The organism is Pseudomonas sp. Root329, from assembly GCF_001424925.1.
GTDB lineage: Bacteria > Pseudomonadota > Gammaproteobacteria > Pseudomonadales > Pseudomonadaceae > Aquipseudomonas > Aquipseudomonas arabinosi.
Genome location: NZ_LMCV01000050.1, coordinates 113,174 through 170,264 on the forward strand (window position 1 = coordinate 113,174; position 57,091 = coordinate 170,264).

51 protein-coding genes (1 of these 51 only partly in view) are annotated in these 57,091 nt (G+C 59.8%); 27 read left to right on the forward strand and 24 right to left on the reverse strand.

What is annotated here, in order from left to right:
* Positions 1 to 108 precede the first annotated feature (108 nt).
* From ASC74_RS29155 to ureC, 12 genes are all read left to right on the forward strand, one after another.
* Positions 109 to 531, forward strand: a complete 423-nt coding sequence (locus ASC74_RS29155) for a hypothetical protein (protein ID WP_056746272.1) — start codon at positions 109 to 111, stop codon at positions 529 to 531.
* A gap of 232 nt (positions 532 to 763) precedes the next feature.
* Positions 764 to 2,029, forward strand: a complete 1,266-nt coding sequence (urtA, locus tag ASC74_RS29160) for an urea ABC transporter substrate-binding protein (RefSeq protein WP_033055613.1) — start codon at positions 764 to 766, stop codon at positions 2,027 to 2,029.
* 164 nt (positions 2,030 to 2,193) lie between these two features.
* Positions 2,194 to 3,696, forward strand: coding sequence for an urea ABC transporter permease subunit UrtB (gene urtB / locus ASC74_RS29165; RefSeq protein WP_056746500.1), 1,503 nt, complete (start codon positions 2,194 to 2,196; stop codon positions 3,694 to 3,696).
* Positions 3,696 to 4,775, forward strand: a complete 1,080-nt coding sequence (gene urtC / locus ASC74_RS29170) for an urea ABC transporter permease subunit UrtC (protein WP_056746274.1) — start codon at positions 3,696 to 3,698, stop codon at positions 4,773 to 4,775. The genes urtB and urtC overlap by 1 nt, the downstream gene beginning before the upstream one ends.
* The gene (gene urtD, locus ASC74_RS29175) at positions 4,772 to 5,644 is read left to right on the forward strand and encodes an urea ABC transporter ATP-binding protein UrtD (RefSeq protein ID WP_056746276.1); all 873 of its coding nucleotides are present in this window, start codon (positions 4,772 to 4,774) and stop codon (positions 5,642 to 5,644) included. Before urtC ends, urtD begins: the two co-directional genes overlap by 4 nt.
* Before the next feature lie 131 nt (positions 5,645 to 5,775).
* A complete protein-coding gene (urtE, locus tag ASC74_RS29180) occupies positions 5,776 to 6,474 on the forward strand; it encodes an urea ABC transporter ATP-binding subunit UrtE (protein ID WP_056746278.1) in 699 nt (232 codons plus the stop codon).
* A gap of 44 nt (positions 6,475 to 6,518) precedes the next feature.
* Positions 6,519 to 7,358, forward strand: a complete 840-nt coding sequence (locus ASC74_RS29185; protein ID WP_056746280.1) for an urease accessory protein UreD — start codon at positions 6,519 to 6,521, stop codon at positions 7,356 to 7,358.
* A 256-nt stretch (positions 7,359 to 7,614) separates the two neighbouring features.
* Positions 7,615 to 7,917 (forward strand): urease subunit gamma, encoded by a 303-nt coding sequence (gene ureA / locus ASC74_RS29190; protein ID WP_033055605.1) that lies wholly within the window; start codon positions 7,615 to 7,617, stop codon positions 7,915 to 7,917.
* A 9-nt stretch (positions 7,918 to 7,926) separates the two neighbouring features.
* On the forward strand, positions 7,927 to 8,460 hold the full coding sequence (locus ASC74_RS29195; RefSeq protein WP_056746281.1) for a GNAT family N-acetyltransferase: 534 nt from the start codon (positions 7,927 to 7,929) through the stop codon (positions 8,458 to 8,460).
* Positions 8,461 to 8,466: 6 nt separating this feature from the next.
* The gene (locus ASC74_RS29200) at positions 8,467 to 9,000 is read left to right on the forward strand and encodes a GNAT family N-acetyltransferase (protein ID WP_056746283.1); all 534 of its coding nucleotides are present in this window, start codon (positions 8,467 to 8,469) and stop codon (positions 8,998 to 9,000) included.
* Positions 9,000 to 9,308, forward strand: coding sequence for an urease subunit beta (locus ASC74_RS29205; protein ID WP_056746285.1), 309 nt, complete (start codon positions 9,000 to 9,002; stop codon positions 9,306 to 9,308). Before ASC74_RS29200 ends, ASC74_RS29205 begins: the two co-directional genes overlap by 1 nt.
* A gap of 171 nt (positions 9,309 to 9,479) precedes the next feature.
* Entirely contained in the window at positions 9,480 to 11,180 is a 1,701-nt protein-coding gene (gene ureC, locus ASC74_RS29210; protein ID WP_056746287.1) for an urease subunit alpha, read from the forward strand.
* A gap of 63 nt (positions 11,181 to 11,243) precedes the next feature.
* Here the strand turns inward: ureC and ASC74_RS29215 are convergent, their stop codons facing one another.
* From ASC74_RS29215 to ASC74_RS29225, 3 genes are all read right to left on the reverse strand, one after another.
* Complete coding sequence (locus ASC74_RS29215; protein WP_236713364.1) at positions 11,244 to 16,349, reverse strand: NEL-type E3 ubiquitin ligase domain-containing protein; 5,106 nt, start codon at positions 16,347 to 16,349, stop codon at positions 11,244 to 11,246.
* 548 nt (positions 16,350 to 16,897) lie between these two features.
* On the reverse strand, positions 16,898 to 17,203 hold the full coding sequence (locus ASC74_RS29220) for a chaperone modulator CbpM (RefSeq protein WP_056746290.1): 306 nt from the start codon (positions 17,201 to 17,203) through the stop codon (positions 16,898 to 16,900).
* Between the two features lie 23 nt (positions 17,204 to 17,226).
* On the reverse strand, positions 17,227 to 18,174 hold the full coding sequence (locus tag ASC74_RS29225) for a DnaJ C-terminal domain-containing protein (RefSeq protein WP_056746291.1): 948 nt from the start codon (positions 18,172 to 18,174) through the stop codon (positions 17,227 to 17,229).
* 456 nt (positions 18,175 to 18,630) lie between these two features.
* On the opposite strand from ASC74_RS29225, the gene ASC74_RS29230 reads away from it, so the two are divergent.
* A complete protein-coding gene (locus tag ASC74_RS29230) occupies positions 18,631 to 19,905 on the forward strand; it encodes an Hsp70 family protein (protein ID WP_056746292.1) in 1,275 nt (424 codons plus the stop codon).
* 115 nt (positions 19,906 to 20,020) lie between these two features.
* Here the strand turns inward: ASC74_RS29230 and ASC74_RS29235 are convergent, their stop codons facing one another.
* The 3 genes from ASC74_RS29235 to ASC74_RS29245 form a co-directional block, all read right to left on the reverse strand.
* Positions 20,021 to 21,034 carry an AI-2E family transporter gene (locus tag ASC74_RS29235; RefSeq protein ID WP_046044793.1) on the reverse strand — a complete coding sequence of 338 codons (1,014 nt, stop codon included), beginning with the start codon at positions 21,032 to 21,034 and terminating at the stop codon, positions 20,021 to 20,023.
* A 260-nt stretch (positions 21,035 to 21,294) separates the two neighbouring features.
* Positions 21,295 to 21,600: a PsiF family protein gene (locus ASC74_RS29240; RefSeq protein WP_046044794.1), complete on the reverse strand. Its 306-nt coding sequence runs from the start codon at positions 21,598 to 21,600 to the stop codon at positions 21,295 to 21,297.
* A 64-nt stretch (positions 21,601 to 21,664) separates the two neighbouring features.
* Positions 21,665 to 22,459, reverse strand: a complete 795-nt coding sequence (locus ASC74_RS29245) for an AraC family transcriptional regulator (protein WP_177338891.1) — start codon at positions 22,457 to 22,459, stop codon at positions 21,665 to 21,667.
* 97 nt (positions 22,460 to 22,556) lie between these two features.
* Between ASC74_RS29245 and ASC74_RS29250 the strand changes: the two genes are divergently transcribed.
* On the forward strand, positions 22,557 to 23,444 hold the full coding sequence (locus tag ASC74_RS29250; protein ID WP_056746293.1) for a DMT family transporter: 888 nt from the start codon (positions 22,557 to 22,559) through the stop codon (positions 23,442 to 23,444).
* A gap of 96 nt (positions 23,445 to 23,540) precedes the next feature.
* Here the strand turns inward: ASC74_RS29250 and ASC74_RS29255 are convergent, their stop codons facing one another.
* The 3 genes from ASC74_RS29255 to ASC74_RS29265 form a co-directional block, all read right to left on the reverse strand.
* On the reverse strand, positions 23,541 to 24,431 hold the full coding sequence (locus ASC74_RS29255) for an esterase/lipase family protein (protein ID WP_056746294.1): 891 nt from the start codon (positions 24,429 to 24,431) through the stop codon (positions 23,541 to 23,543).
* Between the two features lie 109 nt (positions 24,432 to 24,540).
* Positions 24,541 to 24,846 (reverse strand): DMT family transporter, encoded by a 306-nt coding sequence (locus ASC74_RS29260; RefSeq protein ID WP_008157366.1) that lies wholly within the window; start codon positions 24,844 to 24,846, stop codon positions 24,541 to 24,543.
* Positions 24,847 to 25,485 carry an FMN-dependent NADH-azoreductase gene (locus ASC74_RS29265; RefSeq protein WP_056746295.1) on the reverse strand — a complete coding sequence of 213 codons (639 nt, stop codon included), beginning with the start codon at positions 25,483 to 25,485 and terminating at the stop codon, positions 24,847 to 24,849.
* A gap of 110 nt (positions 25,486 to 25,595) precedes the next feature.
* Between ASC74_RS29265 and ASC74_RS29270 the strand changes: the two genes are divergently transcribed.
* The gene (locus ASC74_RS29270) at positions 25,596 to 26,618 is read left to right on the forward strand and encodes a LysR substrate-binding domain-containing protein (protein ID WP_236713365.1); all 1,023 of its coding nucleotides are present in this window, start codon (positions 25,596 to 25,598) and stop codon (positions 26,616 to 26,618) included.
* A 35-nt stretch (positions 26,619 to 26,653) separates the two neighbouring features.
* Here ASC74_RS29270 and ASC74_RS29275 read toward each other — a convergent pair whose 3' ends face one another.
* Positions 26,654 to 28,729, reverse strand: coding sequence for an AsmA family protein (locus ASC74_RS29275; RefSeq protein ID WP_056746296.1), 2,076 nt, complete (start codon positions 28,727 to 28,729; stop codon positions 26,654 to 26,656).
* A gap of 373 nt (positions 28,730 to 29,102) precedes the next feature.
* Here ASC74_RS29275 and ASC74_RS31485 point away from each other — a divergent pair, with 373 nt between their 5' ends.
* From ASC74_RS31485 to ASC74_RS29310, 7 genes are all read left to right on the forward strand, one after another.
* Entirely contained in the window at positions 29,103 to 29,657 is a 555-nt protein-coding gene (locus ASC74_RS31485; RefSeq protein ID WP_080932502.1) for a hypothetical protein, read from the forward strand.
* Positions 29,658 to 29,813: 156 nt separating this feature from the next.
* Positions 29,814 to 30,446, forward strand: coding sequence for a TetR family transcriptional regulator (locus ASC74_RS29285; protein ID WP_046044801.1), 633 nt, complete (start codon positions 29,814 to 29,816; stop codon positions 30,444 to 30,446).
* Positions 30,447 to 30,618: 172 nt separating this feature from the next.
* Positions 30,619 to 31,119 carry an urease accessory protein UreE gene (gene ureE / locus ASC74_RS29290; RefSeq protein WP_056746299.1) on the forward strand — a complete coding sequence of 167 codons (501 nt, stop codon included), beginning with the start codon at positions 30,619 to 30,621 and terminating at the stop codon, positions 31,117 to 31,119.
* Positions 31,116 to 31,790: an urease accessory protein UreF gene (locus ASC74_RS29295; RefSeq protein WP_056746301.1), complete on the forward strand. Its 675-nt coding sequence runs from the start codon at positions 31,116 to 31,118 to the stop codon at positions 31,788 to 31,790. Before ureE ends, ASC74_RS29295 begins: the two co-directional genes overlap by 4 nt.
* A 37-nt stretch (positions 31,791 to 31,827) precedes the next feature.
* Positions 31,828 to 32,442 (forward strand): urease accessory protein UreG, encoded by a 615-nt coding sequence (gene ureG, locus ASC74_RS29300; RefSeq protein ID WP_056746302.1) that lies wholly within the window; start codon positions 31,828 to 31,830, stop codon positions 32,440 to 32,442.
* Between the two features lie 35 nt (positions 32,443 to 32,477).
* Positions 32,478 to 33,050 (forward strand): HupE/UreJ family protein, encoded by a 573-nt coding sequence (locus tag ASC74_RS29305; RefSeq protein WP_056746304.1) that lies wholly within the window; start codon positions 32,478 to 32,480, stop codon positions 33,048 to 33,050.
* A gap of 190 nt (positions 33,051 to 33,240) precedes the next feature.
* Complete coding sequence (locus tag ASC74_RS29310) at positions 33,241 to 34,374, forward strand: AGE family epimerase/isomerase (protein ID WP_056746306.1); 1,134 nt, start codon at positions 33,241 to 33,243, stop codon at positions 34,372 to 34,374.
* A gap of 132 nt (positions 34,375 to 34,506) precedes the next feature.
* Here ASC74_RS29310 and ASC74_RS29315 read toward each other — a convergent pair whose 3' ends face one another.
* From ASC74_RS29315 to amaB, 9 genes are all read right to left on the reverse strand, one after another.
* Positions 34,507 to 35,274: an SDR family oxidoreductase gene (locus ASC74_RS29315; protein ID WP_056746308.1), complete on the reverse strand. Its 768-nt coding sequence runs from the start codon at positions 35,272 to 35,274 to the stop codon at positions 34,507 to 34,509.
* A 144-nt stretch (positions 35,275 to 35,418) separates the two neighbouring features.
* The gene (locus ASC74_RS32335; RefSeq protein WP_236713366.1) at positions 35,419 to 35,787 is read right to left on the reverse strand and encodes a hypothetical protein; all 369 of its coding nucleotides are present in this window, start codon (positions 35,785 to 35,787) and stop codon (positions 35,419 to 35,421) included.
* Between the two features lie 329 nt (positions 35,788 to 36,116).
* Complete coding sequence (locus ASC74_RS29325) at positions 36,117 to 36,833, reverse strand: ABC transporter ATP-binding protein (protein ID WP_008153378.1); 717 nt, start codon at positions 36,831 to 36,833, stop codon at positions 36,117 to 36,119.
* Positions 36,830 to 37,705 carry an ABC transporter ATP-binding protein gene (locus tag ASC74_RS29330; protein WP_046044807.1) on the reverse strand — a complete coding sequence of 292 codons (876 nt, stop codon included), beginning with the start codon at positions 37,703 to 37,705 and terminating at the stop codon, positions 36,830 to 36,832. Before ASC74_RS29330 ends, ASC74_RS29325 begins: the two co-directional genes overlap by 4 nt.
* Entirely contained in the window at positions 37,702 to 38,985 is a 1,284-nt protein-coding gene (gene livM / locus ASC74_RS29335; protein WP_056746310.1) for a high-affinity branched-chain amino acid ABC transporter permease LivM, read from the reverse strand. The genes ASC74_RS29330 and livM overlap by 4 nt, the downstream gene beginning before the upstream one ends.
* Positions 38,986 to 38,988: 3 nt before the next feature.
* On the reverse strand, positions 38,989 to 39,903 hold the full coding sequence (locus ASC74_RS29340) for an ABC transporter permease subunit (RefSeq protein ID WP_054044085.1): 915 nt from the start codon (positions 39,901 to 39,903) through the stop codon (positions 38,989 to 38,991).
* Positions 39,904 to 40,073: 170 nt separating this feature from the next.
* Positions 40,074 to 41,207 (reverse strand): ABC transporter substrate-binding protein, encoded by a 1,134-nt coding sequence (locus tag ASC74_RS29345; RefSeq protein WP_056746311.1) that lies wholly within the window; start codon positions 41,205 to 41,207, stop codon positions 40,074 to 40,076.
* Positions 41,208 to 41,571: 364 nt separating this feature from the next.
* On the reverse strand, positions 41,572 to 42,855 hold the full coding sequence (gene amaA, locus ASC74_RS29350; RefSeq protein WP_056746313.1) for an L-pipecolate oxidase: 1,284 nt from the start codon (positions 42,853 to 42,855) through the stop codon (positions 41,572 to 41,574).
* Between the two features lie 158 nt (positions 42,856 to 43,013).
* Positions 43,014 to 44,504 (reverse strand): L-piperidine-6-carboxylate dehydrogenase, encoded by a 1,491-nt coding sequence (gene amaB, locus ASC74_RS29355; RefSeq protein ID WP_056746315.1) that lies wholly within the window; start codon positions 44,502 to 44,504, stop codon positions 43,014 to 43,016.
* 174 nt (positions 44,505 to 44,678) lie between these two features.
* Between amaB and ASC74_RS29360 the strand changes: the two genes are divergently transcribed.
* The 3 genes from ASC74_RS29360 (at position 44,679) to nadE (ending at position 47,764) form a co-directional block, all read left to right on the forward strand.
* On the forward strand, positions 44,679 to 45,581 hold the full coding sequence (locus tag ASC74_RS29360; protein WP_056746317.1) for a LysR family transcriptional regulator: 903 nt from the start codon (positions 44,679 to 44,681) through the stop codon (positions 45,579 to 45,581).
* 115 nt (positions 45,582 to 45,696) lie between these two features.
* Positions 45,697 to 46,932, forward strand: a complete 1,236-nt coding sequence (pncB, locus tag ASC74_RS29365) for a nicotinate phosphoribosyltransferase (protein ID WP_056746318.1) — start codon at positions 45,697 to 45,699, stop codon at positions 46,930 to 46,932.
* A gap of 4 nt (positions 46,933 to 46,936) precedes the next feature.
* On the forward strand, positions 46,937 to 47,764 hold the full coding sequence (nadE, locus tag ASC74_RS29370; protein ID WP_056746320.1) for an ammonia-dependent NAD(+) synthetase: 828 nt from the start codon (positions 46,937 to 46,939) through the stop codon (positions 47,762 to 47,764).
* A gap of 65 nt (positions 47,765 to 47,829) precedes the next feature.
* On the opposite strand, the gene azu is transcribed toward nadE, so the two are convergent.
* Positions 47,830 to 48,276, reverse strand: a complete 447-nt coding sequence (gene azu / locus ASC74_RS29375) for an azurin (protein WP_056746322.1) — start codon at positions 48,274 to 48,276, stop codon at positions 47,830 to 47,832.
* Between the two features lie 342 nt (positions 48,277 to 48,618).
* Here azu and ASC74_RS29380 point away from each other — a divergent pair, with 342 nt between their 5' ends.
* Together ASC74_RS29380 and ASC74_RS29385 are read left to right on the forward strand one after the other, a co-directional pair.
* Positions 48,619 to 49,206, forward strand: a complete 588-nt coding sequence (locus ASC74_RS29380) for a TIGR00730 family Rossman fold protein (RefSeq protein WP_046044816.1) — start codon at positions 48,619 to 48,621, stop codon at positions 49,204 to 49,206.
* Between the two features lie 68 nt (positions 49,207 to 49,274).
* Positions 49,275 to 49,466, forward strand: coding sequence for a hypothetical protein (locus ASC74_RS29385; protein WP_008157021.1), 192 nt, complete (start codon positions 49,275 to 49,277; stop codon positions 49,464 to 49,466).
* A 226-nt stretch (positions 49,467 to 49,692) separates the two neighbouring features.
* On the opposite strand, the gene ASC74_RS29390 is transcribed toward ASC74_RS29385, so the two are convergent.
* The 4 genes from ASC74_RS29390 to ASC74_RS29405 all read right to left on the reverse strand — a co-directional run.
* Positions 49,693 to 50,583 carry a transglutaminase family protein gene (locus ASC74_RS29390; protein WP_056746324.1) on the reverse strand — a complete coding sequence of 297 codons (891 nt, stop codon included), beginning with the start codon at positions 50,581 to 50,583 and terminating at the stop codon, positions 49,693 to 49,695.
* Complete coding sequence (locus tag ASC74_RS29395; RefSeq protein WP_056746326.1) at positions 50,583 to 53,069, reverse strand: circularly permuted type 2 ATP-grasp protein; 2,487 nt, start codon at positions 53,067 to 53,069, stop codon at positions 50,583 to 50,585. The genes ASC74_RS29390 and ASC74_RS29395 overlap by 1 nt, the downstream gene beginning before the upstream one ends.
* Before the next feature lie 88 nt (positions 53,070 to 53,157).
* Positions 53,158 to 56,433: a transglutaminase family protein gene (locus ASC74_RS29400; protein WP_056746328.1), complete on the reverse strand. Its 3,276-nt coding sequence runs from the start codon at positions 56,431 to 56,433 to the stop codon at positions 53,158 to 53,160.
* 303 nt (positions 56,434 to 56,736) lie between these two features.
* Positions 56,737 to 57,091, reverse strand: the 3' portion of a protein-coding gene (locus ASC74_RS29405; protein ID WP_056746330.1) for a YgiQ family radical SAM protein. The gene runs 1,949 nt beyond the window's last position; 355 of the gene's 2,304 nt are visible here — the last part of the coding sequence; its start codon lies off the right edge, out of view — the gene reads right to left on this strand; its stop codon occupies positions 56,737 to 56,739.

A 57,091-nucleotide genomic window follows, 5' to 3' on the forward strand; every position in this document is an offset into this window, starting at 1 on the left:
TAACTTGTGCGCCGCGAGCAGGGCAATGAATTATGTGCAAACTCGTGAACTGGGATATTTCCTACATATGAATTGACATAGTTCCTACAAGAACTGAAAGAGGTCAACATGTTCAAGCAAATCATGGCGTCAATTGCATTCATTTCAGCGCCAGCGTGGGCGACTCAGCCGCCTTTCACCGGCGTTGACTACAGTGGCCACTACCAATGCACCGGCATGGATAGCCATATTGGCGAGTACAAAGGAACGGTCGACTTGAAACTCAACCCTGAACAAAGCACCGGCGATTACGGCGCCTACCAATTCACACTGATACTGCAAGACAACTCCAGATACAACGGTTTTGCTGCCGCCCACTTAAAGTCATTGGCGGTCTACTTTGCACACACTGATCCTGCACTGAAAGACTATGGTGTCGGTATTGCAAACATAGATACAACGCCTGATGGAAAAGTCTCCTTTACCAAATACTACTATGGCCCAGAGTACGAAGGCGGCGGCCACGGCATGGAAACCTGCGTAAAACACTAACCCCCTTCCGCACTCGCGCCAGTTTGAACGGTTGTCAGCAGCACCAATCTGGCGCACCCCATTGCACCAACCCGCCCGTGACGTCCCCTCATGGTGCGCTGGGTGCATCGCGCAACCGCTCTAATACGACATTTCCCTGCCTTTTGCCGACCAGGCACAGCCCTTGCTAAAGACCCTTCAGTAGTCCGCATCTGCCAACCAAGAAAATTCATAAGTTCATGGAGATCGCACAATGAAGCGTCGCAGCTTGATCAAGGCTTTCACACTATCGGCATCGATTGCCGCGATGGGCATGACCTGGAGCCTCCAGGCCGCCGAGACCATCAAGGTCGGTATTCTGCATTCGTTGTCCGGCACCATGGCGATCTCCGAAACGTCGCTCAAAGACATGGCGCTGATGACCATCGATGAGATCAACGCCAAGGGCGGCGTGAACGGCAAGATGCTGGAACCGGTGGTGGTCGATCCGGCGTCGAACTGGCCGCTGTTCGCTGAAAAGGGCCGTCAACTGCTGACTCAGGACAAAGTGGCGGTGGTGTTTGGTTGCTGGACGTCGGTGTCGCGCAAGTCGGTGTTGCCGGTGTTCGAGGAGCTCAACGGCCTGCTGTTCTACCCGGTGCAGTACGAAGGCGAAGAGATGTCGCCGAACGTGTTCTACACCGGCGCCGCGCCGAACCAGCAAGCGATTCCGGCGGTTGAATACCTGATGAGCGAAGAAGGCGGCAGCGCCAAGCGTTACTTCCTGCTGGGCACCGACTACGTTTACCCGCGCACCACCAACAAGATTCTGCGCTCGTTCCTGCACTCCAAAGGTGTGGCGGACAAGGACATCGAAGAGGTCTACACCCCGTTCGGCCACAGCGACTATCAAACCATCGTGGCCAACATCAAGAAATTCTCGGCCGGTGGCAAGACAGCGGTCATCTCCACGGTCAACGGCGACTCCAACGTGCCGTTCTATAAAGAGCTGGCCAACCAGGGTTTGAAAGCCACCGACGTTCCGGTCGTGGCGTTCTCGGTCGGCGAAGAAGAACTGCGCGGTATCGACACCAAACCGCTGGTGGGCAACCTCGCGGCCTGGAACTACTTCGAATCGGTCGAGAACCCGGCGAACAAGAAGTTCGTTGCCGACTGGAAAGCCTACGCCAAGAAACACAACTTGCCAGGCGCCGACAAAGCGGTGACCAACGACCCGATGGAAGCCACGTACGTGGGCATCCACATGTGGGCGCAAGCGGCTGAGAAAGCCAAGTCCACTGACGTCGACAAAGTCCGCGAAGCCCTCGCTGGCCAGACCTTTGCCGCGCCGTCGGGTTACACCCTGACCATGGACAAGACCAACCACCACCTGCACAAGCCCGTGATGATCGGCGAGATTCAGGCGGACGGTCAGTTCAACGTGGTGTGGCAGACCGAAGGGCCAATCCGTGCCGAGCCGTGGAGCCCGTTCATCTCGGGTAACGACAAGAAGCCGGATTATGCGGTGAAGAGCAACTAAGCCACTGGGTGTCGGGCCGAGCACGGAGCTCAGGGCTGACATAACCCCCTGTGGGAGCGGGCTTGCTCGCGAAAGCGGTGTGACAGGCAACATTGATGGCGACTGATCACACCGCGTTCGCGAGCAAGCCCGCTCCCACATTAAGTTCGCGCAAGGCCAATGACATGCCCACTGCCCTTTACCGTTTCATCCTCGCCATCGCACTTTTGCTGCCGATGGCCGCCCACGCCAGCGACGCCGAAGACTTCGTCGCGGCCAATCCCGTGCAGCAAGCCAAACTTCTGGAAACCTGGGCCGCGCAGCCCGATCCGGCCCGTATCGAGCTGATCAACGCCCTGCAACAAGGCGAGCTGACCGTCGACGGCCAAGCCAAAACCCTGCGCCTGAACAACCGTCTGCGGGGTTTGATCGACACCGCACTGGCCAGCCACCAATTGCTTGCCACCAACGCCAAAACCCGTCTGGCCGCCGCGCAGCAATTGCAGAAAAGTGCCAAACCGGCGCAGTTGAAATTTCTCGACCAGCAACTGGCTGGCGAAAAAGATGAAAGTGTCCATGCCGCTTTAAGCCTGGCCCTGGCCAACCTGCAACTGGTGGACACCGACCCAGCCGTACGCCTCGCCGCGGTGCGTCTGCTCGGTGAAACCGGTGATCCGCTGGCTCGCACTCGCCTCGAAAGCCTGCTGCAACCTGGTGTCGAAGCCGACGCCGGTGTACGCACCGCTGCTGAAACCAGCCTCGCGCAGGTCAAACGCAAACTGCTGATCGGCGAGATCCTCGGCCAAGCCTTCAGCGGCATGTCGCTGGGTTCTATTCTGTTGCTCGCGGCCCTCGGTCTGGCGATCACTTTCGGCCTGCTCGGCGTGATCAACATGGCCCACGGCGAGATGCTGATGCTCGGCGCGTACTCGACGTACGTGGTGCAGCTGATGTTCCAGCGCTTCGCCCCGCAAGCCATCGAGTTCTACCCGTTGATCGCGTTGCCGGTGGCGTTTTTCGTCACCGCCGCCATCGGCATAGCGCTGGAGCGCACGGTGATTCGCCACCTCTACGGCCGCCCGCTGGAAACCCTGCTCGCCACGTGGGGCATCAGCCTGATGCTGATTCAGCTGGTGCGACTGGTGTTCGGTGCGCAGAACGTCGAAGTGGCCAACCCGGCCTGGCTGTCGGGCGGGATTCAAGTGCTGCCCAACCTCGTGCTGCCGTACAACCGCATCGTGATCATCGCCTTCGCGCTGTTTGTGGTGGTGCTCACCTGGTTGCTGCTGAACAAGACGCGCCTGGGCCTGAACGTGCGCGCCGTCACCCAGAACCGCAACATGGCCGCCTGCTGCGGTGTGCCGACCGGGCGCGTGGACATGCTCGCCTTCGGCCTCGGCTCAGGCATCGCTGGCCTTGGTGGCGTAGCCCTCAGCCAGATCGGCAACGTCGGCCCGGACCTTGGCCAGAGCTACATCATCGATTCGTTCCTGGTGGTGGTGCTCGGTGGCGTCGGCCAGTTGGCCGGTAGCGTGCTCGCCGCGTTCGGCCTCGGCATTGCCAACAAGATTCTCGAACCGCAGATCGGTGCCGTGCTCGGCAAGATCCTGATCCTCGCGCTGATCATTCTGTTCATCCAGAAACGTCCGCAAGGCCTCTTCGCACTGAAAGGACGGGTGATCGACTGATGAACCAGCCCCTGATGCTCACGGCCACGCAAAAGGCCGGCCCAAAAGTCACGATTGCCGTTGGCGCGGTAATCCTCGCTCTGTTGCTGGCGTTGCCGTTGCTGTCGTTGTTGTCGCCGGACAGCGCGTTTCACGTCTCGGCTTACACGTTGACGCTGGTGGGCAAGATTCTTTGCTACGCCATCGTCGCCCTGGCGCTGGATCTGGTCTGGGGTTACGCCGGTCTGTTGTCCCTCGGCCACGGCCTGTTCTTCGCCCTCGGCGGTTATGCGATGGGCATGTACCTGATGCGCCAGGCCTCGGGCGATGGCTTGCCAGCGTTCATGACCTTTCTATCGTGGACCGAATTACCGTGGTACTGGACCGGCACCAGCAGTTTCCTCTGGTCGATGTGTCTGGTGGTGTTGGCGCCGGGGTTGCTGGCGCTGGTGTTCGGTTTCTTCGCCTTCCGCTCGCGGATCAAGGGCGTGTATTTCTCGATCATGACCCAGGCCCTGACCTTCGCCGGGATGCTGCTGTTCTTCCGCAATGAAACCGGGTTTGGCGGCAACAACGGATTCACCAACTTCCGCACCATCCTCGGCTTCGGCATCACTGAACCGGGGACTCGCGCCGTGCTGTTTTTCGCCACCGTGGTGTTGCTGGTGGCAAGCCTGTTCATCGGCTGGCAGCTGGCGCAAAGCAAGTTCGGCCGGGTGTTGACCGCCCTGCGGGATGCGGAAAACCGCCTGATGTTCTGCGGTTACGATCCGCGCGGTTTCAAGCTGTTTGTCTGGGTGTTGAGCGCGGTGTTGTGCGGCCTGGCCGGTGCGCTGTACGTCCCGCAAGTCGGGATCATCAACCCGAGTGAAATGTCACCGACCAACTCCATCGAAGCCGCGGTCTGGGTGGCGCTGGGTGGTCGCGGCACACTTATCGGCCCGCTGCTCGGTGCCGGTGTAGTCAACGGAATGAAGAGCTGGTTCACCGTGGCTTTCCCGGAATACTGGCTGTTCTTCCTCGGAGCGCTGTTCATCGTCGTGACCCTGTACCTGCCCAAAGGCGTGATCGGCTTGCTGAAAAAAAGGGGTGAACAATGAGAGTCACTGCGACAGCTGAATTCATGCTCGAACCGGCATTTTTTCCGCCACTGGAACCCAACAGAGACGCCGGCAGCAGCCGCGACGCCATCGGCCTCGGCCAACGCGTCGGCCCCGGTCTGAACACCCGTCACGGCACGATCCTGACCCTGGAAGACATCAGCGTCAGCTTCGATGGTTTCAAGGCACTGAATGACTTGAATCTGTACATCGGCGTCGGCGAATTGCGCTGCATCATCGGCCCCAACGGTGCGGGCAAGACCACGCTGATGGACGTGATCACCGGCAAGACCCGGCCCAGTCACGGCAAGGCCTGGTTCGGTGAAACCCTCGACCTGACGCAGATGAGCGAAGTGCAGATCGCCCAGGCCGGCATCGGTCGCAAGTTCCAGAAGCCGACCGTGTTCGAAGCCTTGAGCGTTTTTGAAAACCTGGAGCTGGCGCAGAAAACCGACAAATCGGTGTGGGCCAGCCTGCGGGCGCGACTGAGTGGCGAACAGAAAGATCGCATCAGCGAGGTGCTGGAGACCATTCGCCTGACCACGTCGGTCAATCGTCCGGCGGGTTTGCTGTCCCATGGTCAGAAACAGTTTCTGGAAATCGGCATGTTGCTGATGCAGGACCCGCAACTGCTGCTGCTCGACGAGCCGGTGGCGGGCATGACCGACGCCGAAACCGAATTCACCGCCGAACTGTTCAAGAGCCTCGCGGGCAAGCATTCGCTGATGGTGGTGGAACACGACATGGGTTTCGTCGGCTCCATCGCCGACCACGTCACCGTGTTGCACCAGGGCAGCGTGCTGGCCGAAGGGTCGCTGGAGCAGGTGCAGGACAACGAGCGCGTGATCGAGGTTTATCTCGGTCGGTAGACCTGCAAATACATACTCCTGTGGGAGCGAGCCTGCTCGCGAAAGCGGTGTGTCAGGCAACTCATATGTTGAATGTGCCTGCGCCTTCGCGAGCAGGCTCGCTCCCACAGGGGATTGAGGGGGATTTGAGAATGCTGCAAGTCGACAAGCTGCACCAGTATTACGGCGGTAGCCACATCCTGCGGGGCCTGACGTTTGAGGTGAAGGTCGGCGAAGTCACCTGTCTGCTCGGGCGCAACGGCGTGGGCAAGACCACCCTGCTCAAGTGCCTGATGGGTTTGTTGCCGGCCAAAGAAGGCGCGGTGAACTGGGAAGGCAAACCGATCACCGCGTTCAAGCCACACCAGCGGGTTCATGCCGGGATCGCTTACGTGCCTCAGGGTCGGGAAATTTTCGGCCGGCTGACCGTGGAAGAAAACCTGTTGATGGGCCTGTCGCGATTTCCCGGCGCTGAAGCCAAGGAAGTCCCGGCGTTCATCTACGAGCTGTTTCCGGTACTGCTGCAGATGAAGCAGCGCCGCGGCGGCGACTTGTCCGGTGGCCAGCAGCAACAATTGGCGATCGGCCGAGCGTTGGCCAGCCGTCCACGCTTGCTGATTCTCGACGAGCCCACCGAAGGCATCCAGCCATCGGTGATCAAGGAAATCGGCGCAGTGATCAAGAAGCTTGCAGCCCGTGGTGATATGGCGATTTTGCTGGTGGAGCAGTTCTACGATTTCGCCGCCGAACTGGCCGATCAGTACCTGGTGATGTCCCGGGGCGAAATCGTGCAACAGGGTCGCGGAGAAAATATGGAGGCCGAGGGTGTACGCGGTCTGGTTACGATATAAGGCTACAGATCTAATCTGTAGCGTCCTAACGATAATTAGAAGCCATGAATTTACCTGTTCCCACTGCCGTGTTTACCCCCAGCTGGCACGCTGAGCTGGAACTCGGCTACGCCCGATTCGGCGACAGTACGCGCCCGGTTCAGCGCCGTCACAAAGGCCCGCTGCGGGTGCAGAAGCACCTGTATGCCGAAGGGCCGGAAGTTTGCCAGCACATCATCGTGCACCCGCCGGGCGGGATTGCCGGCGGTGATCGGCTGGACATCTCGGCCAGTGTCGGCCGCGATGCCTGGGCGCAAATCACCAGCCCCGGCGCGGCCAAGTGGTATCGCGCAGCGGGGCCCGCTTATCAGCAGCTGGATTTGAAAGTGGCGAGCGGTGCGACACTGGAATGGTTGCCACAAGAGACGATTATCTTCAGCGACGCCCAGGCGGAGCTCAGCACTTCAATTGATCTGGAAGGCGATGCGCGGTTGTTTTACTGGGATGTGGTGGCGCTAGGTCGCCCGGCCAGCGGCGAGCGTTTCGACCTCGGGCATTTTCAGGCGCAACTGGACATCCGCCGTGACGGCCAGTTGCTCTGGCATGAACGCCAGCGCATTGTCGGGAGTGATGGTCTGCTTGATTCGCCGATTGGCCTGGATGGGCAACCGGTGTTTGCGACGTTGTTGGTGACCGGTGAGATTGATAGCGACTTACTGGAGCGTTGCCGTTCGCTGCCCCATGACGTGCGCGGAGATCTGACCCAGTTACCGGGGCTTTTAGTCGCACGTTGCCTGGCCAGTGAAGCACTGCTGGCACGAGGCTGGTTGATTGATTTGTGGCGAATGCTCAGGCCTGCGTTGCTCGACCGAGAAGCTGTCCCACCCAGAATATGGAACACCTGAAATGCGATCCAAATGTGGGAGCGGGCTTGCTCGCGAAAGCGGTGTGCCAGTCAGCATCAGTGTTGAATGACACACCGCTTTCGCGAGCAAGCCCGCTCCCACAGGGGTTTTGTGTTTACAGATCCGAATACCTTTTNTGATCAGTCGCCATCAATGTTGCCTGTCACACCGCTTTCGCGAGCAAGCCCGCTCCCACAGGGGTTTTGTGTTTACAGATCCGAATACCTTTTTTATCTGCCCAGATGGATTCCAAACGATGGACCTGACCCCACGCGAAAAAGACAAGCTGTTGATCTTCACCGCCGGCCTCGTGGCCGAGCGACGTTTGGCGCGCGGCGTGAAACTCAACTACCCGGAAGCCATGGCCTACATTTCCGCCGCGCTGCTCGAAGGCGCGCGTGACGGCCGGACCGTGGCCGAGCTGATGCACTTCGGCACGACCCTGCTCAGCCGCGAACAAGTGATGGAAGGCATCCCGGAAATGATCCCGGAGATCCAGGTCGAAGCGACCTTTCCCGACGGCACCAAACTGGTCACCGTTCACCAACCGATCGCCTGAGGCCGCGCCATGACTTACCACATCCGCGATGCAGCGCATGCCGACTTGCCGGCGATCCGCGACATCTACAACGACGCCGTGCTCAACACCACGGCCATCTGGAACGAACAGGCCGTGGACCTGGGTAACCGCCAGGCCTGGTTCAGCGCCCGGCAATCCCAGGGCTACCCGATTCTGGTGATCGTCGACGGCGACAACACGGTACTGGGCTACGCTTCATTCGGTGACTGGCGGCCGTTCGACGGGTTCCGCCACACCGTCGAGCATTCGGTTTACGTGCGTAGCGACCAGCGTGGCAATGGTCTCGGCCCGCAATTGATGATCGCGTTGATCGAGCGCGCCAAAGGCTGCGACAAACATGTGATGGTCGCCGCCATCGAAAGCGGTAACGCCGCGTCTATTCGCCTGCATGAACGAGCCGGTTTTGTGACGACCGGCAAGATGCCTCAGGTGGGCACCAAGTTCGGTCGCTGGCTGGACCTGACTTTTATGCAACTGACCCTCAATCCTGGCGCGGAGCCGCCGACTGCCAACAAGGAGTAATTGCCCATGAACGCCGCCCAACTGCGCCGCGTCAATGTTGAAAGCTTTGCGCACTATCGTCAGGGTTTGATTGATCTGCTGCTCGACGCCGTCGGCTATGGCGCCAGCGTCGGGTTCATGGCCAATCTGGACGCCGCCCAGGCCCGAGCCTATTTCGATGATGTCCAGGAGAACCTGAACAAGGGCAACGTGCTGCTGTGGGTGGTGGTCAAGGACGAGCAAGTGCAGGCCAGTGTGCAACTGACCCTGTGCCAGAAAGCCAATGGCCTGAACCGCGCCGAAGTGCAAAAACTGCTGGTGCGTGAACATGCGCGTCGCCGGGGTCTGGGGCAGCAGTTGATGAGTGCGCTGGAAACGGCCGCCCTCCAGCACAAGCGCGGCATGCTCTACCTCGACACCGAGGCCGGCTCTCCCGCCGAAGACTTCTACAAAGCCCTGGGTTACACCCGCGCCGGCGTAATCCCCGACTATGCCTGCGACCCGAGCGGTCGCTACAAACCGACCGCCCTCTACTACAAGATTCTCCAAGGAGCCCATTGATGATTCCTGGTGAATACCAGATCCAGCCCGGTGACATCGAACTCAACGTGGGCCGCCGCGCCGTCAGTTTGAAAGTGGCCAACAGCGGCGACCGTCCGATCCAAGTCGGCTCGCACTATCACTTTTTCGAAACCAACGACGCCCTGACCTTCGACCGCGCCGCCAGCCGTGGCATGCGCCTGAACATCCCCGCCGGCACCGCCGTGCGCTTCGAGCCGGGACAGAGCCGCGAGGTCGAGTTGATTGACCTGGCCGGGCATCGCCGGGTGTTCGGGTTTGCCGGCAGGATCATGGGTGATCTCGACTGATTTCTGCTGTGCGTCCAAAAGATCGCAGCCTCGTTTCACTCGACAGCTCCTACAGGACCGCGTGCAACCACAAACGTGTGTGAACACCTGTAGGAGCTGTCGAGCGAAGCGAGGCTGCGATAGCGAGCTACGCGAGCGGTCTCAAACACAATTGAATCCCAAGGCAAGCGCATGAAAATCTCAAGACAAGCCTATGCCGACATGTTCGGCCCCACCGTCGGTGACAAGGTCCGTCTGGCCGACACTGAACTGTGGATCGAAGTCGAGAAAGACTTCACCACCTACGGCGAAGAAGTGAAATTCGGCGGCGGCAAAGTCATCCGCGATGGCCAGGGCCAAAGCCAATTACTCGCGGCCGAGGTCGTCGACACCCTGATCACCAACGCGCTGATCATCGACCACTGGGGCATCGTCAAGGCCGACGTCGGCCTCAAGGACGGCCGCATCGCTGCCATTGGCAAGGCCGGTAATCCGGACATCCAGCCGAACGTCACTATTGCAGTCGGCGCCAGCACCGAAGTCATCGCCGGTGAAGGCATGATCCTCACCGCCGGCGGCATCGACACGCACATCCATTTCATCTGCCCGCAGCAGATCGAAGAGGCATTGATGAGCGGCGTCACCACCATGATCGGCGGCGGCACCGGCCCGGCCACGGGCACCAACGCGACCACCTGCACCTCCGGACCGTGGCACCTGGCGCGCATGCTCCAGGCCGCCGATGCGTTCCCAATGAACATTGGCTTCACCGGCAAAGGCAACGCCAGCCTGCCCGAGCCGCTGATCGAACAGGTCAAGGCCGGGGCCATCGGCCTGAAGTTGCACGAAGACTGGGGCACCACCCCGGCGAGCATCGACAACTGCCTGAACGTCGCCGACCAGTACGACGTACAAGTGGCGATCCACACCGACACGCTCAACGAATCCGGTTTCGTCGAAACCACCCTCGCCGCCTTCAAGGGCCGCACCATCCACACCTATCACACCGAAGGTGCGGGCGGCGGTCACGCGCCGGACATCATCAAGGCTTGCGGCTTTGCCAACGTTCTGCCGAGCTCGACCAACCCGACCCGGCCGTTCACCCGCAACACTATCGACGAACACCTCGACATGCTGATGGTCTGCCATCACCTGGACCCAAGCATTGCCGAAGACGTGGCCTTCGCCGAAAGCCGCATCCGTCGTGAAACCATCGCCGCCGAAGACATCCTCCACGACCTCGGCGCGTTCTCGATGATCAGCTCCGACAGCCAGGCCATGGGCCGGGTCGGCGAAGTGATCACGCGCACTTGGCAGACCGCCGACAAGATGAAAAAGCAGCGCGGACCGTTGCCCGGTGATGGCGAAGGCAACGACAACTTCCGCGCCAAACGCTACATCGCCAAGTACACCATCAACCCGGCGATCACCCACGGCATCAGTCATGAAGTGGGCTCGGTCGAAGTGGGTAAATGGGCCGATCTGGTGCTCTGGCGCCCGGCGTTTTTCGGCGTCAAACCAACGCTGATCCTCAAGGGTGGCGCCATCGCGGCCAGCCTGATGGGCGACGCCAACGCCTCGATCCCAACGCCGCAACCGGTGCATTACCGTCCGATGTTTGCCAGCTATGGCGGCTCATTGCACGCCACCAGCCTGACCTTCATCAGCCAGGCTGCTTCGGATGCCGGGTTGCCCGAAGCCCTGGGTTTGAAAAAGAAAATCGCCGTGGTCAAAGGCTGCCGCGACGTGCAAAAAACCGACCTGATCCACAACGATTACCTGCCGAGTATCGACGTCGATTCGCAGACTTATCAGGTCAAGGCTGACGGGGTTTTGCTGTGGTGTGAACCGGCGGATGTGTTGCCGATGGCGCAGCGCTACTTCCTGTTCTGACGCCTCAAGCGCACAAAAGCCCCGAGTGCACAATGCGGCACTCGAGGCTGAGACGCTCGGATATCAGTTGCCCGGGGCAACCGTAAAAGGTATTTCAACCCGATTCAGTTTCGCCCGGTCCATGGCTTCCTGGGTCAGTTGCAACAGCAAGGCTTCACGGTCGGCCTTGATCGTTTCCAGCGCTTGGGTATAGACCTCGTCGGTCATGATCTGGCCGGGGGCAAAGGCACTTTCCGGCTCGCCAAGCTCAGCGGCCAGTACGCGGATTCGCTCTTTCAAACCGGCCTTTTCCTCCAGCGACAGCGTTGCGCTGTCGGCCCGTTCATCCAGGGCAACCTTGAACTCGGTGGTGGTAATGGTCTTGCGATCAATCGCCCTGAAGCGTGCCCGGTTCGATCGCTCGACAAAGGACCTCCAGAAAGGTTGCTCGGCAATCGAGTTACGCAGCCGGTCGCCCTCCTCCAGCCCCAAAACCCGTTGATAGGCGCCCTCGATCATTTCGCTGGTGACGCCTGCGATCTTGCGAAACTGCATGCCGCGCGCCTGCCACGGCAGGTCCAGCCGCTGCGCCAGGTCCGTCATGAAGGCCAGGTGAACCTCCACCTCATCGATGGTGCCTGTGACATTACGTGCGGCGTCCTCACGTCGGAATTGCTCACCCGCCGCCTCGCGCGCCACGATATGACGCTTGGCGATTCTCTCGACTTCATCCAGGCGCGACTTGCCCTTTGCCAGGCTCACCAGCTCAGCCTCGATCAAACCATTATTGCCGAGCGCCAATGCTTCGTGGACCAGCACCTCCACACCCATGACGTTGAAAAGCTGTGTGGCGCCATCGACGCAGTTGGATCGCATGTTGGCCTCCCTGAAAAACTGCTCTCGTAATGGAGCGTTCTCAGCCATGGTGTCCAGCATTCGCCAGACCTTGGCCGTCAAATCGGCTCGATAGACCCTGCTGGCGGTGTAGTCGGCGGACTGGCCCAGGGCATAGATCTCTTCAAAAAAATCCGTTGAGTTGAATTCATCCTCGACCGCGTTCCAGACCACTTGCTTGTTTGCCCATTTATGATGGGTCAATCCTTCCTCCCATTGGATGCTGGTGCGCACACCCGTAGGCGGGTAACTACGCTCAGGGTCCATGCCCACCGACCGAACATAGTCTTTGAGGCGCTCCAGATTTTCGGCCGACATCCACTCGGGTTCGCGGCTTAGCCACGTACGCCCCAACAGTTCTGCACTCCACGTGCCCGGTGCAACCTGCGGAATGTCCGTCAACATGTTGTGGCGCAGGTCCAGGAAAAAGTGCCTGAACCGTGGCAGGTCAAACAACCCGGGCGGCCACGTGGTGGCCCCAGTGTGAGACAGCACCAGGGTATGCAAGTCAGGCATGCGACTGACGTTCGGTAACAACCCCAGCGGGTTTTCACCCAGACGTAAACTGATCAGTCGGGTACGGTTTTTGAGCATCTCGCGATCGACGATGCTAAGCACAATCCGGTTGCGCGTGAGATCCAGGTCTGTCAGGTGCGGCATCTGGGCGATACTCGATGGCACCGACGTCAATTTGTTCCGCGCCAGGTCCAGCGAGCGCACTTTGCGAAAGGGCCGAAAAAAAGGTTGATCGATGTTTGATAGCCCTGTGTTGCTCAACCACAGACGCGTGACGTGATCGAAGTTGGCCGCCAGTCGGGGCATACGATCGATGTGCATATGCAATTCAAAATTGCTCAGGTCCAGTGTCTGTCCAAGAACCCTCCCATTCGCATCCACGTGCCTTGGACCCGTACGCTGCCAACACTGCCTGATCTTTTTGGCGAGGGTATTCCTGGCATTCCACTCGGCAATGCCACTGGGGCTCAAACGAAAATCCCGGGTCGGCCCGTTCACCCAGTGCTTCAGGGTTGTAACCATCTGGTTGAATTCGATCTCAAGCGCCTGGACCTCTAGCCCAACCGAGGTATTTCGCTGGCGCAAGGTCTCAATAAACGCATCGAGCTCTGTATCTGTGAGGGTTGGATAAAGGCTGCGCACGCGAAGCCGTGCATTCGACTCCCCGGAAACCCTTCGATAGCCGTCCATGCCTCCAGGCAGCTTCATGGTGTGCGGATCGTAAGCAGGTTTACGAATCGGATGCTCGAGCAACGTCGACGCGAACTGATCATGGCTCAGGGGTGAGCGCTGTATCGCAAACTTGAGCCGTGCGCCTTCGTGAATGCCATAACCCAACGAGTTGCGCTGCGCATCCGGCAGGGCGTGCAAGACCGAAGCATAGAACTCATCGCTGCCGTGCAAATGCCGATCATCCGCGTCCCGCGTCTGGTAACGCCCGTCTTCCTCGAGAATCAGCACCTTGCGGATGGGCGCACTTTCCGGCCCCACACTGGCATGCAGTTTCCCAGCAAACCCCAGTTCGCGAATTTCGATCCGCACCTCATCGGACCACCCGGGCAGGCCGGCCAGGGAGCCCAGTTCGAGCCTGCGCGAGTCGGCACTGGCCAGTTCCTCAAGGTAGAGGCCCTCATAAGCCCGGTTCAATCGCACCCGGTCACGCACCGCCCGGGCCTGTTGACGCAAGCGCAGCGAGAGACGCTGTTTTTCGCTCAGGTGTTGCAGATCGGCCGGCTCGGCATGCTCCAGCAATTCCAGTGCAACGCTGGCCGGCAACTCCGGAGCGTCATTGAGCACTCGCTGCACACGAGGGTCGCTGGAAACATCGCGGCCTTTGTAAAGCGCATCGAATACGGTTTTCTTGTGCTTCCCTGCCTGCACGACCAACTGCTTGCGTAGCGCATCAATACGCTCAGGTGTACCCACCGCGACCTCATCGCCGAGCAGGTCGCGAATCTCGGTTTCGTTCAGCGATTCAATGACTCGCTCGGGCAGCTTACCGGCAGCCACTTCGGAGCGACTGACCTTGATCGTCATCGGCTCGGATGCCGTTGCATTGCCGTGTTTGACGGAGGTCCCGGAACGATCCGACGCCTCGAAAACTTCCAGCGCCCTATTCTCGGGCCAACGCGGCAGTTCAACCGTGACCTCTGGCACAAAGCCAATCATCGTCTCTGGAATCTGGTTAGCCGCGATGTGCTGCGGGAATCGTTCCGCATCGGCATAGGTATTGAAGCGCAAGAAGGTATCGCGCAGCAGCGCGGGCGGGGTTTCATGCTCGACGTGCAACCGGCGCATTAGGCTTTCGTCTACCCCGCTCACGTGTTGAATCATGCCTAACGTCTGCGCAGAGTATCCGTCGAGCGTGGTGTGCATGCGCTGCATCAACCGTTTCGCTTCCCACTCCAGCGGCCGCTCGGTCTCGACCTTCCAGGCACCGGCCTTGTTGTGCTCCACCACCGGCTTGTAGGCCGTGGGACGCTGCGGATGTTCCAGCCGATGCTGACCCGTCACCGGGTCCTGGCTCACCTCATAGTGCCTTTCTTCCAGCCGCAGCCACTGCTTGCCACCCTGTTCAAACAAACCGATGTCGTTGGGCACGGCATTGGCCGGCAGCGCCACCGGGTGCGCATAAGGCCCGAGGTCGGTTTTCCACAATCGGGTCTTGCCATCGGGCATCTCCACCGGTTCAAGGCTGTCGATCAGCGCGCTGGGCTTGACCGTTGCGACGGCCCCCAGGGGCAGCACATGCCCGGCGCCCATCAGCGCCAATTGGGCAAAGTTGATCAGCACCCCGTTGATATGCGCCCCGGCCTCCTCCCGGTCGCCCTTGCTCCAGTCTTCGATACCCTCCAGAAGTTCCTCGGCGATCTGCGCCACCATCACCCCCAACAGGACTTCCCCCACGCCGGGGATCAACATCCCGACGAAGTTGAAAATATTCCAGCCGATGTCCAGGTAGCTGGTCAGGCGTTTCCAGCGCGTGGCGGCATCCTCATCGCCGGTCGGCACCGCAATGAACCGCGCATCGGCGATGGCTTTATTGCGTTTGTCGACGCACAGCCATTGCCACAAGTCCCCGCCAATCAGGTTGGTGATGGGCTCTGCGGTCGGGTTTTCGACTGCGGTTTCCCGCCACCAAGGGCCCATGTCCAACGGCTCGCGTTGTTGCCAGACAACACGCGTCAGCCGCTCTTTGACCCGGGCGAAGAATTTGCCCTTGTCCTTTTGCCTCACGAAGCGACTGAAAAACGCCTGATACTCCGTATCGCGCAACTGGCTCAGCAGCTCTTTCATGAAGTCGGCGAGCGAGTCGTACTCTTTCAGCGGGTGCAGCGGATCGTCCGGCACGTAGGCAATCACTGGTCCATCCAGTCGGCTTTGCTGATAGATATCTTCGCGGCGCAGCATGTCCTCATGCACACCGGCAGGGCCGTTGGCCAGGAACGACTGCAACAGTTTGTATGCGTCGTAAGTACTACCCGCCAGCGCCGGCATGCGTTGCGACCAGTCGCTCCAGAACTTCAGACCGTCGGGCGTCAAGCCGTCGACCAACGACTTGACCCTGGACGGCTGGCTCACCGCACTGAACAACACGATGCCGTGCAACGCGAAACCCATCAGCGAGAGCCGATGCCGGTGCAGTGGCTGACCATGAAAGGTGATACCGCTTTTGCCATCACGCACCTGTTGAAGTTTGCCGTAGGCATAGTCGCTGATATCTTTTTTCAAATAAGCCATCAACGCGTCCAGATTAAAGGACGCTTTCTGCGCGGCCAGCGCATGCTCTTCCAACAACTGCCGGGCCTTCGGGTCGGACGGCAACAGAATGCTTTTTATATGAGATTGATACTGCCCCCCCAGATCCAGGCGCCGACACAGCGTGGCTATTTTTTGGGTAGTCATTGTTGCTTCAAGTTTCAACTCTCCTTTGAAGTTCCTCGAATACACACCGGAACCGCTCCTAAAATGATCTTCAGCGGTTTCCGGCTCTTCGAAGTTATGCAAGGCCGCCTCCAGCAGCGTGGATTCGCGCAGATAGCTGGCGCCACGGTCGATCGCCAGGAGAATCTTGTCCGGCACATACAGCTTCACCGTCAGTTGGCTGACGTCGACAGGGGTGTTGAAATTCGACCTGATGAGCGTGGCCAGCAAGGGTTTGGCGAACGCCTGAATGTCCTGTTGCAGGTTTTTCAGCGGGCCATCGACCTTCGCTTGCAAGCGCCAGCGCTCCTCGACCAGTTGCGAGAGGTAGCGCCGATTGAGGCTGGACGCGTTCATGTACCAATCGGGAAAAATTGTATTTAAATCATTTAAACCGTCCAGTGATAACAGTCTACTCACCGGCGCTTCTGTTATAGCGCTGGGCAGCGCCTGGACAATACGTTCGTGGTGAGGGCCTTTATGTGCAACTGGATTAACCGGAACTTGTTCAACACCTTCCAACCCTTTTAATTCAGACATTATGTAACAACCAAAGTAACGATAGGAGTGATCAGCTTAAGCGCCACCCCCTGAAATAAAAGACTAAAAAACTGCTGGACCGACGGCCATTCAATAGCGTGATCGTTCAACTATTAAAGAGTTGAACATACATATATAACACCCTTTGTTTTGCGTTGGTCTTATGCCCTATCGTCAAACAAGTAGTGGATGCGCCTCAGGGCACGACAGAAGTCAGCCCCAGCGAGACCGAAGGCACGACGTTTAGTGTGGTGTTGCCGAGAGTGTCGCGGGTGGTTTTGTAGCCGATGATGTTCAGCAGCACCGCATTGTGGTGAGGGGATTGCCCCCTCGCCACCTATCGAGTGTTTATCCCTATATTTTGGCTACTCGACGATCAACCGAGCCAACCGCTGCTTGAGCATGCGATTCTCGGCCCGCAGTTGCTGGACCTCTTCCAGCAGGTCCAGCGCCAGGGCGACGCCTTCCCATTCCAGCTCCAGATCGTGCCGCAGCTTGGCGGCACGCTTGGCCAGTGCCAGTTCATAATCGTTGAAACGCCAATCCTTGGGCAGTGCGCCCTGAGGTTCGAGGATGCCGTGTTCGACGATTTCGATCACGTAGACGTCCGACAGGTCGGTCGCCTCACAGAATTCTGCCATGTCCAGTTGAACGATCAGGGGGTTGCTCATGATGGGCTACTCCGTCTCTTGGATCAGAAGTGTTCTCTGGGGTTGAAAGCCGCTTTTTTCGCCAGCTCCTGCCACAGCGCCTTCACCTCGTCGTCCGAGGTTTTAGGCATGACGGCCTTGAGTTGTACAAACAGATAACCGCGATGGCCAGCCTTGTTCATCAAGCCGTGGCCCTTGGCGCGCATGCGCTGGCCGTTCTGGCTGCCGGCCGGAACCTTGAGGTTGATCTTGCCTGTCAGTGTAGGCACTGCCACCTCAGTACCTAATGCCAACTCCCACGGAGCCAGCGGCAAGGTAATGATCAGGTTCTCGCCTTCGACGTCGAACTTGGGGTGCGGCGCAAAGCGAATGATCAGGAACAAGTCGCCATTCGCCCCGCCACCAGTGCCCGGTGCACCCTGACCCTTGAGGCGGATGCGCTCGCCGTCGGTCACGCCGGCCGGGATCTTCACGTTCAGGCTTTTGCTGGTATTGCTGACATGCTGGCCGGCAGCGTTGTACTGCGGCACCTGGAAGGTGACCTTCTTCGATTCGTTCGAGAGGGTTTCTTCCAGAAAAATCCCGAGTTCCATTTCCACGTCTTGCCCTCGACGTCCGGCGCTACGGCCCGACTGTCCACCATCAAAACCAGGGCCACGGTTGCCGAAGATCGAACTGAAGAAGTCCGAAAAATCGCCCGTATCCTGACCACCACCGAAACCGCCTGCGCCACGCCCCTGCCAACCCGGCGGGCCCTGGAACGGTTGGCCGTGCTGGCCGTATTTGCGCAAGTCGTCGTATTCGGCGCGCTTGTCGGCGCTTTTCAGCGCTTCATAGGCTTCCGAGGCGTCTTTGAATTTGGACTCGGCGTCCTTTTCCTTGCTGACGTCCGGGTGATACTTGCGCGCCAGCTTGCGATAGGCGGCCTTGATCGTCTTATCGTCCGCGGTCGGTTCCACACCGAGAATCTTGTAATAGTCTTTGAAGTCCATCGAGGGAATCACCATCCGTTATCAAAATCGCGCCGTCACCGGCAGCATGCGCTTATTGGCAGCCGCGAGGTTGACCGATCTCTAGTGTCCTGCCTCGCAAATACGTTCCTCTTTTGACGAGTGGCTGTTGCTGCCAGGCAAGGCGCCGCGACGAGTCATAGCCCGCTATGGCGAGGAGCGGCAACGCAGCATGGCAGAAACAGACGCCGTCAAAAAGGAACAGTATTTGCGAGGCAGGACACTATTGTGACCGGGGCGCGCATCAGAAGTTTATCGGCAGCGGTGGGCAGTTCTTGCGACCGCCGAATGGCTGCCAGGGTCGATGCAGACAAGTTTGGGGCATCGGGCCAGCTTATCAAGGCGCTATTCGTGATGATTTAGCAGATAGTCGGCCTTCGAATCTGTGCCGCACTGACATACACTGCGCGGCCGTTTTTTAACCGGAACTCGAAAGACATGAAAAACGCATCTCCAGCCCGTGCCTGTGGTATCGACTTCGGCACGTCCAACTCCACCGTCGGCTGGCTGCGCCCCGGCATGGAAACGCTGATCGCGCTGGAGGACGACAAGATCACCCTGCCTTCGGTGGTCTTCTTCAACATGGAAGAACGCCGCCCGGTGTACGGCCGCCTCGCGCTGCACGAATACCTGGAAGGCTATGAAGGCCGGTTGATGCGCTCGCTCAAGAGCCTGCTGGGCTCCAAGCTGATCAAGCACGACACCAGCGTCCTCGGCACGGCGATGCCGTTCAAGGACCTGCTCGGACTGTTTATCGGCCAGCTGAAGAAGCGCGCTGAAACTGCCGCCGGTCGCGAGTTCGATGAAGTGGTGCTGGGTCGTCCGGTGTTCTTCGTCGATGACGATGAAATGGCCGACCAGGAAGCCGAAAACACCCTGGTGGACGTGGCCCGCGCCATCGGTTTCAAGGACGTTTCGTTCCAGTACGAACCGATTGCGGCGGCCTTCGACTATGAGTCGACCATTGAAAAAGAAGAGCTGGTACTGATCGTCGACATCGGTGGTGGTACGTCGGACTTCTCGCTGGTGCGCCTGTCCCCTGAACGCCGCAACCACGACAACCGTCACGACGACATCCTCGCCACCGGCGGCGTGCACATCGGCGGGACCGATTTCGACAAGCAGCTGAGCCTGCAAGGCCTGATGCCGCTGTTCGGCTACGGCAGCCGGATGAAGAGCGGCGCCTACATGCCCACCAGCCACCACATGAACCTGGCGACCTGGCACACCATCAACTCGGTGTATTCGCAGAAGTCGACCCTGGCGCTGGGCAGCATGCGTTACGACATCGAAGACACTGGCGGCATCGATCGCCTGTTCAAGCTGATCGACCAGCGCGCCGGCCACTGGCTGGCCATGGAAGTGGAAGAAACCAAGATCCAGCTGACCCATGCCGACAGCCGCCATGTGCCGCTGGACCGCATCGAACCGGGTTTGAGCGTGGAGTTGAGCCGGGCACTGTTCGAATCGGCCATCGACAACCTGTTGGAGCGCGTGCGCAACAGCGTGACCCAGCTACTGAACGACGCCAACGTGCGGGTCGATCAGGTGGATACAGTGTTCTTCACCGGCGGCTCGAGCGGAATTCCGGCACTGCGCAACAGCGTCTCGGCGATGTTGCCGAACGCTCGGCATGTGGAAGGGAACATCTTCGGCAGCATCGGCAGTGGCTTGGCGATTGAAGCGATGAAGCGCTACGGCAACATGGACTGATCCGAAACCGAGACGAGGCCATCGCGAGCAAGCTCGCTCCCACATTGGAATGCGTTCCCCTGTGGGAGCGAGCTTGCTCGCGATAGGGCCCTATCAGGCAATACACATCACCTGATCAAACCATCCCCACCTGCTTCAACTCACTCTTCAGGTACGCGTAATAAATCGGCCCCGCCACCACCCCCGGCAGGCCGAACGCGGCCTCGAACACCAGCATTGCCAGCAGCAACTCCCACGACTTGGCACTGATCTGCCCGCCAACGATGCGCGCGTTGAGAAAGTATTCGAGCTTGTGGATAAAAATCAGGTAACCCAACGCCGCCACGGCCACCCAGATCGACAGCGACAGACCGACGATGGTGATCAGGGTGTTCGACATCAGGTTGCCGATCACCGGCAACAAGCCGAGCAGGAAGGTCAGCACGATCAGGGTTTTGGTCAGCGGCAGCTTGATGCCGAACATCGGCAGGACCACCACCAGGAAAATCCCGGTGAAGAAGGTGTTGAGCAGGGAAATCTTGATTTGGGCGAACACGATGTTGCGAAACGCCTGGACCAGCAGGTGCAAGCGGTCGAACAGCGCGGCGGCCAATGGCCTGCGCTTGGTCACGTCCGGCACGCGCTGCAAGGCAATGATCGCCCCCAGCACCATGCCGATCAGCAGCGTCACAAACATGTGCGCTGCGTCCTTGCCCACCAGCTGCAAATCGCTTAGATGCTTGCTCACCCACTCGCCAATCGCCACGCGGAACTCGGCGGCACTGGCGGGTAGATAGGCGTCGATGAACGGCGGCAGTTGCCCGCGCGCCCGATCAACCACACCCATGAATTTGTCGAGAGAAGCGCCGGGGTTTTCCGCTTCATGCAGCAGAAAGCTGAAGGCACCGGCAAAGATCAGCGTCAACACACTGACCACTAGCGTCCCCAACAACGCCACCGCCAGCCAGCGCGCACGCCGACCTTCGATCAGGCGCTGCAATTGCGGGGTGAGCATGTTGACCAGTTCGAACACCAGCAGTCCGGCCAGCAAACTCGGCAGTAATCGCAGCGGGATCACCAGCAACAAACCACCAAAGATGATGACCCAACTGATTGACAATAAGACTTGGCGTTCAGAAAACGTTGGCATACAGCCTCAAAACGAACGGCGTAAAAGGATTGGCAGTCTGCCAGCGTTCCGATGCCAGCACTAGGGATTGTGTAGGTCGACCTTGGTCGCAATGGTGGCGGATTTTTGCAATGTCCTTGCCGGCCTCTTCGCGAGCAAGCCCGCTCCCACATTCGACCGAGTTCTTCCAGATGGAATGCGGCCAAATGTGGGAGCGGGCTTGCTCGCGAAGGGGACCTCACAGCCCCCACAAATCTCCCGCCCCACCCATGACCATGTTGTTATTTTTTCTTCAGGCAATCGCTCATGAAGGTTTTGCGCGCATCACCCTTGAGCGCCTTAGTGGCGGCATCGGCGTTGCAGGTTTTCATTTTCTCTTGCTGAGGCGTCAGGGGTTTGGCAGCCTCGGCGGCGGGTGCAGCCTTGAGGCAATTGCTCATGAAGGCTTTGCGTTCGTCTCCCTTGAGGGTTTTCGCGGTAGCGTCAGCATTGCAGGTGGTCATCTTGTTCTGTTGCTCGGTGGCGGCAAAGCCTTGGGCGCAGAGCAGCAAACCGATCATCAACAAAGGGACACGCAACATCTTCATGGAGTTTTCTCCTTGTTGCCGCACCGACGAGCACGGCCTCGCTCTGGAGTGTAGACAACACCTGTTACACCTTCCTGCTCTCAAGGTGGCTGCGTCGATACTGTTCCGGCGTGCACTCCGCCTGGCGTTGAAACATCGCGATAAACGCTGAGCCGGTGCTGTAGCCCATGTCGAACGCGATCTCCTGGATGCTGCGGTGGCTGTCCAGCGCTTCGATCGCCGCCAGAAACCGCAATCGCTGCCGCCACTCACCAAAACTCATGCCCAACTCACGCACGAACCGCCGCGCCAGGGTGCGCTCGCTGACATGGATCTGCGCAGCCCACTCCGACAAGGGCCGGTTATCACCGGGCTCGGCCTGCAAGGCTTCGAGTATCCCGAGCAAGCCGGGGCTGCTGGCGTAGGGCAAATAACATTTATGCACCGGCGCCTGTTGCAGCTGATCCACCAACACCTGAGCGAGACGTTTGTCGGCTTCGTACTCCGGAATCTTCACATCCCGGGCAGCGAAGTCTTTGAGGATCGCTTTGAGTATGTCGCTGATGGCCAGGGTGCAGGCCTGTTGCGGCAGGTTGTGGCACATCGGCGGAGCCAGGCAGACTGCGCGATAGTTGATCGGCTGATGGCTATAGAAGCTGTGCTCGGTCTGCGGCGGTACCCACACCGCGTATTGCGGCGGTGACATGAAGCGGCTGCCGCCGATTTCCATGTGCAATACGCCGTGGGCCGAATACTCCAGCGTGCCCCATGGGTGACGGTGCGCCGAGGCATAACGATGCGCATCAAAATCGGCATACCGGAAGTACACCGGGGCAGGCAGTTCGCTGAAGTCGAGCAGATCGATGTGTTTACTGTTCATGCTGTCCGTCATCAGGGGCAGGTTGTCTGGATCGAAGTATAGGCTTGTATCCAGACAGGCGATAATCACCCCCTCATTAACGTTCTGGTTTTCTCTGATGCAATACGCTTATCCCCTGCTGGCCATTTTCATCTGGGCCGGCAATACCGTGATCACCAAAATGTCGGCCGGGGCGATCTTCCCTGCCGAGATCGGTTTTTACCGCTGGCTGCTTGCCGGATTGCTGTTCACACCCTTCATGCTCAAACCGGTGATCGCCCATTGGCCAGCGATCCGCCCGAACCTGGGCAAGATCTTTGTGCTCGGCGTGCTCGGCATGGCTGTTTACCAAAGCCTGGCGTACTTCGCGGCGAGCCTGACCTCGGCCACCAACATGGGCATCATCCTGTCGCTGATGCCGTTGATGTCACTGGCCATGGCGATCATTGGCCTCGGCCAGCGCCTGACCATCGGCGCCCTGGCCGGTGCGGTGCTGTCGTTTGCGGGGGTTTTGGTGGTCGTCTCATCCGGCAGCCTTGGTGCGCTGCTTGAACACGGGGTGAACCTGGGTGACGCGATGATGCTGATCGCCACCCTGGCCTACGCGATCTACAGCACGCTGCTGAAAAAGTGGCAGCTGCGTTTGCCGCCGCTGGTGTTGCTGTACTTGCAGGTATGGGTGGCGGTGGTGGTGCTGTTTCCGATGTTCCTCGCCTCACCGAAGATCGGCCCGACGCTGCAGAACATTCCGCTGGTGCTTTACGCCTGCTTGTTGGCCTCGATGGTTGCGCCATTGGCATGGATGCAGGCCGTGGTGCGTCTGGGTCCGAGCCGGACTACGTTGTTTTTTAATTTGCTGCCGCTGATTACTGCGCTGATTGCGGCGGTGGTGCTGCATGAGCAGTTGGCGATGTATCACTTGGTCGGCGGGGTGTTGACGTTGGGTGGGGTGATTCTTTCGGAGCGCTGGACCACAGTTCTAGGCCGTAAGATTCGCGTAGCCTGAGCGGACGCTTTCGCGAGCAAGCCCGCTCCCACAGGGGAATGCATTCCAAATGTGGGAGCGGGCTTGCTCGCGAAGAACGATGACGCGGTTTACCGGCTAAACCCCAGCTGCTTTCAGCCGCGCAGCATGCTCGACAAACAACCGGATCGGCTCCGCCCCCTTCCCTACCAAACCCAACGACTGATTGACGATGTCGAAGTGATCCATCGGATACTCGTCACCAATCACTGTCCCCAGATGCGAGCTGTAACGCCCGACCATCCCGTCGCAATGCCCGACCTCCCGAACGAAGGTTCTGGCAAACAACCGGCAGCTGCGGTTGGTCCCATCAAACAGGTTTCGCCCGCGATTGGTCTTGCCCGGTTGCAAGGTCCCGGACCAGGAGTAATACCGCACGCCATTGACCTCTTCCGGCCCATGCCCGCCCCAGGTTTCAGGCAAGCCCTGTGGATAACGCTGGTTGAACAGCGCCACGCCTTCCGTCGTCAGTGAATGATGGGAGGCATGGATATCCACCGGCAACTTCGGTCCGCGATAACCGGTTTCCAGCAGGCTCATCAGCGCACTGATCCAACGCAGCAAAACGCTGAGCAAACGCCCCTTGGCGCTGTCTCCCGGATAGTGTTTGTGCAGGTAATCCGCCAGTTCCGAGCCGTGATTGGGGCCTGCCACCGAGGTGACCGAAGCCACCCGATCCGGGCGCTTGGCCGCGGCATAGCGGGCGGTCAGTGCCCCTTGGCTGTGGCCGATCAGGTTGACTTTCTCGGCCCCGGTTTCCCGCAGGATTTCCTCGATCCGCGCCAGCAGTTGCTCGCCGCGCACTTCGCAGGAGTTGATCGGTGAGACCTGCACCGCAATCACCGTCGCCCCACCCCGGCGCAAGGCCGAGATGATCCCGTACCAGTATGGATAGAGCAGCAGACGGATAAACCCGAGCATTCCCGGGACCAGCACCAACGGGTAACGCGTGGCGGAACCTTGCGACATGGGCGAACGTCCTTGTGATCGGTGAGGTGACGCAAGGCTGAATGCAAGACATCAGCCAAGCATCGGCATCGAAGATGACAACTCGACGACCAGTCTATGACATCGCGCCCTACTTCAGCCCCACCACCCCCGCCACGATCAATCCGACCGACACCAGTTTGACCGCCGTCAGGCTTTCGCCGAGCAGCGCAAACCCGAGAAACACCGTGCCCAGGGAGCCGATGGCGGTCCAGATCGGGTAAGCGATGCTCACCGGCAACTCGCGCATGGCCAGGGTCAGGAAGTAGATCCCGCCCACCGCGGCCACCACGGTGATCATCGACGGCCAGAGCCGGGTGAAGCCCTCGGCGTACTTCATACCCATGGCAAAGGTGACTTCGAAGCCCGCGGCGATCAGCAAAAACAGCCAGGCCATCTAGAACTCCCTGGCCAGCGCCCGCAAACGCTGCTCGGCCTCAGCGGCGGAGATCTGGAAGGTGCGCGCCTCGGATTCTTCGCCTTCGGCGGCCACGACCGTAATGTCGGTGATGCCGATGAACCCCAACGCCGTTCGCAACAACGGATCGGCATGGTTCATCGCCTCAAGTTCTCCACCGGGCCCGAAACCGAACCCGCCGCGACTGGTGACGATCAACGCCTTTTTGCCCTGCACCAGCGGCTCGTATTGGGCCACGCCATTGTCCAGGGTGTGATTGAAGGTCAATCCGAGTCGCACAATCTGATCGATCCAGGCCTTAAGGCCGCTGGGCACGCTGAAGTTATGCATCGGCGTGGAGATCACCAGCAAATCGTGGCCAAGCAACTCGCTTACCAGTTCATCGCTGAACGCCAGATCGGCCTGCATCGACAGCGGCCGCGCATCAGGCTCGGGGTAAAACGCGGCAGCCACAAAAGCCTCATTGACCGGCGGAATCAACGCCCGACCGACTTCGCGACGGGTCAGGTGCGACTGAGGATTGGCCGCCTGCCAGGCGGAAAGAAACACCTCTGCCAAGCGCCTGGAATGAGAACGGTCGCCACGGGGGCTGGCATGTACGGCAAGAATTGTGCTCATCTGAATCTCCTGAAGGACTAAACTCAAACTGCTTGTGGCTTGCAGCTTGAAGCGCGTAGCCGCCCCTCTTCAAATGAGCAAAAATCAGTCTGGATGAATTGATTTCATCCATGGAGCTTTCAATGTTTGCCTCGCTGCCGCTGACCGCCCTGCGCGCCTTTGAATCCGCCTCGCGCCTGCTGAGCTTCAAGGCTGCCGCCGAAGAACTCTCGGTGACGCCGACGGCGGTTTCCCATCAGATTCGTTCGCTGGAGACCTGGCTCGGTGTGCCGTTATTCGAGCGACTGCCACGGCAAGTTCGCCTGACGGACTGCGGTGAACGACTGTTCCACAGCTTGCACGGCGCCTTGCTGGAAGTGGCGCAAAGTGTCGATACACTGCGCCCGCAACGCAGCGGCGCGAGCTTGACGATCTCCACCACCGCCGCTTTCGCTGCGTTATGGCTGGTGCCGCGGCTGGGCCGGTTTTACGCCCGGCACCCGAACATCAGCCTGCGGCTCGATACCCATTGCGAAGTCATCGATTTGCATCAGGACGCCAGCGTCGATCTGGTGGTGCGCTACAGCCTCGATGATTACCCGAACCTTTATGGCCTGTGTCTGTTTGACGAATCCTTTGGTGTCTATGGCTCGCCGGAGCAAGTCGCCCTGGCCGCCAGCCGAGCGCCGACGCTGATCAGCGTGCGCTGGCACAACTCCAAACTGTACGCCCACGGTTGGGAGGCCTGGTGCGCGCAGTCCGGCGAGAACTGGCTTGCGGGAAAGCCAGCGGTTCGTGAATACGACGAAGAGCATTACGCCCTGCAAGCGGCGATTGCCGGGCAAGGCCTGGTGCTGGCGAGCAATATTCTGGCGTCCGAGAGCGTGGCCAGTGGTTTGCTGGTGGCTTACAAGGGTGAGGTTCAGGTCGATGGTGCCGGTTACGCGGCACTGTGCGTGCCGGGGCGCGAACGGCATCCGCCGGTCCGGGCGTTTTTTGCGTGGTTGCAGGAAGAAGCAGCGTTGTCGGGGCTATTGCCAAGATCGCAGCCTTCGCCAGCTCAGGAGATGACTGATCGTTCCCACGCTCTGCGTGGGAATGCAGCCCGGGACGCTCCGCGTCCCATCAAAAGCCGAATGCAGAGCGTCCGTTGAGGTATTCCCACGCGGAGCGTGGGAACTATCTGTGGCTACCGGGTGGGTTTGACGGTGACTGGCGCCTTGCCGGCCTTCATCTGCTCCAGCAACGGCGCGCACTGATTCGGTTCGCCACCGCTCGGCGCCACCAACGCCAGCAACCCCGCCGCCGGTGCGGCAATCACACCCAACGCCACCATCCCCGCCCCGCGCAGTATCAGCGGCACAGCCTTCACACCCGCATCAGGCTTGATGAACTTACCCCGCACGTACAGCGGCGAACGCAGCGAAATCAAGCGCCAGCCCTTGGATTCCGGGGAGATGGTCAGGTCCAGTTGCTCAGTCGCCATGTTGGCCGTGCCATCGATGTAGATGATCGCGTTTTCGGTATCGAAGACGAACAGGCGCGTGGTCGCCAGTCCGGTCTTGATGTCGAAGTCAGCGGCAGCGCAGTTGATCTTCACTTCCTTGTCGCCAAAGATCTTGCCGACTACATAGTTGCCGACGTTGAGCCCTGCCAGCTCCATGAGTTCGCGGCTGATAGCGCCATCGTTAATCAGCATCTTCAGATTGCCATTGGCGGTGCCCAGCAGTTTGGCCACCGAGTTGCCACGACCGGTGATGTCGGCATCGCCATTGAGCTCGCCGAAACTGGTTTTCATCGGCTCAAAGGTCGGGAACAGCTGTTTGAGTTTGAACTTGCGTGCGGTGAGTTTGGCCCGGCCTTCCAACGGTTCGGTTCGGCCATTGAGGCGAATCTGAGCATCCAGGTTGCCGCCAGCCACACCGAAGCGCAGGGGCTCAAGGCTGAGCACGCCGTCAGTGAGTATCAGGTGGGTGTAGAGATCGTTGAACGGCAGTTTTTCGCTGTGGACGATGCGCTTGCCGGTGAACTCGACGTCAGCGTCCATATCGCGCCAGCGCTCGGTTTTAAACTCTTCGACCGGCAACACCTTGTCTACTGGCTGCTTGCTTTCACCACCACGGGCCTTTTGTTTGGCGTTGGAATCGGCACCGATCAGCGGGGCCAGGTCGGCAAACAGCAGTTGATTGGAAACCAGCGAACCGCTCAGCTTCGGACGCGGCTGGCTGGCGACATAAGCCAGGCTGCCATGGATGTCGCTCTGACCAATCTTGCCGTTGAATTCTTCGTAACGGAATACCGCGCCGTCCGCTTCATGCAGCTTGGCGATCAAGTGCCCGTCAGTCTCGTACGGCGGCGTGTCCGGCAGGGTCACGCCGGTCAGCGGGTAGAGATTGCCCAGACTGGTGCCGGCCAGTTTCAGGCGCAAATCCAGGGCGCCGAGGTTCAGTGGATCGGTGAGGGTGCCGGCCAGTTCGACGCTGGTGTCGGCGATATTCACGTGTGCCTGAAGCGGGAACGGTCTGGCCGCGTCCTGCAACGCCAGCAGGCCGCCGATCTTACCTTCGCCCCCGAGTTTCTGGCCGTGGTATTGGCCTTTGACCTTCAGCGCGAACGCGTAATCCTGCGGCGAGGCGCCCTTTTCCGACGCGGTATTCGCGGCTTTGTCACCGACGATGTCACTGAACGGAATCGGTTTGCCCAGCGGGTCGATGATCAAGTCGAGCTGAGTTTTCAGGCTCTGGTCGTCGAGGATGACGTGGCCTTTGTCAAAGCCGATCGCACCGATGTCCACCACCCAGCTTGAAGGCTCGGCGTTCGGGTCTTTCGGATCGAATTTGAAGGTCCAGTTGGCGCGACCATCGGCAAGGCGCTGGAGGTCGGCATTCGGTTCGGTCAGGTCAATACGCGGAATCACCACGCGCTGCGCCAGCAAGGCCAAGGGTGAGATGCGCAACTCGACGCGTTTGAGGGTGACCATCTGCGGTGTCTTCGACCAGTCCGGATTGCCCAGGCTCAAATCCTCCGCCACCACATGCGGCCACGGCACCCACGCGCGCCAGCCGCCCTCGTCGGGCTCACGTTGCCAGACCACCGCGAGGTTGCCGTTGATGGCGAACGGGCGGTGCAGCTCTTCGGAAACTTTGGCGTTAAGCGGCGGTTTGATCCGGTTCCAATCGAAGAACGCGATGATCAGAACCAGTACGGCCAGCAGGACAACAAGGCTGGCGAGGGTCCAGGTAAACATTTTACGAGTGCGCGTCATTGCACAGGGCTCCTGATACGACTGAGCGCCCTGACTGCGACGCACGTTTGAAACGTTAGGCCAGAACCGGCCTGCCATGGAGTCTAGGACTGGGAAATGGCGCGCAGGTTTAACCGAAATTCCGCTTAACGCTCAAATAATCGGTCGGCGACAGGATGCGTTACCGGACCCGCACTTTTGCAAGGCGCGAGTGAGTGGAAAATACCCATCTCAGCGCAAAAACGTCCGGCGGAAACGCCCGATTTAGAGCCGTTTCACGGAACAATCAATTCCGTTGATTATTACCATTGCGTTTATGAACTTTTATATCGACTTATCGAGAGTAGCATTGCCCTCGTACCCACTTTATCGCCCTCCCTCGGAGCACCCAATCATGAAACGCCAATTACTGTTTAGCCTTACCCTCTCAATGCTGGCCAGCACAGCTTTCGCCCTGCCAGCTGCTGACCAGGCGACCCCACAAGTCAAATCCACCCACTCGGTATTCAGCCAAACCGTCGCCGAAGGTGGCAATGATCGCCTGAAAGAAAAAGGCCTGATCACCCAGGATGGCTCGGACCGTACTCCACAAGGTCAAACCTTGGCTGCTGATGGTTCCGACCGCACTCCACAAGGTCAGACCCTGGCTGCTGACGGTTCCGATCGCACTCCACAGGGTCAAACCCTGGCTGCTGATGGTTCTGATCGCACTCCACAAGGCCAAACCCTGGCTGCTGACGGTTCCGATCGTACTCCACAAGGTCAAACTCTGGCTGCTGACGGTTCCGATCGCACTCCACAAGGTCAAACCCTGGCTGCTGACGGTTCCGATCGCACTCCACAAGGTCAAACCCTGGCTGCTGATGGTTCCGATCGCACTCCACAAGGTCAAACTCTGGCTGAAGGTGGTGGTGACCGTGTCATCGAACGCAACAGCGCTTTGAGCTGAGCCCATGGCGGCCCTGAAAAAAAGCCCAATCCTCGGATTGGGCTTTTGACGTTATAGATGCCTCACTTCCCTGCTTGATCCCCCGATAGTCATTCGACGCCGGCAAAGCCGATTTGCTAGAGTGCGCCGCTGTCTTATCCAGAAAACACCCTTGCGATGCTGCCCCGCGCCGAACAGAAACAACAGACCCGCAACGCCCTGATGGACGCTGCCCGCCACTTGATGGAATGCGGCCGAGGATTCGGCAGCCTGAGCCTGCGCGAAGTTGCCAGAACCGCCGGGATCGTGCCCACCGGTTTCTACCGGCATTTCGCCGATATGGATGAACTGGGCCTGGTACTGGTGAGTGAAGTCGGTCAAACCTTCCGCGAAACCATTCGCCTGGTGCGCCACAACGAGTTCGTCATGGGCGGCATCATCGACGCCTCGGTGCGGATCTTTCTCGACGTGGTCACGGCCAATCGCTCGCAGTTCCTGTTTCTCGCACGCGAGCAGTACGGCGGTTCGCTGCCAGTGCGGCTGGCCATCGGCCGTTTGCGCGAAGACATAAGCTCGGACCTGGCGGCCGACTTGTCCTTGATGCCGAAACTGCAACACCTGGACATCGCCGGCCTGAGCGTCATGGCTGACCTGATTGTTAAAAGCGTGTTTGCAACCTTGCCGGACATCATTGATCCGCCGGCACAGGCATTGCCCGAGCATCTGACGCCGCAGGCGAAGATTACCCAGCAGTTGCGGTTTATCTTTATTGGCCTCAAGCATTGGCAGGGACTCGGCAGCACCGAGTAATCCTCTAAAAGCCGCAATTTGGTGCGAGTAGCGCTGCACCGCACCAAATTCATCCAAATAGCCGCAAAGGCTAGTAGCCCCCACTGAGCACCGACAGGCATTTCCTACGTATCACCCGATTGGCAAGCCCCTTGCTCTAGCCTAAGCATTGTCCATTGCTGGAAGCCTTCCGATGCTGGTGATTCATCGCAGAATCGACCCTCAACCCGTCTGGGCCGCCGAGTTGCACCTGACCTTCGAAGCCCGGAGCAAAAGCCGTTTGCGCTGTTTCAGTGCCGAGGGTGAAGACGTCGGTTTGTTTTTGGAGCGCGGTCAGCCACCCCTGTATGACGGTGAGTGCCTGCAAGCCGAAGACGGGCGCATCGTCCGCGTCTGCGCTCGGGCCGAACACCTGCTGCACGTCACCTGCGCCAATGCTTTCGAACTGACTCGCGCCGCCTATCACCTCGGCAACCGCCATGTCGCCCTGCAAATTGGCGATGGCTGGTTGCGCCTGCTCGACGACTACGTGCTCAAGGCCATGCTCGAACAGCTTGATGCCAAGGTCGAGAACATCGAAGCGCCGTTCCAGCCGGAACACGGCGCCTACGGTGGCGGCCACCACCATTCGCGCCACGGCGATGAAGACTTCAACTACCCGCCGAAACTGCACCAGTTCGGCGTGCGGTTATGAACCCAGCCTGGGCGCTGTTGCGCCTGGCCAGTCCGCAACTGCCGATTGGCGGTTACAGCTATTCCCAAGGTCTGGAAATGGCTGTGGACAACGGCCGGGTGAATGATCCTGACAGCGCCCGTCGCTGGATCAGTGATCAGTTGCTGCTGAACCTGGCGCGTTTCGAAGCGCCGTTGCTGCTCGCCCATTGCGTGGCCGCCTCTGATGAAAACTGGGGTGAATTGCTGCAACGCTGCGAAGAACATCGCGCCAGCCGGGAAACCAGGGAGCTGCATCAGGAGAGCCGGCAGATGGGCTATTCGTTGCAGCAACTGCTCAACGGTTTGCCTGAGCTGGATGCATCGGCCCGCGCCTTTCTTGAACAACGTCCCGAGCCGCATCTGGCCCTCGGCTGGGCACTGGCCGCTCGCGCCTGGAATATCAGCCCGCAGGACGCACTCGCGGCGTGGCTCTGGAGTTGGCTGGAAAACCAACTGGCGGTGTTGATGAAAACCCTGCCACTGGGCCAACAAGCTGCGCAACGCCTGACCAGCCAGTTGCTTGCGCTGCTGCAAGAGGCTCAGCAGAACGCCACCCGAATCAACCCCGAACACTATGGCAGCGCCGCTTTCGGCCTGTCCCTGGCGTGCATGGCCCATGAGCGCCAGTACAGCCGCCTGTTCCGTTCCTAGGGCCAGTTATTTTGGGCCTGTTATTTTGGAGAAGCACATGAATACACAACCTCTGCGCGTCGGCATCGGCGGCCCGGTCGGTTCCGGCAAAACTGCGCTGACTTTGGCCCTGTGCCTGGCGCTGCGCGACCGCTACAACCTGGCGGTGGTCACCAACGACATCTACACCCGTGAAGACGCCGACTTTCTGGTGCGCAACGAAGCCCTGGCGCCGGAGCGAATCATCGGCGTGGAAACCGGCGGCTGCCCGCACACGGCGATTCGCGAAGACGCCTCGATCAACCTCGAAGCCGTGGACCAACTGAACCGCCGCTTTCCAGGGCTGGACCTGATCCTTGTGGAGTCCGGTGGTGACAACCTGTCCGCCACCTTCAGCCCAGAGCTGTCCGACCTGACCATTTATGTGATCGACGTCTCGGCCGGCGACAAACTGCCGCGCAAGGGTGGGCCGGGGATCTGCAAATCGGATCTTCTGGTGATCAACAAAATCGACCTCGCGCCATTGGTGGGTGCGTCGCTGGAACTGATGGACAGCGACACCCAGCGCATGCGCAACGGCAAACCGTTCGTTTTCAGCAACCAGAAAACCGGCCTCGGCCTGGAAGAAATCATCGCCTTCATCGAACGCCAGGGCCTGCTGACAGCGGCGTGAACACGATCAACTTTTATCAACAAGGAAGCTTATCCATGACACTTAAACGCATTCTGGGCGCCATGGCCCTGCTGCTGACCCCGGCCATCGCCTTCGCCCACCCGGGGCATGGCGACAACGGTTTGATCGCCGGCATCAGCCACCCGGTCGGAGGCCTCGATCACTTGTTGGCGATGGTTGCGGTCGGTTTGTGGGCGGCACAACAGAAAGGCGCTGCACGCTGGGCGCTGCCGTGCACATTCGTCGGCATCATGCTGATCGGCGGGTTGCTGGGGTTTGAAGGGCTGAACCTGCCGGCGCTGGAGAGCGGGATTGCGGCGTCGGTGCTGGCGCTGGGCCTGGCGGTGGCGTTGGCCGTGCGTCCGCCGTTGAGCCTCGCCGTTGCGGCAACCGCTTTGTTTGCGCTGTTCCATGGGGTGGCGCACGGACTGGAGTTGCCGCAGATGTCGAGCCCTTGGGCGTATGCGGCGGGTTTTGTAGCGGCGACGGCTGCCTTGCATGGCTTGGGTTATGCCCTGGTGCGGGTGTTGCCGCAAGCGGCGGCGCCGTTGGTTCGACTGGCGGGTGCGGCGTCGGCGGCGACTGGCGTGTGGTTGTTGGCGGGCTGATTTCTTTATCACCTGTGATGGCCTCATCGCGAGCAGGTCGAATCGTCGCACCGTCGCTCCCACATTTGTTCTGTGTGCACAGTTCCAGTGTGGGAGCGAGCCTGCTCGCGATAGCGGTCTGACAGACCACCGCATCTCTCAGGCCTGATAACATGTCGCGCAATCAACCCTGCCGTGACGACGCCAGCCAATGCCGCCTGTTTCCCGCTCCGCCTCCCAGCCTGAATTGACCGCTCTGTTTGCCTCGGTGCAACAGCACTTCCAGGATGTAATCGTGCCGCTCTGGCAAGGTCCCGGCTGGAATGCCGACATGGCGCTGCCCTATGAGGCGCTGGACGCCGGGCATCAACCGCTGCCGCCCCAACGCTACCGCGCCATGGCCTGCGCGCGGCAGCTTTACCTGTTTTCCAGCCTGATCGGCCAGGTTCCGGCCGCCGAAGAACGCGCCGCAGCGCTGTTCCGTTCCCTGCAGCAGCATTTCCACGATGCCGAGCATGGCGGCTGGTTCTACAGCGTCGACCCGCAGGGTGCGCCGCTGGATCAGCGCAAAGACCTCTACACCCACGCCTTCATCCTGTTCGCCTGCGCCCATTACTGGGACAAGGTCCGCGAACCGCTGGTGGAATCGGTGCTCAACGCCGCACTGGAAGTGGTCGCGCAGCGCTTCGCCACGGGCGACGGCCTGTACGAAGCCAGCCTCGGCCGCGACTGGTCCTCGCTCGAGTCCGGGCCGCTGCAAAATCCCCTGATGCACTTGGCCGAAGCCTTCCTCGCCACGCTGTCGGTGCGCAAAGACGTCGCCGTGCAAGACGCGCTCGTCGAGTTATGCACAGCGATGCAGAAGCGTTTTATCGACCCGCAACACGGTGTGTTGATGGAAAAACCACTGGGGGCTGTGGATAACTGGTTTGAACCGGGGCACCAGTTCGAGTGGTATTTCCTGCTGGAGTCGTCTTCGTTGCTGCGAGGCTCGACACTCCACGCCTCTCTGGAACGCGCCTTTGCGTTCACCGAACAACTGGGTGTCGATCAACAGACCGGCGCCGTGCGGGCCATGCTTGACCTGACGCCGGACAGCCCACCTCGGGACGCTACGCAGCGAATCTGGGCTCAGGCTGAATACCTGCGCGCCCTGACCTTGCGGCCACACAGCGAGGCTGCGGTGCTGCGCCAATTGCAGGCGTTGCAGCAGCGCTCTCTACACGCGGGTGGCTGGTATGAGTGCCGTGATGAGAACGGTGATGTGACACGTCGGGACATGCCGTCGACCACGCCTTATCACTTGGCAACCTGCTATCGCGGGTTGGCCGAGTATCTTCGCTGATTGATAGATCGCTATCGTCGGATCGCCGCCCGGAGCAAGCTCGCTCCCACAGGGGTTGTGTCGTTCGCGAAATGGCGAGTCAACATAAAATCTGTGGGAGCGAGCTTGCTCGCGATAGGTCGTTACGCGGTCTTAAGCCTTGGCATTACGCTCAATCGCAAACCCGCTCCACGTCTGGCTCACCGGCATCAGCTCCAAACTGTTGATGTTGATGTGCGCCGGGGCATTGAGCACCCAGAAAATGGTGTCGGCGATGTCTTGCGGCTGGATCGGCTCGGCGCCGGCGTAGGTCGCGTTGTAACGCTCCTGGTCGCCGGCGAAGCGCACCAGTGAGAACTCGCTTTCGCACAGGCCCGGCTCGATATTGCTCACCCGCACGCCCGTACCTTGCAGGTCGCAGCGCAAGTTCAGGGAGAACTGTTTAACGAACGCCTTGCTCGCGCCATACACATGGCTGCCTGGGTACGGGTAGTTGCCGGCGATGGAGCCGAGGTTGACGATGCCGGCGCCGCGACCGTGAGCGATCAGGCGGGGCAACAACAGACGAGTGCTGTACATCAGGCCTTTGATGTTGGTGTCGACCATGGTGTCCCAATCGTCGAGATCGCACTTGGGCGCCGGGTCAACGCCCAAGGCCAGGCCGGCGTTGTTGATCAGCCCGCGCAGTTTGGCGAAGGACGGCGGAAGGTTGGCAATCGCCTCCTCCATGGCCTTGCGATCACGCACGTCGAGCACCAGGCCATGAACCTCGGTCTGCTTCGACAACTCGGCGCACAGCGCATTGAGGCGCTCTTCACGACGGCCGGTCAGCACCAGTTTCCAGCCGGCTTCGGCAAAACGACGGGCGCAGGCTTCACCAAAACCGGAGGTCGCGCCGGTAATAAACAGGGTGTTGGACATCGTGTTCTCCTTGCTTCGGCTGATCGGCAGCCACTGGAATAGAAAATCAGCAGCCAGCATGCCCGGCCTTGCCCACAGCGGCAACTACCTTACGAGCTGTACAAAAAACGATCAAACGTTGCCACACCTTGCCCGCCGTGGCTCTCAGCCATGTGCGCGCACCTTATCCACAGGCCGGTCCACAGTTTCCGGGGGCAAGTGGAAAAGCTGTAAGCCGCTGTGCACAAGGCTTTGCGGGCAAATTGGAAATTTTTTTGCTTGACCCTGGAACGTCGGCTGTGTAGCCCATGGCATTTTGCACGATTGACCGGCCATACCGACGATGGCGCCAAGCCAGTAACTACGGCCTTCAGCCGAGTCTTTCCAGAGTTTAACCACAGACTTATCCACAGGCAGCTCCACCCTGTTTCGGCCCGTTTTCGTCATCAACAAAAAGGTTGACAAAGCCCGCTCGCGGTCACGCAAAAACGCCTGATCAAAAAACAACCACAACTCTGCAAGCCACGGTTTCAAAGGCTTTCAGCCAGCTACTCCCACGTTATTCACAGCCAGCTCCACAGCAAACGGGGACAAGTCAAAACCGTGACAAAACAACTATTTGCAGCGGCTTTATGTCGCGCTTTGAGAGCTTGTGAATATTGTTTTCCACAATTTCCGGAAAGCACACAGAGACACCCTGTGGGAGCGAGCCTGCTCGCGAAAGCGGTGGGTCAGACACTTCAATATTGAGCGTGCTATCGCCTTCGCGAGCAGGCTCGCTCCCACAGGGAATTGATGGTGTTTTGGAGATGTAAAAAAACCCCGGCGATTGCTCGCCGGGGCTTGGTGTTACAACAGCGAACTCAGTGGCCGCCGAGATAGGCGTTACGCACTTCCTCGTTAACCAGCAGCTCCTTGCCGGTGCCCGTGAGGCGGATCTCGCCGTTGACCATCACGTACGCCCGGTCCGACAGTTTGAGGGCGTGGTTGGCGTTCTGCTCCACCAGGAAGATAGTCATGCCGGTTTTCGCCAGTTCCCGCAGGGTCGCGAAGATCTGTTTCACCACAATCGGCGCCAGACCCAGGCTCGGCTCGTCAAGCAACAGCAGTTTCGGCCGGCTCATCAACGCACGGGCGATGGCGAGCATTTGCTGCTCGCCGCCAGACATGGTCATCGCCCGCTGGGTGCGCCGCTCTTCGAGTCGCGGGAACAACTCGAACATGCGTTGCATGTCTTCCTTGGCGTACTTGTCACCGATAGGAATGGTGCCCATCAGCAGGTTTTCCTCGACAGTCATGTCGGGGAACACCCGCCGGCCTTCCGGCGATTGAGCGATGCCGTTGGACGCAATGTAGTGGGATGACTTGTGAGTGATATCCACACCCTGATAGATGATCTGCCCGTCCGCCGCCCGCGGCTGACCGAAAATCGACATCAGCAGGGTCGATTTACCGGCGCCGTTGGAGCCTATCAGGCTGACCGTTTCACCTTCATTGATGTGCAGCGAGACATTCTTCAGAGCCTGGATCGGCCCGTAGAACACATCCAGATCCTTCAGTTCGAGGATGGGTTGGCTCATAGCACCACTTCCTCTTCATCGGCGCCCAGGTAGGCCGCAATCACTTTCGGATCGTGTCGGATGTCGTCGGGGCCGCCCTCGGCGATGACGATGCCGTGGTCCAGCACCACGATGTGGTCGGAAATGCTCATTACCATGCCCATGTCGTGTTCGATCAGCACCACGGTCAGATCGTGCTCGTCACGCAGCAGCCGGATCATCGCGCTCAGCGCTTCGGTTTCCTGAGGGTTGAGGCCGGCGGCCGGTTCGTCGAGGCAGATGATCTGCGGACGGGTGCACATGGCCCGGGCGATTTCCAGACGGCGTTGCTGACCATAGGACAGCTCACCGGCCAGACGGTTGGCGCAGTCCACCAGGTCCACCACTTCCAACCAGTAAAAGGCGTGGTCCAGCGCATCGCTTTCGGCCTTGCGGTAGCCCTTCGTATTGAGGATGCCGGCCAGCATATTGCGGTTGACCCACATGTGCTGGGCCACCAGCAGGTTTTCCAGTACCGACATTTCCTTGAACAGGCGAATGTTCTGGAACGTCCGCGCCAGGCCGGCCCGGTTCACCAGGTGGGTGCCGCCGAACATCTTGTAGTGGAGCCGGCTGATGAAGTTTTTCGGCGATACAAAATCAGTCGCCTTGAACGGTTCACCCAGCATTTTGATGACATCGGTCCGCTCGCCACGCACATTGAGTTCGATCTTGCCGCCCGAGGCCTTGTAGAACCCGGTCAGGCAGTTGAACACGGTGGTCTTGCCGGCGCCGTTGGGGCCGATCAGGGCGAAGATCGAGTTGCGTTTGACCTTCAGGCTGACATCGTTCAACGCCTTGATGCCGCCGAAGTGCATCATCAGCTTCTCGACCGAGAGTACGACTTCGCTCATGGCGCTACTCCTTTACGCGGGGTCACACCGGTACGGCTGATCCGAATCAGGCCGCGCGGTCGCCAGATCATCATCAACACCATCAGGACGCCGAACAGCAGCACGCGATACTCCGCGAAACCTCGCAGCAGTTCCGGGGCGACGGTCAGCACGAAGGCCGCAATCACCACGCCGATGGTCGAGCCCATGCCGCCGAGTACCACGATGGCGAGGATCAATGCCGATTCGAAAAAGGTGAACGAGGTCGGGTTGACGAAGCCTTGATAGGTGGCGAAGAACACGCCGGCCAGACCGGCCGTCGATGCACCGATGGTGAACGCCGAGAGTTTGACCAGTACGTGGTTCAGACCCATGGAGCGGCAAGCGATTTCGTCTTCACGCAAGGCTTCCCAGGCGCGACCGACCGGCATGCGGGTCAAACGATGCTTGATGTGCAATACGGCCAATACCACCAGGAACAACACCGCGTAGATAAAGTAATACTTCACGTCCGGGTTATAGGCGATGCCAAAGAACTCATGGAACGGCACCCCGCCCTCTTTTGCCCTCTTGCCGAACTCGATGCCGAAGAAGGTTGGCAACGGAGCGGCCATGCCATTCGGGCCGCCAGTCAGGGACAACCAGTTATTGAGGATCAACCGGATGATTTCACCGAAGCCCAGGGTCACGATCGCCAGGTAGTCACCGTGCAGGCGCAGCACCGGGAAACCGAGGATGCAACCGGCAAGGCCAGCGGTGATCGCCGCCAGCGGCAGCACCGTCCAGAAGCCCAGGCCGAGGTATTGGTAACCGAGCGCCAACCCGTAGGCACCGATGGCGTAGAACGCCACGTAACCCAGGTCGAGCAGACCGGCCAGGCCGACCACGATGTTCAGCCCCAGGCCCAGCAGTACGTAGATTAGCCCGAGGATGACCACGCCCAGCAGGTAGGAGTTGGAGAAAAACGGGAACACCACGGCGACGACAATCAACACCGGGATGATCCAGCGCAATCGGGATTTGTAATCAGGCGGCAGTACATGAACCCCGGAGCCGGTGCTTTCAAAGCCTTCGAGAATTCTCAGGCCCTTGGGGGTTTGCAGGAACAGGCTCAAGGCAAAGCGGCCGGCCATGACGATGGCGACAATCCACGCCACGCGTGTCGTCTGCAGGTTGAAGCCATAGCCGTCGAGGACGATGCCGACAATCGGGCCGAACACAATCAGTGCCACGAGGCCGGCAAGAATCGCGTCAACCAGACTTCTTTTGAGATCAATGGTTTTTTTAGTGGTTGAAGACATCGCTTACACCTTCGACACAAGAGGACGGCCGAGCAGGCCTTGAGGCCGAAAGACCAGAACAAGAACGAGCAGCGAGAAGCTGAAAACGTCTTTGTAGTCCGAGTTCACCAGACCTGAGAACAGTGATTCGGAGATCCCCAGAATAATCCCGCCGAGCATGGCGCCAGGCAGCGAACCGATCCCGCCGAGTACCGCGGCAGTGAACGCTTTGATCCCGATGACAAAGCCTGCGTAGAAGTCGAACGTGCCGTAGTTCATGGTGATCAGCACGCCGGCCAGGGCCGCCATCGCTGCACCGATGATGAACACGTAGGAGATTACGCGGTCGGTGTTGATCCCCAGGATCGAGGCCATCTTGCGGTCTTGCTGGGTGGCGCGGCACATGCGGCCGAGCTTGGTGTACTTGATGACGTAGGTCAGCAGGCCCATCCCGACGAACGCTGCGACCAGAATGAAGATCTTGGTGTAGGTGAGCTGGACGAAGCCAGTCCCGACTTCAACGCGCCATGCACCGGTCAGGAGTGTTGGAACACCCTGTTGGCGGGCGCCCTGGGCGATCTGTGCATAGTTTTGCAGGATCAGGGAAATACCGATGGCGCTGATCAGCGGTGCCAGTCGTGTGGAGTTGCGCAACGGTTTGTAGGCGACGCGCTCGATGACCCAGCCATACACCGCCGTGACGATGATGGTGAAGACCAGTGTGCCGAGCATCAGCAGAGGGAAGGATTCAATACCGAAGTAAGCCAGCAGAGCCAGACTGATTGCCGCGAGGTAAGCGGAAATCATGTAAACCTCGCCATGGGCGAAGTTGATCATGCCGATGATGCCATAGACCATTGTGTAGCCGATGGCGATCAGGCCATAGACCGACCCGAGGGTCAGGCCGTTGACCAGTTGCTGCAGGAAAATACCATCCATAACGCAATCTCACGCATTTGAGAGACTGCACAGAAGCCGTGTACGACGGACCGGGGTTCAGCCGCCGGCGCAACACGGTTGTGTGCAGCTCTACGAGAAAAGACAGGTACTGCACGGACATGTTGATTGATGGCCCGGCGCACAAGGCGCCGGGCAATCAGCAGTTCATATCACTTCTGTTTTTCCAGTTGGTGGTATTTGCCGTCCTTGTCCCACTGGTAAACCACGTAGTCGGAGATTTTCAGGTCGCCCTTGGCGTCCCAGGTCTTCTCGCCCATCACGGTTTTGACCGGGTGCGATTTCAGCCATTTGGCAGCGTCTTCACCCTTGTTGGACTTGGCGCCATTGAAGGCAGCCGCCAGGGTCTGGACCGAAGCGTAGGCGTACAGGGTGTAGCCTTCAGGCTCGGTGCCTTTTTTGCGGAACTCGTCCACTACGGTTTTGCTGTCTGGCAGCAGACGCGGGTCGGCGCCGAAGGTCATCAGCACGCCGTCAACGTATTGCGGGCCGCCAGCGGTGGTCACCAGTTCGTCGGTCACGATGCCGTCGTCGGACATGAATTTCACGTCTTTCAGGCCTTCGGTACGCAGTTGTTTAACCAGTGGACCGGCTTCCGGGTGCAGACCGCCGAAGTAGACCACGTCGGCACCGGCCGCACGGATCTTGGTCACGACGGCACTGAAGTCTTTCTCGCCGCGGGTCAGGCCTTCATACAGCACTGGCGTTACGCCGCGCTTGACCAGTTGAGCCTTGGTGGCGTCCGCCAGACCTTGGCCGTAGGTGTCCTTGTCGTGCAGGACGGCAACTTTCTTGCCCTTGAGCACGTCGACGATGTAGTCGCCGGCCACGATACCTTGCTGGTCGTCACGCCCGCACATACGGAACATGGCACCCAGGCCGCGTTCGGTAACGGCTGGGTTGGTGGAACCTGGAGTGATTGCAATGATGCCCGCTTCGTCGTAGATCTCCGAAGCCGGGATGGTCGAGGAGGAGCAGAAGTGACCGACTACGCCAGCGACTTTCTGGTTGGTCAGGTCCTTGGCGACCGTCACAGCCTGTTTCGGTTCGCAGGCATCATCGCCTTTGACCAGTACGATTTTTTCCCCGTTTACGCCGCCCGCTGCGTTGACCGCATCGGCCGCAGCCTGTGCACCCTTCATGTACTGCTCGCCAAATGCCGCGTTGGCGCCGGTCATCGGTCCCGCCACACCGATCTTCACATCAGCCTGTGCAAACGCAGAAACACCCAACGCAGTTGCCACTGCGAGGGCCAAAAAGCCTTTTTTGTAAAACGTCTGGGACATGAGGTGGTGCTCCAAGGTTTTTTTTTAGTTGGCACTGCGACTTCCTGAATGCTCAGAGCAAGGGCCGTGCCATCGGTTTTTTATTCTGAAAAAAGTCGCTGCTTTATTGTTATTTCGACTGTTTCGATCCCATTTTCATTGGGTGTGCAACCGTCTAAACCGCGGAAGGTGAAACCATTTATTTTTAAAGGCGCAACCCGAGCGCGCCATCATTGCAACCGCGGCGCCAAACGACGTGCAACCAGCCTGTAACAACATGCGTCACCGAAGTGCACACTGCTGGTGCGCAACTGCTACAACCCGCACCTTTTACAGGCTAGACGCTGCGCGAAAAAGCGCCGCTTTCAGCAACAAATTTCAACAATCAAATAACGATCCGCAGGCACTGGCCTGCGTGATACAGCGAGAATCCGGCCTCGTACAGACAGCTGCGCAATCCCACACCCGCCAATGGCTGCATGGGCGCAAAGGGAATCGGCAGGGCTTGAGGATTTCCGTTACACAGATAATCGGCAAAGGCTTTGCCGACGACAGTGCCAGTAGTGACGCCCCGGCCGTTGTAACCGGTGACTGCCACCAAACCGGGCGCCGGTTCGAACAAACGCATCAAATGATCGGGGGTGAAGGCGATGCAACCGGTCCAGGTACATTCCCATTCCACCGGTTTGAGATAAGGAAAATAGTGCTGCTGAACCCGGTCGGCCCAGGCCTTGAGAAACCAGGTCGGTTTCTGATTGCCATTACCGAGACTGCCGAGCAGCAGACGGCCGTCCTTATCCCGACGAACACTGCTGAGGACCTGGCGGGTGTCCCAGGACCCCTGGCCACCGGGGAGAATTTGTTGCGCTGCCTCTTCGGTCAGCGGGACCGAGGCCACTTGGTAGTAATAACCGGGGAAGAAGTTGCGCCGCAATTCCGTCCAGTCACCTTCGGTGTAGGCGTTAGAGGCAATCACGACTTGCTCGGCAAGCACCGAACCCTTAGCGGTTTGTACCGACCAGCGCTGGCCCTGACGTTCGAGTCGGGTCACCGGGGAATGATCGAACAGCTGACCGCCGAGGCCGATGGCCGCTTTGGCCAGCCCCGTCGTGTAAGCCATTGGGTTGATCGTGCCGGCACGTCGATCGAGCAGCGCAGCGGCGATCTTTTTGGTACCCGTCGCTTGTTCGCAGGCTTGACCGGTCAGCAGCTCGACCGGCGCGCCGCGACGCTTCCATTGTTCTTCACGACTGCGCAAGTCCGCTTCGCCACGGGCGTTGTGCGCCATGTGCAACGTGCCTTCGCGGCGAAGCTGGCAATCGATGTTGTACTTATCCACAAGGCTAAACACCAGGGACGGTGCCGCACCGAGCATGCGATTGAGCTGGCTGCCGACCGACTCGCCGAAACCGGCTTCGATCTCGTCCGGTGGAATCCACATCCCGGCATTGACCAGCCCGACATTGCGCCCCGATCCGCCATGACCGGCGCGATGGGCTTCCAGTACACAGACGCTTTTGCCTTTTTCCAGCAGATGCACCGCCGCCGACAGACCGGTGAAACCGGCGCCGATGACGCAAACATCCACCGTCACCTCTCCCTTGAGCGCCGCGTTGTCAGGCCTTTGCGGCGTCAGTTTTTCCCACAGACACTCTTCGCGTAACGGCATTGCCAGACTCCGAAAATGAAACCTAACCAACACACAGTTCCCAGTGTGGGAGCGGGCTTGCTCGCGAAAGCGGTGTGTCAGACAACATCAATGTCGACTGACAGATTGCATTCGCGAGCAAGCCCGCTCCCACAGGGGATCACCGCTTGACTCAAGATTTAGTCGAACGTAATGCCCTGAGCCAACGGCAATTCCAGCGAATAGTTCACGGTATTCGTCTGACGGCGCATGTAGCCGCGCCATGCATCGGAGCCGGACTCACGACCGCCGCCCGTTTCTTTCTCACCGCCAAACGCCCCGCCGATTTCCGCGCCGCTCGGGCCGATGTTGACGTTGGCGATGCCGCAGTCACTGCCCACCGCCGACATGAACTGCTCGGCTTCACGCACGTCAGTGGTGAAGATGCACGAGGACAAGCCTTGTGGCACGGCGTTGTTCAGGCGCAGCGCTTCTGCGAAATCCTTGTAACCGACCACGTACAGAATTGGAGCGAAGGTTTCGTGGCAAACCACATCACTCTGCTCCGGCATTTCGACGATGGCCGGCGAGACGTAATAAGCGTTAGGGAATTTGTCTTCCAGTTGGCGCTTGCCGCCGAACACCCGACCGCCTTCGCTCAAGGCCTGCTCAAGCGCATCCTGCATGTTTTCGAAGCTGTGCTTGTCGATCAGCGGACCGATCAGATTGCCTTCCAGCGGGTTGCCGATGCGCACTTTGGAGTACGCGGCTTTCAGGCGGGTGACGATTTCTTCCTTCACCGATTCATGGGCAATCAGGCGACGCAACGTGGTGCAACGCTGACCGGCAGTGCCGACGGCGCTGAACAGGATAGCCCGTACGGCCATGTCCAGGTCGGCGCTTGGGCCGAGGATCATTGCGTTGTTGCCGCCCAGTTCCAGAATGCTGCGAGCGAAACGTGCGGCTATTTTCGGTGCCACTTCGCGGCCCATGCGGGTGCTGCCGGTGGCGCTGATCAGCGCGACACGCGGGTCATCGACCAGAGCTTCGCCGGCATCGCGACCGCCGATAATCACTTGGCTCAGGTGCGGAGGCGCATCGCTGAAGTTCTTCAGTACGCGGTCGAACAGCGCCTGACAGGCCAAGGCGGTCAGTGGAGTTTTCTCCGACGGTTTCCAGATCACCGGGTTGCCGCAGACCAGCGCCAGCGCGGCGTTCCAGGCCCAGACCGCAACCGGGAAGTTGAACGCACTGATAACGCCAACGACGCCCAGCGGGTGCCAGGTTTCGCGCATGTGGTGGCCAGGACGCTCGGAAGCGATGGTCAAACCGTACAGCTGACGGGACAGGCCGACGGCGAAATCGCAGATGTCGATCATTTCCTGAACTTCACCCAGACCTTCCTGAGTGATCTTGCCGGCTTCCCAGGACACCAGCTCGCCGAGGTCGGCCTTGTATTCGCGCAGGATATCGCCCAGTTGGCGGACCAGTTCGCCACGGCGCGGGGCCGGGACCTTGCGCCACAATTCGAACGCATGATCTGCACGACTGATGTGCTGCTCGACTTCAGCGGCGCCTTCCCAGTTCACGGCGGCAATCTGGCTGCCATCGATCGGCGAATGCACCGGCACTTTGCCGTTCTGGTACAGGGCCGGGTTCACACCAAGACGATCAAGCAATGCGGCAACCATGGGTCACTCCTCAAGCGAAAAACAGAAAACGTGCAGCCGGATTAATTCGGCTGGTGAGGCCTGTAGTTTTAGCGCTCCCGACGTTACCCAACAAACGACCTTTAAGAGAGATATCATTCCGTTTATTCATGCTGCGAATTGCTGGTAAGAAAGAAACAAGAAAAAGGACAACCAATGCTGAATAAACGCTACTTGCCGTCGATCACCGCGCTGCAGTGTTTTGAGGCCGTGACCCGGCATTTGAGCTTCACCCGGGCGGCTGAAGAGCTGAACCTGACCCAGAGCGCTGTCAGTAAACAGGTCGCGCAACTCGAAGAATTGCTGCAGCACCTGTTGTTCCGCCGGGTACGCCGACGCCTGCAAATGACCCCAGCCGGTGATTTGTACCTGGTGGAGGTACGAAAAATCCTCACGCAGGTCGAGATGTCGACCCACTACCTGCGCTCCTACGGCGGTGAAACCGAAGTCCTGCGCGTCTCGACGCCTCCGACCTTCGGCGCGCGCTGGCTAGTGCCACGCTTGAAAGGCTGGCGTCTGCGCCATCCCTCGATCCATCTGGACCTGTGCAGCGAGCAGGAAGCCGACGATCTGCTGCAAGGTCGCAGCGACCTGGCGTTCTACTTCGGCCAGGGCTCACGACCCGGCACTGAATGCCTGAAGCTGTTTGGCGAAGAGCTGGTGCCGGTCTGCGCACCGGGCAGTCTGCCGGACACGCCGTTCACCGATCCTACGCAACTCACCGACCTGGTCCTGCTGCAAAACGCCTCCCGGCCCCAGGCCTGGCACGACTGGTTCGACAGTCAGGGCTACCACACCGAACACAGCTACCACGGCCCGCGTTTTGAAACCTTTTACATGTGCATCCGCGCAGCCCAGGTCGGCTGCGGTGTCGCGCTGTTGCCGCGTTTTCTGGTGGAAGAGGAATTGGCCGACGGCAAACTGGTCATACCCTGGCAGCACGCAATGCCCAGCACCGATGCCTATTACCTGGCGTATCCGGAGCATTCGGCGGAAGTGCCCAAGGTGCGGGATTTTGTGAAGTGGATGCTGGAGCAGATTGATAGCCGCGCGGCCTGACCTCCTGCGAAAAAAACACTGGCAATCCTCACCGCTGATATGCGCCACTAGCCCCATTCATTGAAACAGCTGCAACGTCGCTGCCACGGGCCGCGGCCAGCCTGGAGAACCCGTTATGAGCGAGAGCGTGTTTGGCGATCGCATCGTGCAGAACCTGCTCGACACCGACTTCTACAAACTGACGATGATGCAGGCGGTGCTGCACAACTACCCGAACGTAGAAGTCGAATGGGAGTTTCGTTGCCGTAACAGTGAAGATTTGCGCCCGTACCTGGCGGAAATCCGCTTCCAGATCGAGCGCCTTTCCGAATTGAGCCTGAGCGCCGACCAGTTGAGCTTCATGGAGCGCATCAGCTTCATGAAACCGGATTTCCTGCGTTTTCTCGGGTTGTTCCGCTTCAATCTGCGCTACGTCCACACCGGTATCGAAAACGGCGAGCTGTTCATCCGCCTGCGCGGGCCATGGCTGCACGTGATCCTGTTCGAAGTGCCGCTGCTGTCCATCGTCAGCGAAGTGCGCAACCGCTATCGCTACCGTGAAGTCGTCCTGGAACAGGCGCGTGAGCAGCTCTACCGCAAGTTCGACTGGCTGACCGCCAACGCCAGCGCGGAGGAATTGTCCGAATTGCAGGTCGCCGATTTCGGCACTCGCCGTCGCTTCTCGTACCGCGTGCAGGAAGAAGTGGTGAACGTGCTCAAGCACGATTTCCCCGGTCGGTTTGTCGGCACCAGCAACGTGCACCTTTCACGGGAGCTGGACATGAAGCCGTTGGGCACCATGGCCCACGAATGGATCATGGCCCACCAACAACTCGGCCCACGGCTGATCGACAGTCAGATTGCCGCCCTCGATTGCTGGGTCCGCGAGTACCGTGGCCTGTTGGGGATTGCCCTCACCGACTGCATCACCACCGATGCCTTTCTCGGCGATTTCGATCTGTATTTCGCCAAGCTGTTTGACGGCTTGCGCCATGATTCCGGCGATCCGGTGCTCTGGGCGGAAAAGGCCATCGCCCACTATCACAAGCTCGGCATCGACCCGATGAGCAAGACGCTGGTGTTCTCCGACAGCCTGACGCTGCCCAAGTCGCTGGAGATTTTTCGGGCGCTGCGCGGTCGGATCAATGTCAGCTTTGGCATCGGCACCAACCTGACGTGCGATATTCCGGGTGTTGAACCGATGAGCATCGTGCTTAAAATGGCCGCCTGCAACGGCCAGCCCGTGGCAAAAATTTCCGATGAGCCTGGCAAGACTCACTGCAAAGACCCGAATTTCGTCGCCTATTTGCGACACGTTTTCAAAGTACCTGCCGCCCTTTCCAGCACATCAAGCACATCTAGCAAGGAGTGAATTCATGCAAGCCGAACAGCGTGAGATTGCTGAACAGCTCAAGGTCCAGCCGCCGTTCGCCGACCAGGCCGCCCTCGAGGCTGAAGTCACCCGGCGGATCACCTTCATCCAGGACTGCCTGGTCAATTCCGGGCTCAAGAGCCTGGTGCTCGGCATCAGCGGCGGCGTCGATTCCCTGACCGCCGGCCTGCTGGCCCAGCGTGCCATGCGCGAACTGCGCACACGTACAGGCGACAACAGCTACAAATTCATCGCCGTACGCCTGCCATACGAAACCCAGTTCGACGAACACGACGCCCAGGCCTCGGTAGATTTCATCGCCCCGGACGAGCGCCACACCGTGAACATCGGCCCGGCGGTCAAAGCCCTGGCCAGTGAAGTCGCGGCCTTCGAAGGCAAGCACGCGGTCTCGGTGGATTTCGTGCTCGGCAACACCAAGGCGCGGATGCGCATGGTTGCCCAATACACCATCGCCGGCGCGGCCCACGGCCTGGTGATCGGTACCGACCACGCGGCGGAAGCGGTGATGGGTTTCTTCACCAAGTTCGGTGACGGCGCGTGCGACCTGGCGCCACTGAGCGGTCTGGTGAAAAACCAGGTCCGGAATATCGCCCGCAGCTTCGGCGCGCCGGAGTCGCTGGTGGAAAAAACCCCCACGGCCGACCTTGAAGACCTGTCGCCTGGCAAACCGGACGAAGCGTCCCACGGCGTGACCTATGCCGAGATCGACGCGTTCCTGCACGGGGAACCGGTGCGTGAGGAAGCGTTCAAGATCATTTGTGACACGTATAAAAAGACTCATCACAAGCGAGTGATGCCGTTCGCACCTTGATTGAGCGAACAGACAGGCACAAAAAAAGCGTCCAGGTGGACGCTTTTTTTATGCGTTCGATTCGATTACTTCAGGACAACAGTGCCTTTCATCATCGAGATGTGGCCCGGGAACGAGCAGAAGAAACCGTACTTCTCGCCAGCATCGAGCTTCGACACGTCGAAGGTCACCGAGTCGGTTTCCTTGGCGCCGATGATTTTGGTATGGGCGATGATGCGCGCGTCGCCTTCCGGCAGGTAGTTCTTCTCGATGCCTGCGGCCAGGCCAGCGGTGGCGATCGGCTGCATGTCAGCGTCTTTGCTCAGCACCCAGTTATGGCCCATGACGTTTTTCGGCAGGCTACCGGAGTGGGTCAGCTCAACGGTGAACGTCTTGCAGCTCTTGTCGATGCTGATTTCCTTGGTATCGAAGGACATCTGGTCAGTCGAGTCGACAGTGACCTTGCACTCGGCAGCCATCAATTGGCTGCTGGCCAGTGTCAGCAGGGATACTGCAACAAGTTTGGCAAACATGGTGAATCTCCAAGGCAGGGTTAACAAAAGTGCGAATGGACAGAAGACTGCCTGAAAACTTCGCAAGTTCCTATGACCTGAATCAAAAATTGTATACAACTTTCGGGCTATGACACCTATCGAAACAATCTACCAGCCAGACGTCTGGGGCGGCCCTATCATCAAGCCGTCATCACTCATCGGAGCGTCAGTCATGTCCCTTAACAGCCTGTTGCGCAGTTTGCTCGCCGCCTACGCCTGTGGCGCCAGCGGAACCTGTGAAACACCTGAACGCGAAGTGTAGACCTTGGAACGCCGCGTGCCTGCCTTTACTCTGTGGCCATCCTGACCATGGAGTAAGGCATGTCTTTAGCGTCCGTTTGTGTATTTTGCGGTGCCAGCACTGGCACCAACCCGGCTTATCGTGAAGCGGCTGTCGCCTTGGGGCGAGCATTGGCCGAGCGTAAGCTGACTCTGGTCTATGGCGGCGGTGCCGTCGGGCTGATGGGAATCGTCGCCGATGCTGCGCTGGCGGCCGGCGGTGAAGTGATCGGGATCATCCCGCAAAGCCTCAAAGACAAGGAAATCGGTCACAGCGGCCTGACTCGTCTGGAAGTGGTCGACGGCATGCATGCGCGCAAGGCGCGGATGGCCGAGCTCAGTGACGCCTTTATCGCCCTGCCCGGCGGCCTGGGCACACTTGAAGAACTGTTCGAAGTCTGGACCTGGGGCCAGCTCGGCTACCACGGCAAACCGCTGGGGCTGCTGGAAGTGAACGGTTTCTACAGCAAATTGACGTCTTTTCTCGATCATATCGTCGGCGAAGGCTTCGTTCGCGAACCGCACCGTGACATGCTGCAAGTGAGCGAATCGCCGCAAACCTTGCTCGATGCACTGGACGCCTGGCAACCCTCGGTACTGCCAAAATGGGCCGAGCAAAAACCCAGCTAACGGCTGGGCATCGATACAGGGCAGAATACGCGCCGCTCAACCTCACCTTCGACCCCAGAGGATCGCCCATGGCTAAACCCAATTATTCCTTCGCCAAACGTCAGAGAGACTTGGCCAAGGAGCAGAAGAAAGAGGAAAAGCTTCAGCGCAAGAAAGCTACAGCTGAAGAAGAAGCCGCCGCACTGAACCCGGATGCAGAAGGTGAAGTGGCCGCAGAAGATGCTGTTGAAGCACCGAAAGATCAGGCGCCCGACGCCTGAGACCCTCAGGGCCCGATGATCTGATCAGGCCCACCGGATCTGTGTCCAGGGTCAGCAACGATGTTGCTGACCCTCACAGTCCCATCTGAAATACCCCCCAGTCCAGAAACTAATTGCACATCCCCATGTGGGAGCGGGCTTGCTCGCGAAGGCGGCGGCACATCCAACATTTATGTGACTGACAGACCGATTTCGCGAGCAAGCCCGCTCCCACATTAGATCTCCACTATTCCACTGGCATCACCGTCACCCGAACCTCGGGATCATGACTGCCGCCCCCAAGAATCACCCCACGCAACGGCGAGACATCGGAAAAATCCCGGCCCCAGGCCAAGGTGATGTGTTCCAGCGCCGGCTGTACGTTGTTGGTCGGGTCGAAATCCACCCAACCGAGCACCGGGCAAAACACTGAAACCCAGGCATGTGAAGCATCGGCGCCGATCAGTCGCGGCTGGCCCGGTGGTGGCTGGGTCAGCAAGTAGCCACTGATGTACCGCGCCGCCAACCCACGGGAGCGTACGCAGGCGAGCATCAGGTGAGCGAAGTCCTGGCAAACACCGCGCCGGCGCTCCAGCACTTCCACCAGCGGCGTCGCCACTTGGGTCGCTTCAGCGTCGAAGGTGAATTCGCTGAAGATCTTCTCCATCAGCGCCTGTACACCCAGCAACAGTGGCCGCCCCGGTGGAAAGCAGCTTTCGGAAAACTCGACGAAGTTGCGCTTCAAATGCACGTAGGGCGATTCGAACCGGTAACGACACGCTTCCAGCAACTCGGGGGAGAGCGGCTGACTGCTGTAGGTCAGCGCGTTGCGGGTTTCTTCCCACGCGGGGGATTGATTGAAGTCCAGCGCAGGCCGGGCCAGCACTTCGACAGTGAGCCGGGCATTGACCAGCAATTCATCGTGCGGCCGCTCGAACGCCAACCGGGTCAGCGGATTGCCGAACACGTCCAGCTCATCGCGGCGGATCGTCGGGTCGGGACTGATCTGCAGTTGCTGCTCGGTGCAGCGCTGCCAGGCACACGACCGCGGCCACAGGTGCGCAAGCTGCTGAGCCAAAGAGACCGGGCTGTCGTAGTGATAATGGGTGTCGTGGAGAATCTGGTAATGGGCGCTCATCAGACGGACACCGTGCGCTGGCTGACGTCATCGACGTGGGCGAAATGGCGCAAGGCCAGACGATCCGACACTTGCCCGCTGGCGTCGGCGATCTCTTGCAACAGGTCGGCCAGCCCCTCAATGGCTGCCCGAACGCTGGCTTCGCCGAACAGCGAGTTCTCCAGGCATCCCAGATCGAACTGCGCCAAGCGTTCCACCAACTGCGGTAACCCTGCTTCGCGAGGCACGCCGAAGTCGTCATTCAAGCGTTTCAAGGTACGCGTCACCAGTTTCAACTGAAACAGCACGGCGTGGGGGTTCTGCTCGTCGAGCAGCAACAGGTCGAGCACCGGGATCAGTTGCGCCACCGCCAGATACCGCGAACGGTAAGTGATGCTGCTGTTGCCCAGTTCCAGCAGCCATTCCAGGCCGGCCTGATCGAAAGCGCCGGCACCGCGCAGAAACGCCGCCAGGCTGGCGCTGAGAAATTGCAGACGTTCGATCCGGCGGCCGATTATCAGGAAGCGCCAGCCTTCGTCCCGGGTCATGTCGTCGAGGGCGAAACCGGATAATGCCGCCAGGGACATCACCAGACGGTTGAGGAAATCCAGCAATTCGCCGAAATCCGGCTCTTCGGCTTCCAGCTCCATGGCTTCACGCTGCAGCTCCACCAGCGCTTGCCAGTTTTCCCGCGAAAGCTTGCCGCGCACCTGCGAGGCCGCCCACTGCAAACGTTGCAGGTTGGAGCGCAGGCTGAACGACCAGTCGTCGCCGAGCAACGCCGCCATTAAACGCTCCGGCAACTCGCCTTCATCGGGCAACAACATCAACCGCTCACCCAGATCGACCGCCGCCTCCAGGGCTTGCGGGTCATCGCCATCGACATAACGTGCCAGCATGATCCGCAGCAGCCGCGCGCTGTCATCACAGCGTTCGCAGTAACGGCCGAACCAGAACAGGTTTTCCACCACCCGCGACGGCAGATACGGATCTCGTCTTACCAGGTCGTGCACACCGATCGTACGCTGGGTTTTCCATTGCTCACCGCTCGGCGGGCGATCGCCCAACACCCAAGTGTCTTTGCTCGCGCCACCGCGCTGCATCGACACCACTTCGGCGTCAGCCTCGGCGGCAACCCGGGTAAGGCCGCCGGGTAGAACCCGATAGCCCTCACGGCTGGCCACTGCGTACACGCGCATGCCAATAGCCCGAGGTTGCAGTTGACCGTCTTCTGCCTGCCAGATCGGGGCTTGAGAGAGCTGAGCCAATTCTTGCGCGACATAGGCGTAAGGCCGGGCCTGCATGCGCTCGGCCAGTTCCTGACGCTGTTTTTCACTCAAATCGCGCCCAAATACCGGAGTGAAGCTCTGTGACGGGAAAGCCGGTTTAATCAGCAACTCCGGCAATTTTTCCAGGGCCTGAGCCAGCACCGGTGCTTCACCGCACCACCAGGTCGCGATGGAGGGCAGGATCAGTTCTTCGCCGAACAGGAATTGATTGATCTTCGGCAGGAAGCCCAACAATCCCGGCGACTCCAGCACGCCGCTGCCGAGGGCGTTGGCCACCAGCACTCGCCCTCGGCGTACCGCTTCCAGCAATCCCGGCACGCCAAGGGCCGAGTCAGTACGCAGCTCCAGCGGATCGCAGAAGTCATCGTCGAGCCGCCGCATGATCGCGTGGACCCGGCGCAGTCCGCTCAAGGTTTTCAGATAGACCGTGGCATCCCGGACGGTCAGGTCGCCGCCCTCTACCAGTGGATAACCGAGCTGGCGCGCCAGATACAGATGTTCGAAATAGCTTTCGTTGAAACGTCCCGGTGTCAGCAGCACGATCAGTGGCGCTTCGTCATCACTCGGCGCCTGACGGGCCAGGGTTTCCTGAAGCGTGCGGAAGAATCCGGCCAGGTGCTGCACTTTCAAATCGCGGTACAGCTCGGGAAAGGCCCGGGACACGATGGTGCGGTTTTCCAGCGCATAACCGGCACCGGATGGCGCTTGCGTGCGGTCCGCCGTGACCCACCATCGACCGTCGGGCGTACGCGCCAGATCCACGGCGTACAGATGCAGAAAAGCCCCGTCGGGCGGTGTGATGCCCTGACAGGGCCAGAGGAAATTGTTGTGACCGAAAACCAGCTCAGCAGGCAGAAGGCCCTCGGCGATCAAGCGTTGCGGGCCGTACAGATCTGCCAGCACAGCATTGAGCAAGCGTGCCCGCTGGGCAATCCCGGCTGATAGCTGCTGCCATTCATCCGCCGCAATCACATGCGGTAGCAGATCGAGTTCCCACGGCCGATCGGCACCCTTGGGGTCGGCGTAGACGTTGTACGTCACGCCGTTTTCCTGGATCTGCCGGGTCAGCAGCGCCTGACGCTGCACCAATTGCGTTGGTGTGCTGCGTTGCAATTGGTCGAACAACCGACGCCAATGCGGGCGCACGGCGCCGCTGTCGTCGAGCAGTTCATGATAAGTGCCCGCCGTCAGCGGGTAGCGGTCAAGCAGGTCAGGCATGGAAAGCTCGGCAGACAGCAAAGAACGGTCAGACTAACGCAGGCTCATGACGCTCGGATATACGAAAAGTCCGAGCGTCGCGTACGGTTTAGAAGCGTCGTAAATCGAGAGTCATCGGTAGCTCGTCGTTCACTTCCACATTCGGTATAGGAAGTTTCCCAGGGCTGTGTCCGATGCGGAAGAAACGCGCCATCCGCCGGCTCTCGGCCTCATTGGCGTTCACCGGCAAGCTGTCGTAGTTGCGCCCGCCCGGGTGGGCGACGTGGTACTGACAGCCACCCCGCGAACGCTGCATCCAGGTGTCGAGCAAGTCGAACACCAACGGCGCGTGGACCGGGATGGTCGGCTGCAGGCAGTTGGCCGGTTGCCAGGCGCGGAAGCGCACACCGGCCACAAATTCGCCGACCCGCCCGGTGGGTTGCAATGGCACCGGGATGCCATTGCAGGTCAGAAGATAACGCTGCGGCGGCAGGCCCGTGAGTTTGACCTGCAAGCGCTCCAGCGACGAATCCACATAACGCACCGTGCCGCCGACTGCGCCCTCCTCGCCCAGCACATGCCAGGGCTCCAGCGCCTGACGCAATTCCAGTTCGATGCCACTGACCGCGTAATCGCCGACCTTGGGAAAACGGAACTCCAGATGCGCCGCAAACCACTCGGCGCGCACGGGATAACCGGCGGCATTGAGGTCGACGATGACGTCGGCGAAATCCTGTTCGATAAAGTGCGGCAACAGGAAACGGTCGTGCAATTCGGTGCCCCAGCGCGCCAGTTTCGGCGGCGCATAAGGCTCGCGCCAGAACCGCGCGACCAGCGCCCGCAGCAACAACTGCTGAGCCAGGCTCATGCGCGCATGGGGCGGCATTTCGAAGGCGCGCAATTCGAGCAATCCAAGGCGACCGGTAGCACCGTCCGGTGAATACAGCTTGTCGATGCAAAACTCGGCACGATGAGTGTTACCGGTCACGTCGATCAGCAGGTTGCGCAGCAGCCGATCCACCAGCCACGGTGCGCACTCCTCGCCCGGCTCAGGCATCTGGGCGAAGGCGATTTCCAGTTCATACAACGCATCATTACGCGCTTCATCAACCCGTGGCGCCTGAGACGTCGGGCCGATGAACAATCCGGAAAACAGGTAGGACAAGGACGGGTGGTTATGCCAGTAGCTGATCAGGCTGCGCAGCAGATCGGGGCGGCGTAGAAACGGTGAGTCCGCCGGTGTCGCGCCGCCCAGTACGAAATGGTTACCGCCGCCGGTGCCGGTGTGCCGGCCGTCGATCATGAATTTCTCGGTGGTCAGTCGGGTCTGGCGTGCCTCTTCGTAAAGAAATTCGGTGCGCTCGACCAATTCATCCCACGTGGCGGACGGCTGCACGTTGACCTCGATCACCCCCGGATCGGGCGTGATGCGGAAGTTGCTCAGGCGCGGATCGCTCGGCGGCTCATAGCCTTCCAGCAACACCGGGCAATGCAATTCCTCGGCGGTGGCTTCGATGGCACTGACCAGTTCCAGATAATCCTCGACCCGCTCCAGCGGCGGCATGAACAGGTACAACCGCCCTTCCCGCGCCTCCGCACAGAACGCCGTTCGGGTCAGCCAGTCGGCGGATTCGTCGATCTTCGGCTCACGCTCTTCAGCAACGGCAGCGGCACCTTGGCTCTGAAGTTGTGCCGTGTCGGGCAGTGCAGGGAAATCCTGATTCGGGTCCACAGGATGAATGAACGGGTACTCCGCCGCTTTCACCCAAGGCTGCGAGCCGAGCGGTAAGCGATAGCCCAGCGGCGAATCCCCTGGCACCAACCGACAATGCTCATCGCGCAGATACCAGCGACCGCTTTGCCACTGATCACCCTTGGCGGTGCGCGCCAGCGGCAGGACCTGACCGATGACTTTGTCCAGACCCTGGGTGAAGACTTTGCGCAGGCGTGCACGCTCCAGAGGCTCTTCAAGACGCGAGTCTTCGGCGCTGACGTTCTGCGGCAAAGTGCCTTCGCGCCAGAGGTAATAGAAATTGTCTTCGTAGGCGGGAAATACAAAACGCGTAGGAATTTTCAGGCGTTCGGCGACACTCGCCAGAAAGCGTCCGGCCAGCTCGCCATTGGCACCGTAGTCTTGCTGCTCATCGGCAATCAGCGCGCTGTTGTGCCAGATCGGTACATCGTCGCGGCGCCAGTAGCAGTTCAGCGACCAGCGCGGCAATTGCTCGCCGGGGTACCACTTGCCCTGACCGAAATGCACCAGACCATCGGGGGCGTAGTGCTTGCGCATGCGCTGGAACAGTTCGGCGGATAGGCGCCGCTTGTCTGGCCCCAGTGCCGCCGTGTTCCACTCGGCGCCGTCTGGATCGTCGATGGAAACAAACGTCGGTTCGCCGCCCATGGTCAGGCGTACATCACCCTCCAGCAGGTCGGCATCGATCTGCCGACCCAACGCCTGGATCGCCAGCCATTGCTCTTCGGTGTAGGGCTTCGTTACCCGTGGCGCTTCCCAAATCCTCTCCACCGACATTTCGTGGGTGAATTCGCACTCGCACGGTTCAACCAAGCCACTGATCGGTGCCGCAGAGCCCGGATCGGGGCTACAGGCCAACGGAATGTGTCCTTCACCGGCAAACAGCCCTGACGTTGCGTCCAGGCCGATCCAGCCGGCACCGGGCAAATAGACCTCACACCAGGCGTGCAGGTCGGTGAAGTCCACGTCAGTGCCCGACGGGCCGTCGAGGCTTTTGACGTCGGCGGTCAGTTGAATCAGGTAGCCGGAGACGAAACGCGCCGCCAGACCGAGGTTGCGCAGCAATTGCACCAGCAACCACGCAGAGTCGCGGCAGGAACCGGAGGCATGTTCCAAGGTGTGTTCGGGCGTTTGCACGCCCGGTTCCATGCGGATCAGGTAGCCAATGTCTTCACTCAGGCGCTGATTGAGTGCGACGAGGAAATCGACGCTAGGCAGTGGCGTGCGGTCGATGCCATCCAGATACGCCTTGAACTTCGGCGTCAGGGGCAAGGTTTCCAGGTACGGCGCCAGTTCCTTGCGCTCATCCGCGGCGTAGGCGAAAGGGATCTTTTCCGCGTAGGGCTCAAGGAAGAAGTCGAACGGATTGAAGACCGCCATCTCCGCCAGCAAATCGACTTCGATCCGCAGCTCATCGGTTTTTTCCGGGAACACCAACCGCGCCAGGTAATTGCCCTGGGGGTCTTGCTGCCAGTTGATGAAGTGCTGCTCGGGCGACACTTTCAGCGCGTAGGACAGTATCCGCGTGCGACTGTGGGCAGCCGGGCGCAGGCGAACGATCTGCGGACCGAGCTCGACGGCGCGGTCGTAGCGGTAATGCGTGACGTGGTGCAATGCGACATGAATCGACACGGCGTGCCTCCTGCGAGCCTTAAGCGTTATCGAAAGCGCGCAAGACTTATGCCATCCAGCAGCGCTGGCGCTTTCTCCGGTTGCTTGAGGCAGTACAGCACCAAAATCGGGCGATGCGGGAAATTGGTTTGAGAGGATTGCACGCAAATGTAGCGCAGCCCCGAAAAGATCGCAGCCTTCGGCAGCTCCTACATGGGATTGGCGTACACCTGTAGGAGCTGCCGAAGGCTGCGATCTTTTGATCTTCAGGCACAAAAAAAACGCCAACCCGAAGGTTGGCGTTCTGTTCAGCTCAAGCGAGGCTTAGCGCGGAACTACCGGCTTACGCGCGGGCTTGGGCCCTTTGCCTTTGGCCGCGTCCTTGCGATCCTTGGCCGCCTGCTGGTTGCGGGCGAATGCCGCTGCCTTGGCCTGTTCACGCTTGTCCCACGGGTTACCGCCATCGCTGGCGCGCGGTGGCAAGCCCGTGTGCTGGGTCAGGATCTTGGTGGTCTTTTCCCCTGCCACTTTATGGCTGCCGGCCGGTGTCGAGTTCTTGCGGCGGGCGCTCTGGTAGCTGTCGGTCGCCGGCTGGTGCAGCGGGATCAACTGGTTCTTGCCCGGCCCGATCAGGTCGGCGCGGCCCATGCGGGTCAGCGCTTCACGCAGCATCGGCCAG

What these genes read in the sequence shown, in the direction of transcription:
- ASC74_RS29155 (WP_056746272.1), top strand. Translation starts at nt 109, where the DNA reads ATGTTCAAGCAAATCATGGCGTCAATTGCATTCATTTCAGCGCCAGCG.
- urtA (WP_033055613.1), top strand. Translation starts at nt 764, where the DNA reads ATGAAGCGTCGCAGCTTGATCAAGGCTTTCACACTATCGGCATCGATT.
- urtB (WP_056746500.1), top strand. Translation starts at nt 2,194, where the DNA reads ATGCCCACTGCCCTTTACCGTTTCATCCTCGCCATCGCACTTTTGCTG.
- urtC (WP_056746274.1), top strand. Translation starts at nt 3,696, where the DNA reads ATGAACCAGCCCCTGATGCTCACGGCCACGCAAAAGGCCGGCCCAAAA.
- urtD (WP_056746276.1), top strand. Translation starts at nt 4,772, where the DNA reads ATGAGAGTCACTGCGACAGCTGAATTCATGCTCGAACCGGCATTTTTT.
- urtE (WP_056746278.1), top strand. Translation starts at nt 5,776, where the DNA reads ATGCTGCAAGTCGACAAGCTGCACCAGTATTACGGCGGTAGCCACATC.
- ASC74_RS29185 (WP_056746280.1), top strand. Translation starts at nt 6,519, where the DNA reads ATGAATTTACCTGTTCCCACTGCCGTGTTTACCCCCAGCTGGCACGCT.
- ureA (WP_033055605.1), top strand. Translation starts at nt 7,615, where the DNA reads ATGGACCTGACCCCACGCGAAAAAGACAAGCTGTTGATCTTCACCGCC.
- ASC74_RS29195 (WP_056746281.1), top strand. Translation starts at nt 7,927, where the DNA reads ATGACTTACCACATCCGCGATGCAGCGCATGCCGACTTGCCGGCGATC.
- ASC74_RS29200 (WP_056746283.1), top strand. Translation starts at nt 8,467, where the DNA reads ATGAACGCCGCCCAACTGCGCCGCGTCAATGTTGAAAGCTTTGCGCAC.
- ASC74_RS29205 (WP_056746285.1), top strand. Translation starts at nt 9,000, where the DNA reads ATGATTCCTGGTGAATACCAGATCCAGCCCGGTGACATCGAACTCAAC.
- ureC (WP_056746287.1), top strand. Translation starts at nt 9,480, where the DNA reads ATGAAAATCTCAAGACAAGCCTATGCCGACATGTTCGGCCCCACCGTC.
- ASC74_RS29215 (WP_236713364.1), bottom strand. Translation starts at nt 16,349, where the DNA reads ATGAACGCGTCCAGCCTCAATCGGCGCTACCTCTCGCAACTGGTCGAG.
- ASC74_RS29220 (WP_056746290.1), bottom strand. Translation starts at nt 17,203, where the DNA reads ATGAGCAACCCCCTGATCGTTCAACTGGACATGGCAGAATTCTGTGAG.
- ASC74_RS29225 (WP_056746291.1), bottom strand. Translation starts at nt 18,174, where the DNA reads ATGGACTTCAAAGACTATTACAAGATTCTCGGTGTGGAACCGACCGCG.
- ASC74_RS29230 (WP_056746292.1), top strand. Translation starts at nt 18,631, where the DNA reads ATGAAAAACGCATCTCCAGCCCGTGCCTGTGGTATCGACTTCGGCACG.
- ASC74_RS29235 (WP_046044793.1), bottom strand. Translation starts at nt 21,034, where the DNA reads ATGCCAACGTTTTCTGAACGCCAAGTCTTATTGTCAATCAGTTGGGTC.
- ASC74_RS29240 (WP_046044794.1), bottom strand. Translation starts at nt 21,600, where the DNA reads ATGAAGATGTTGCGTGTCCCTTTGTTGATGATCGGTTTGCTGCTCTGC.
- ASC74_RS29245 (WP_177338891.1), bottom strand. Translation starts at nt 22,459, where the DNA reads ATGAACAGTAAACACATCGATCTGCTCGACTTCAGCGAACTGCCTGCC.
- ASC74_RS29250 (WP_056746293.1), top strand. Translation starts at nt 22,557, where the DNA reads ATGCAATACGCTTATCCCCTGCTGGCCATTTTCATCTGGGCCGGCAAT.
- ASC74_RS29255 (WP_056746294.1), bottom strand. Translation starts at nt 24,431, where the DNA reads ATGTCGCAAGGTTCCGCCACGCGTTACCCGTTGGTGCTGGTCCCGGGA.
- ASC74_RS29260 (WP_008157366.1), bottom strand. Translation starts at nt 24,846, where the DNA reads ATGGCCTGGCTGTTTTTGCTGATCGCCGCGGGCTTCGAAGTCACCTTT.
- ASC74_RS29265 (WP_056746295.1), bottom strand. Translation starts at nt 25,485, where the DNA reads ATGAGCACAATTCTTGCCGTACATGCCAGCCCCCGTGGCGACCGTTCT.
- ASC74_RS29270 (WP_236713365.1), top strand. Translation starts at nt 25,596, where the DNA reads ATGGAGCTTTCAATGTTTGCCTCGCTGCCGCTGACCGCCCTGCGCGCC.
- ASC74_RS29275 (WP_056746296.1), bottom strand. Translation starts at nt 28,729, where the DNA reads ATGACGCGCACTCGTAAAATGTTTACCTGGACCCTCGCCAGCCTTGTT.
- ASC74_RS31485 (WP_080932502.1), top strand. Translation starts at nt 29,103, where the DNA reads ATGAAACGCCAATTACTGTTTAGCCTTACCCTCTCAATGCTGGCCAGC.
- ASC74_RS29285 (WP_046044801.1), top strand. Translation starts at nt 29,814, where the DNA reads ATGCTGCCCCGCGCCGAACAGAAACAACAGACCCGCAACGCCCTGATG.
- ureE (WP_056746299.1), top strand. Translation starts at nt 30,619, where the DNA reads ATGCTGGTGATTCATCGCAGAATCGACCCTCAACCCGTCTGGGCCGCC.
- ASC74_RS29295 (WP_056746301.1), top strand. Translation starts at nt 31,116, where the DNA reads ATGAACCCAGCCTGGGCGCTGTTGCGCCTGGCCAGTCCGCAACTGCCG.
- ureG (WP_056746302.1), top strand. Translation starts at nt 31,828, where the DNA reads ATGAATACACAACCTCTGCGCGTCGGCATCGGCGGCCCGGTCGGTTCC.
- ASC74_RS29305 (WP_056746304.1), top strand. Translation starts at nt 32,478, where the DNA reads ATGACACTTAAACGCATTCTGGGCGCCATGGCCCTGCTGCTGACCCCG.
- ASC74_RS29310 (WP_056746306.1), top strand. Translation starts at nt 33,241, where the DNA reads ATGCCGCCTGTTTCCCGCTCCGCCTCCCAGCCTGAATTGACCGCTCTG.
- ASC74_RS29315 (WP_056746308.1), bottom strand. Translation starts at nt 35,274, where the DNA reads ATGTCCAACACCCTGTTTATTACCGGCGCGACCTCCGGTTTTGGTGAA.
- ASC74_RS29325 (WP_008153378.1), bottom strand. Translation starts at nt 36,833, where the DNA reads ATGAGCCAACCCATCCTCGAACTGAAGGATCTGGATGTGTTCTACGGG.
- ASC74_RS29330 (WP_046044807.1), bottom strand. Translation starts at nt 37,705, where the DNA reads ATGAGCGAAGTCGTACTCTCGGTCGAGAAGCTGATGATGCACTTCGGC.
- livM (WP_056746310.1), bottom strand. Translation starts at nt 38,985, where the DNA reads ATGTCTTCAACCACTAAAAAAACCATTGATCTCAAAAGAAGTCTGGTT.
- ASC74_RS29340 (WP_054044085.1), bottom strand. Translation starts at nt 39,903, where the DNA reads ATGGATGGTATTTTCCTGCAGCAACTGGTCAACGGCCTGACCCTCGGG.
- ASC74_RS29345 (WP_056746311.1), bottom strand. Translation starts at nt 41,207, where the DNA reads ATGTCCCAGACGTTTTACAAAAAAGGCTTTTTGGCCCTCGCAGTGGCA.
- amaA (WP_056746313.1), bottom strand. Translation starts at nt 42,855, where the DNA reads ATGCCGTTACGCGAAGAGTGTCTGTGGGAAAAACTGACGCCGCAAAGG.
- amaB (WP_056746315.1), bottom strand. Translation starts at nt 44,504, where the DNA reads ATGGTTGCCGCATTGCTTGATCGTCTTGGTGTGAACCCGGCCCTGTAC.
- ASC74_RS29360 (WP_056746317.1), top strand. Translation starts at nt 44,679, where the DNA reads ATGCTGAATAAACGCTACTTGCCGTCGATCACCGCGCTGCAGTGTTTT.
- pncB (WP_056746318.1), top strand. Translation starts at nt 45,697, where the DNA reads ATGAGCGAGAGCGTGTTTGGCGATCGCATCGTGCAGAACCTGCTCGAC.
- nadE (WP_056746320.1), top strand. Translation starts at nt 46,937, where the DNA reads ATGCAAGCCGAACAGCGTGAGATTGCTGAACAGCTCAAGGTCCAGCCG.
- azu (WP_056746322.1), bottom strand. Translation starts at nt 48,276, where the DNA reads ATGTTTGCCAAACTTGTTGCAGTATCCCTGCTGACACTGGCCAGCAGC.
- ASC74_RS29380 (WP_046044816.1), top strand. Translation starts at nt 48,619, where the DNA reads ATGTCTTTAGCGTCCGTTTGTGTATTTTGCGGTGCCAGCACTGGCACC.
- ASC74_RS29385 (WP_008157021.1), top strand. Translation starts at nt 49,275, where the DNA reads ATGGCTAAACCCAATTATTCCTTCGCCAAACGTCAGAGAGACTTGGCC.
- ASC74_RS29390 (WP_056746324.1), bottom strand. Translation starts at nt 50,583, where the DNA reads ATGAGCGCCCATTACCAGATTCTCCACGACACCCATTATCACTACGAC.
- ASC74_RS29395 (WP_056746326.1), bottom strand. Translation starts at nt 53,069, where the DNA reads ATGCCTGACCTGCTTGACCGCTACCCGCTGACGGCGGGCACTTATCAT.